The 57,671-nt window shown below is 57.7% G+C and carries 51 protein-coding genes and 2 tRNA genes (1 of these 53 running past the window's edge); 45 read left to right on the plus strand and 8 right to left on the minus strand.

Features of this window, described 5'->3' with window-relative positions; all coding sequences use genetic code 11:
- Positions 1 to 128: 128 nt before the first annotated feature.
- On the minus strand, positions 129 to 461 hold the full coding sequence (locus tag DWX75_RS04185; protein ID WP_118015088.1) for a hypothetical protein: 333 nt from the start codon (positions 459 to 461) through the stop codon (positions 129 to 131).
- A gap of 168 nt (positions 462 to 629) precedes the next feature.
- Between DWX75_RS04185 and DWX75_RS04190 the strand changes: the two genes are divergently transcribed.
- The 13 genes from DWX75_RS04190 (at position 630) to DWX75_RS04250 (ending at position 14,643) form a co-directional block, all read left to right on the plus strand.
- Positions 630 to 2,546, plus strand: a complete 1,917-nt coding sequence (locus DWX75_RS04190) for a sigma 54-interacting transcriptional regulator (protein ID WP_118015089.1) — start codon at positions 630 to 632, stop codon at positions 2,544 to 2,546.
- Positions 2,547 to 2,558: 12 nt separating this feature from the next.
- Positions 2,559 to 3,209, plus strand: a complete 651-nt coding sequence (gene trmB / locus DWX75_RS04195; RefSeq protein WP_118015090.1) for a tRNA (guanosine(46)-N7)-methyltransferase TrmB — start codon at positions 2,559 to 2,561, stop codon at positions 3,207 to 3,209.
- 22 nt (positions 3,210 to 3,231) lie between these two features.
- Entirely contained in the window at positions 3,232 to 4,419 is a 1,188-nt protein-coding gene (gene ftsW, locus DWX75_RS04200; protein WP_118015091.1) for a putative lipid II flippase FtsW, read from the plus strand.
- 125 nt (positions 4,420 to 4,544) lie between these two features.
- On the plus strand, positions 4,545 to 5,129 hold the full coding sequence (locus DWX75_RS04205) for a 3D domain-containing protein (protein WP_118015092.1): 585 nt from the start codon (positions 4,545 to 4,547) through the stop codon (positions 5,127 to 5,129).
- Positions 5,130 to 5,428: 299 nt separating this feature from the next.
- The gene (locus DWX75_RS04210) at positions 5,429 to 6,598 is read left to right on the plus strand and encodes an ABC transporter substrate-binding protein (protein ID WP_118015093.1); all 1,170 of its coding nucleotides are present in this window, start codon (positions 5,429 to 5,431) and stop codon (positions 6,596 to 6,598) included.
- 66 nt (positions 6,599 to 6,664) lie between these two features.
- Positions 6,665 to 7,561 carry a branched-chain amino acid ABC transporter permease gene (locus DWX75_RS04215; RefSeq protein ID WP_118015094.1) on the plus strand — a complete coding sequence of 299 codons (897 nt, stop codon included), beginning with the start codon at positions 6,665 to 6,667 and terminating at the stop codon, positions 7,559 to 7,561.
- 12 nt (positions 7,562 to 7,573) lie between these two features.
- Positions 7,574 to 8,530: a branched-chain amino acid ABC transporter permease gene (locus tag DWX75_RS04220; protein WP_118015095.1), complete on the plus strand. Its 957-nt coding sequence runs from the start codon at positions 7,574 to 7,576 to the stop codon at positions 8,528 to 8,530.
- 1 nt (position 8,531) lies between these two features.
- Positions 8,532 to 9,296 (plus strand): ABC transporter ATP-binding protein, encoded by a 765-nt coding sequence (locus DWX75_RS04225; RefSeq protein WP_118015162.1) that lies wholly within the window; start codon positions 8,532 to 8,534, stop codon positions 9,294 to 9,296.
- Positions 9,297 to 9,349: 53 nt separating this feature from the next.
- On the plus strand, positions 9,350 to 10,054 hold the full coding sequence (locus DWX75_RS04230) for an ABC transporter ATP-binding protein (protein ID WP_118015163.1): 705 nt from the start codon (positions 9,350 to 9,352) through the stop codon (positions 10,052 to 10,054).
- Between the two features lie 84 nt (positions 10,055 to 10,138).
- Positions 10,139 to 10,783 (plus strand): CBS domain-containing protein, encoded by a 645-nt coding sequence (locus DWX75_RS04235; protein WP_118015096.1) that lies wholly within the window; start codon positions 10,139 to 10,141, stop codon positions 10,781 to 10,783.
- 253 nt (positions 10,784 to 11,036) lie between these two features.
- A complete protein-coding gene (locus DWX75_RS04240; protein WP_369974331.1) occupies positions 11,037 to 11,975 on the plus strand; it encodes a TAXI family TRAP transporter solute-binding subunit in 939 nt (312 codons plus the stop codon).
- A 176-nt stretch (positions 11,976 to 12,151) separates the two neighbouring features.
- On the plus strand, positions 12,152 to 12,676 hold the full coding sequence (locus DWX75_RS04245) for a DUF1850 domain-containing protein (protein ID WP_118015098.1): 525 nt from the start codon (positions 12,152 to 12,154) through the stop codon (positions 12,674 to 12,676).
- A gap of 26 nt (positions 12,677 to 12,702) precedes the next feature.
- On the plus strand, positions 12,703 to 14,643 hold the full coding sequence (locus DWX75_RS04250; protein ID WP_118015099.1) for a TRAP transporter permease: 1,941 nt from the start codon (positions 12,703 to 12,705) through the stop codon (positions 14,641 to 14,643).
- Positions 14,644 to 14,734: 91 nt separating this feature from the next.
- On the opposite strand, the gene DWX75_RS04255 is transcribed toward DWX75_RS04250, so the two are convergent.
- Entirely contained in the window at positions 14,735 to 15,184 is a 450-nt protein-coding gene (locus tag DWX75_RS04255; protein WP_118015100.1) for a Fur family transcriptional regulator, read from the minus strand.
- A gap of 250 nt (positions 15,185 to 15,434) precedes the next feature.
- Between DWX75_RS04255 and DWX75_RS04260 the strand changes: the two genes are divergently transcribed.
- A tRNA-Ser gene (locus DWX75_RS04260) sits at positions 15,435 to 15,523 on the plus strand.
- A 127-nt stretch (positions 15,524 to 15,650) separates the two neighbouring features.
- Here DWX75_RS04260 and rpmF read toward each other — a convergent pair.
- On the minus strand, positions 15,651 to 15,830 hold the full coding sequence (gene rpmF / locus DWX75_RS04265; protein ID WP_118015101.1) for a 50S ribosomal protein L32: 180 nt from the start codon (positions 15,828 to 15,830) through the stop codon (positions 15,651 to 15,653).
- Between the two features lie 314 nt (positions 15,831 to 16,144).
- Between rpmF and DWX75_RS04270 the strand changes: the two genes are divergently transcribed.
- From DWX75_RS04270 to DWX75_RS04310, 9 genes are all read left to right on the plus strand, one after another.
- Positions 16,145 to 17,398, plus strand: coding sequence for a DAK2 domain-containing protein (locus tag DWX75_RS04270; protein WP_118015102.1), 1,254 nt, complete (start codon positions 16,145 to 16,147; stop codon positions 17,396 to 17,398).
- A 55-nt stretch (positions 17,399 to 17,453) separates the two neighbouring features.
- Positions 17,454 to 17,530 (plus strand) — tRNA-Arg (locus DWX75_RS04275).
- 154 nt (positions 17,531 to 17,684) lie between these two features.
- On the plus strand, positions 17,685 to 19,319 hold the full coding sequence (hcp, locus tag DWX75_RS04280; RefSeq protein ID WP_118015103.1) for a hydroxylamine reductase: 1,635 nt from the start codon (positions 17,685 to 17,687) through the stop codon (positions 19,317 to 19,319).
- 175 nt (positions 19,320 to 19,494) lie between these two features.
- On the plus strand, positions 19,495 to 20,175 hold the full coding sequence (locus DWX75_RS04285; RefSeq protein WP_118015104.1) for a Crp/Fnr family transcriptional regulator: 681 nt from the start codon (positions 19,495 to 19,497) through the stop codon (positions 20,173 to 20,175).
- Entirely contained in the window at positions 20,150 to 20,809 is a 660-nt protein-coding gene (locus DWX75_RS04290) for an ABC transporter ATP-binding protein (RefSeq protein ID WP_233519466.1), read from the plus strand. Before DWX75_RS04285 ends, DWX75_RS04290 begins: the two co-directional genes overlap by 26 nt.
- Positions 20,781 to 21,452 (plus strand): heme exporter protein CcmB, encoded by a 672-nt coding sequence (locus tag DWX75_RS04295; protein ID WP_118015106.1) that lies wholly within the window; start codon positions 20,781 to 20,783, stop codon positions 21,450 to 21,452. The genes DWX75_RS04290 and DWX75_RS04295 overlap by 29 nt, the downstream gene beginning before the upstream one ends.
- 25 nt (positions 21,453 to 21,477) lie before the next feature.
- Positions 21,478 to 22,128 carry a cytochrome c biogenesis protein gene (locus DWX75_RS04300; RefSeq protein WP_118015107.1) on the plus strand — a complete coding sequence of 217 codons (651 nt, stop codon included), beginning with the start codon at positions 21,478 to 21,480 and terminating at the stop codon, positions 22,126 to 22,128.
- The gene (locus DWX75_RS04305; protein ID WP_118015108.1) at positions 22,118 to 22,486 is read left to right on the plus strand and encodes a cytochrome c maturation protein CcmE; all 369 of its coding nucleotides are present in this window, start codon (positions 22,118 to 22,120) and stop codon (positions 22,484 to 22,486) included. Before DWX75_RS04300 ends, DWX75_RS04305 begins: the two co-directional genes overlap by 11 nt.
- A 34-nt stretch (positions 22,487 to 22,520) precedes the next feature.
- Positions 22,521 to 24,620, plus strand: coding sequence for a heme lyase CcmF/NrfE family subunit (locus DWX75_RS04310; RefSeq protein ID WP_118015109.1), 2,100 nt, complete (start codon positions 22,521 to 22,523; stop codon positions 24,618 to 24,620).
- A gap of 74 nt (positions 24,621 to 24,694) precedes the next feature.
- On the opposite strand, the gene DWX75_RS04315 is transcribed toward DWX75_RS04310, so the two are convergent.
- Both DWX75_RS04315 and DWX75_RS04320 read right to left on the minus strand, forming a co-directional pair.
- Positions 24,695 to 25,585 (minus strand): hypothetical protein, encoded by an 891-nt coding sequence (locus DWX75_RS04315; RefSeq protein ID WP_118015110.1) that lies wholly within the window; start codon positions 25,583 to 25,585, stop codon positions 24,695 to 24,697.
- Complete coding sequence (locus DWX75_RS04320) at positions 25,578 to 26,459, minus strand: LysR family transcriptional regulator (RefSeq protein ID WP_118015111.1); 882 nt, start codon at positions 26,457 to 26,459, stop codon at positions 25,578 to 25,580. The genes DWX75_RS04315 and DWX75_RS04320 overlap by 8 nt, the downstream gene beginning before the upstream one ends.
- 400 nt (positions 26,460 to 26,859) lie before the next feature.
- Here DWX75_RS04320 and purB point away from each other — a divergent pair, with 400 nt between their 5' ends.
- From purB to DWX75_RS04345, 4 genes are all read left to right on the plus strand, one after another.
- Entirely contained in the window at positions 26,860 to 28,218 is a 1,359-nt protein-coding gene (gene purB / locus DWX75_RS04330) for an adenylosuccinate lyase (RefSeq protein ID WP_118015113.1), read from the plus strand.
- Positions 28,219 to 28,235: 17 nt separating this feature from the next.
- Complete coding sequence (locus tag DWX75_RS04335) at positions 28,236 to 29,657, plus strand: anion permease (protein WP_118015114.1); 1,422 nt, start codon at positions 28,236 to 28,238, stop codon at positions 29,655 to 29,657.
- A gap of 215 nt (positions 29,658 to 29,872) precedes the next feature.
- A complete protein-coding gene (locus DWX75_RS04340) occupies positions 29,873 to 30,361 on the plus strand; it encodes a NapC/NirT family cytochrome c (RefSeq protein WP_118015115.1) in 489 nt (162 codons plus the stop codon).
- Complete coding sequence (locus tag DWX75_RS04345) at positions 30,354 to 31,646, plus strand: ammonia-forming cytochrome c nitrite reductase subunit c552 (protein ID WP_118015116.1); 1,293 nt, start codon at positions 30,354 to 30,356, stop codon at positions 31,644 to 31,646. The genes DWX75_RS04340 and DWX75_RS04345 overlap by 8 nt, the downstream gene beginning before the upstream one ends.
- A 111-nt stretch (positions 31,647 to 31,757) precedes the next feature.
- Here DWX75_RS04345 and DWX75_RS04350 read toward each other — a convergent pair whose 3' ends face one another.
- Both DWX75_RS04350 and DWX75_RS04355 read right to left on the minus strand, forming a co-directional pair.
- Entirely contained in the window at positions 31,758 to 33,701 is a 1,944-nt protein-coding gene (locus DWX75_RS04350; protein WP_118015117.1) for an OPT family oligopeptide transporter, read from the minus strand.
- A 299-nt stretch (positions 33,702 to 34,000) separates the two neighbouring features.
- A complete protein-coding gene (locus tag DWX75_RS04355; RefSeq protein WP_118015118.1) occupies positions 34,001 to 35,302 on the minus strand; it encodes a dicarboxylate/amino acid:cation symporter in 1,302 nt (433 codons plus the stop codon).
- Positions 35,303 to 35,521: 219 nt separating this feature from the next.
- Here DWX75_RS04355 and rsmH point away from each other — a divergent pair, with 219 nt between their 5' ends.
- The 17 genes from rsmH to DWX75_RS04440 all read left to right on the plus strand — a co-directional run bounded on the left by rsmH (position 35,522) and on the right by DWX75_RS04440 (position 55,931).
- Positions 35,522 to 36,649: a 16S rRNA (cytosine(1402)-N(4))-methyltransferase RsmH gene (gene rsmH / locus DWX75_RS04360; RefSeq protein WP_199497516.1), complete on the plus strand. Its 1,128-nt coding sequence runs from the start codon at positions 35,522 to 35,524 to the stop codon at positions 36,647 to 36,649.
- Between the two features lie 92 nt (positions 36,650 to 36,741).
- The gene (locus DWX75_RS04365; protein WP_118015119.1) at positions 36,742 to 37,629 is read left to right on the plus strand and encodes an NAD(P)/FAD-dependent oxidoreductase; all 888 of its coding nucleotides are present in this window, start codon (positions 36,742 to 36,744) and stop codon (positions 37,627 to 37,629) included.
- Between the two features lie 387 nt (positions 37,630 to 38,016).
- Positions 38,017 to 38,730, plus strand: a complete 714-nt coding sequence (locus tag DWX75_RS04370; RefSeq protein WP_233519467.1) for a phosphatase PAP2 family protein — start codon at positions 38,017 to 38,019, stop codon at positions 38,728 to 38,730.
- A gap of 231 nt (positions 38,731 to 38,961) precedes the next feature.
- Positions 38,962 to 40,221, plus strand: a complete 1,260-nt coding sequence (locus DWX75_RS04375; protein WP_118015121.1) for a CdaR family transcriptional regulator — start codon at positions 38,962 to 38,964, stop codon at positions 40,219 to 40,221.
- A 118-nt stretch (positions 40,222 to 40,339) separates the two neighbouring features.
- Positions 40,340 to 41,350, plus strand: coding sequence for a DNA polymerase III subunit delta' (gene holB, locus DWX75_RS04380; RefSeq protein WP_118015122.1), 1,011 nt, complete (start codon positions 40,340 to 40,342; stop codon positions 41,348 to 41,350).
- Positions 41,351 to 41,367: 17 nt separating this feature from the next.
- Complete coding sequence (ricT, locus tag DWX75_RS04385) at positions 41,368 to 42,531, plus strand: stage 0 sporulation family protein (RefSeq protein ID WP_118015123.1); 1,164 nt, start codon at positions 41,368 to 41,370, stop codon at positions 42,529 to 42,531.
- On the plus strand, positions 42,528 to 43,277 hold the full coding sequence (locus DWX75_RS04390) for a tRNA1(Val) (adenine(37)-N6)-methyltransferase (protein ID WP_118015124.1): 750 nt from the start codon (positions 42,528 to 42,530) through the stop codon (positions 43,275 to 43,277). The genes ricT and DWX75_RS04390 overlap by 4 nt, the downstream gene beginning before the upstream one ends.
- 7 nt (positions 43,278 to 43,284) lie before the next feature.
- Complete coding sequence (gene rsmI, locus DWX75_RS04395; protein WP_118015165.1) at positions 43,285 to 44,163, plus strand: 16S rRNA (cytidine(1402)-2'-O)-methyltransferase; 879 nt, start codon at positions 43,285 to 43,287, stop codon at positions 44,161 to 44,163.
- A gap of 74 nt (positions 44,164 to 44,237) precedes the next feature.
- Complete coding sequence (locus tag DWX75_RS04400; RefSeq protein WP_118015125.1) at positions 44,238 to 45,518, plus strand: M18 family aminopeptidase; 1,281 nt, start codon at positions 44,238 to 44,240, stop codon at positions 45,516 to 45,518.
- A 210-nt stretch (positions 45,519 to 45,728) separates the two neighbouring features.
- Positions 45,729 to 46,904 (plus strand): galactokinase, encoded by a 1,176-nt coding sequence (locus DWX75_RS04405; RefSeq protein ID WP_118015126.1) that lies wholly within the window; start codon positions 45,729 to 45,731, stop codon positions 46,902 to 46,904.
- A 76-nt stretch (positions 46,905 to 46,980) separates the two neighbouring features.
- Positions 46,981 to 47,970 (plus strand): UDP-glucose 4-epimerase GalE, encoded by a 990-nt coding sequence (gene galE, locus DWX75_RS04410; RefSeq protein WP_118015127.1) that lies wholly within the window; start codon positions 46,981 to 46,983, stop codon positions 47,968 to 47,970.
- A gap of 78 nt (positions 47,971 to 48,048) precedes the next feature.
- Positions 48,049 to 49,554, plus strand: a complete 1,506-nt coding sequence (gene galT, locus DWX75_RS04415; RefSeq protein ID WP_118015128.1) for a UDP-glucose--hexose-1-phosphate uridylyltransferase — start codon at positions 48,049 to 48,051, stop codon at positions 49,552 to 49,554.
- Positions 49,555 to 49,590: 36 nt separating this feature from the next.
- Positions 49,591 to 50,613, plus strand: coding sequence for a LacI family DNA-binding transcriptional regulator (locus tag DWX75_RS04420; RefSeq protein ID WP_118015129.1), 1,023 nt, complete (start codon positions 49,591 to 49,593; stop codon positions 50,611 to 50,613).
- Positions 50,614 to 50,787: 174 nt separating this feature from the next.
- Positions 50,788 to 52,071, plus strand: a complete 1,284-nt coding sequence (locus tag DWX75_RS04425) for a glucosaminidase domain-containing protein (protein ID WP_118015130.1) — start codon at positions 50,788 to 50,790, stop codon at positions 52,069 to 52,071.
- 106 nt (positions 52,072 to 52,177) lie between these two features.
- Complete coding sequence (gene metG / locus DWX75_RS04430) at positions 52,178 to 54,130, plus strand: methionine--tRNA ligase (RefSeq protein ID WP_118015131.1); 1,953 nt, start codon at positions 52,178 to 52,180, stop codon at positions 54,128 to 54,130.
- Positions 54,130 to 54,924, plus strand: a complete 795-nt coding sequence (locus tag DWX75_RS04435; RefSeq protein ID WP_118015132.1) for a TatD family hydrolase — start codon at positions 54,130 to 54,132, stop codon at positions 54,922 to 54,924. The genes metG and DWX75_RS04435 overlap by 1 nt, the downstream gene beginning before the upstream one ends.
- Positions 54,925 to 55,172: 248 nt before the next feature.
- A complete protein-coding gene (locus tag DWX75_RS04440) occupies positions 55,173 to 55,931 on the plus strand; it encodes a G5 and 3D domain-containing protein (RefSeq protein ID WP_118015133.1) in 759 nt (252 codons plus the stop codon).
- Positions 55,932 to 56,011: 80 nt separating this feature from the next.
- Here DWX75_RS04440 and DWX75_RS04445 read toward each other — a convergent pair whose 3' ends face one another.
- Complete coding sequence (locus DWX75_RS04445) at positions 56,012 to 56,452, minus strand: hypothetical protein (RefSeq protein ID WP_118015166.1); 441 nt, start codon at positions 56,450 to 56,452, stop codon at positions 56,012 to 56,014.
- A gap of 285 nt (positions 56,453 to 56,737) precedes the next feature.
- On the opposite strand from DWX75_RS04445, the gene brnQ reads away from it, so the two are divergent.
- A protein-coding gene (gene brnQ / locus DWX75_RS04450) for a branched-chain amino acid transport system II carrier protein (protein ID WP_118015134.1) crosses the window boundary here: on the plus strand, positions 56,738 to 57,671 show its 5' portion. It continues 413 nt past the right edge of the window; the window shows 934 of its 1,347 coding nt (coding positions 1–934); its start codon is at positions 56,738 to 56,740; its stop codon lies off the right edge, out of view.

Consider the following 57,671-nt stretch of genomic DNA (forward strand, 5'->3'; position numbering starts at 1 on the left):
TGTGGACAAAATGATTTTACATTTTGTCACAGCCCCTTTTTCTGTTGGGAAAATATGGAATGAAAAAAGCTGTCATCATCCGGAAGATGTGACAGCTTTTTGACATGTTGGGAAGGCGGAGGTATTGTTTACCCGAAGAACTGCTGATACAGAACAACGAAAAAGACTATAACAGCACAACCAAGACAAACCAGACTGGTCCGTTCCACGATGACTTGCATGGTTTCACTGAGCTTGGCGTGACGGCGGATATAAGTCAGAGACAGTGAAATCGTCAGCAAAGCGTACATGGAACGATTCATGACATCAAGTTGCGACCAGCCGGCAATCCCCACAAAAACAGTGAAGATAATTAAAATCAACAGCATGTAATCCTTGCCAACCTTGGGCTCGGGGGTCTTTTTTGACGAATTTTTCTGGGAATACAGCTTTTTTTGCAATTTTTTGTACTGATTTGCCATAACGGTACACCTATCTTTCTTTACATGTAATCACTCCATATTATACATTTTTGTAAACTTTTTTGCAAAAAGAATTGCAGGTGTCAACGATGCTTGTTAAAATAAAAGATACGATATTTCGCAAAGCAGACCGTTTGTGGTTCTAATAAAAGAGTTGGAGGGATTTTTATGATCCGGGAACATCGCAGCAGGAGCAAGCTGGAAGGCTACTATAAGAAATTTGTCGAAGAGGGAGTGCTTGACCCGAACGTGCATCCCTGGGTGGCAGAATCGTGGCTCAAGAGCAGGGAGCTCGGCATTGGCACGAAGACGATGGACGTGACGCGCAAGATGGCAAAGGAGGAGTTTGCCGCCCTGCAGAAGAAGCATCAGGATGCCATTGACTATCTGGGCAAATTGAGCGAGGAAATCCGTGAGTTTTTCCAGGAGTACAATCTGTCGCTGCTGCTCATCGATGCGGAATGCCGCGTGCTCAAGAGCTATTCGCTGCCGTTCTACCAGATGACGCCGGGCGAGATCGAGGGCGTGCGCGTCGGCATCGAGGATGTGGGCACGTCGAGCATCAGCGTGGCCTATGCACATCAGACGGCGTTCTGGATGTTCGGTCCGGAGATGTGGATCAAGGAGTGCCAGCTCGGTGATGCGTGCTCGGCGCCCATCAAGGTCAACGGCGAATTCCACTACATCATCACGCTGGTGTCGATGGAGCAGGTGCCGCTGCCGCAGGATGCCATCATCGCGCTGCTCTATACGATGAAGAACGCACTCGAGCAGCATCTGACGGAGTCCATTCGCATCAAGGCTGAAGAGGCCATCCTCGACGCGACGCCGTTTGCCGTCTACCACGTCATGCCGGGCGGCGAGGTGGCTTACGCCAACGAGCTCGGCCATACGCGCCTCGAGGGCATCGGTGCGAAGAAGGACGGCGACAAGAAGTATACGTCCAATCTCAACGACGTCATCATGAATTATCAGCATACGCCCATCTACAAGGGCTTCAACGGTGTGCCTTCGTACAACAAGGAAGTGACGTGGATCACGCCGAAGAAGACGTATGAGGACATCACGACGGTCGTGCCGCTCGAGCGCGATGCCGACCGCGCGGTCGAATCGGTGGTCGTCGTATCGATGCCGATTGAGGACCTGCGCACGCTCGTGGCCCATGCGGCAGGCTATACGGCCAAATACAGCCTGAGTTCGATGGTGGGCGAGGGCACGACCTTTGCCAGCGTGCGCGCCAAGGCTGCCCGCGTAGCCAAGAACAAGCACCACATCCTCATCCAGGGTGAGGCGGGGACCGGCAAGCAGCGCATGGCACACGGCATCCATCAGGCCAGCCCGCGTGCGGCAGGCCCGCTCATCTCGCTGCGCTGCGGCGATACGACGCCGGAGCTTCTCGAGCAGGAGCTCTTCGGCGTCATGATGAGTCCGGAGGTCAGCCATCAGGGACGCCTTGAGCTCGCTTCGGGCGGCACGCTGTTCCTCGATGAGATCGAGAAGATGCCGAAGAACATCGCCGTCGAGCTGGCCAATGCCCTCAAGACGGGCAGGACGCGCCGCATCGGCGAGAACGTCTACCGCGATATCGATGTGCGCATCATCGCGGCCTGTGACAGCGATCTCAAGCGCTTGACGGAGCGCGGCCTCTTTGCCCCCGAACTCTACGAGATCGTCTCGAAGAGCGTCGTGCGCGTACCGCCTCTCAGGAGCCGCCGCGAGGACATCCCGAAGCTCGCCGAGCACATCGTCGCCGAGCTTGCCGAGCAGCATCAGATGAAGCCCAAACGCATCCTCAAGGAGACGGACGATGTCCTGCGCAATTACGACTGGCCGGGCAACATCAAGCAGCTTCAGAGCGTGCTGGAGTACGCCTTCTTCAATACGACGAAGGATACCATCGCACCCGAGGACATCAGCCTCATGGGTGATGTGAAGCCGGACAACAAGTGGAAAGAGGATAAGGATGTATTCGTCAAGGCCTGGCAGGCAGCGGGCGGCAATGTCAGCCGTCTCGCCAACCTGCTGAATGTCAGCCGCGTGACGCTCTACCGTTATCTGAAGAAATACAATCTCGAGAAGAAATAAGGAGATCAGACTGTGCGTTTAAGAAGAAAGCCATGGGTCGATGAGGCCATCCATGAATTCGATGATTTTGTCGTGAGCCGTGACCAGGAAATCGGCGAGGAGAAGAAGGGCAAGTGGGCGGAGATCTTTGGCCGCCAGGCCCCGCTCCACGTCGAGCTCGGCACGGGCAAGGGCGATTTCATCAGCCAGCTGGCTGAACGTCACCCGGAAAACAATTACATCGGCATTGAGATGCAGCAGGATGTCCTGTATTCTGCTGCGAAGAAGGTCGCGGAAAAGGAACTCAAGAATGTTCGCCTGCTGGTCTTTGACATCAATCACATCGAGGATATCTTTGCACCGGGCGAGGTAGACCGCTTCTACATCAATTTCTGTGATCCCTGGCCGAAGAAGCGCCATGCGAAGCGCCGTCTCACGCATGTCGGCTTCCTCGAGAAATACCGTCAGCTCCTCAAGAAAGGCGGAGAGCTGCACTTCAAGACCGACAATCGCCCGCTCTTTGATTTTTCGCTGGAGCAGTTCGAGGAGGCCGGCCTGCGCGTCCAGGATGTTTCCTTTGACCTGCACGCGGAAGACCGTCCGGACAATATCATGACGGAATACGAACGCAAGTTCAGCGGCTTCGGCGAGAAGATCAATCGCTGCGAAGTCATCTTTGATTGACTTCTCATAAGGAGGCTTTTTGATGCGTATCCGGAAAACCCTCTGGAGCAACGAGGCAGAACCGGTTATTGTGATCATGGCCGTGCTGCTCCTGCTGGGAACCATCAATGTGTTCAGCTCGAGCTTTGTCAAGGCGGCTACGGAATACAGCAATCCGTATTATTTCCTGCTTCGCCATGTCATCTGGCTGCTCATCGGCATCCCCATCTGCTTTGTCTGCAGCCGGATCAATTATCACCGCTGGCGCAAATGGCTGCCCTGGTTCTTGGCGTTTGTCGTTGCTTCTCTGATAGCCGTCTTGTTCCTGGGAAATGTGGTCAATGGTGCACGGCGCTGGCTGTCCGTCGGTGGCTTCAGTTTCCAGCCAGCTGAGTTCGCCAAGCTTCTCGGCATCTTCGTGGCGGCCAACTACCTTTCGGTTCAGGTCAAGGCAGGAAGGACCATCAAGGTCTGGAGCGGCCCGTACATCCTGATGGCCGTCGTGGCAGGACTCGTCGAGCTTGAGCCGGACATGGGCACGGCCTGCATCGTCTTTGGTGTGCCGTTTCTCATGGCCTTTACTGTCGGCATTCCGTGGAAATATCTCAAATTCCTGCTGCTCGGCGCTCTCGTCGTGATCCCCACCCTGATTGCCTCGCAGCCCTATCGCCTGGAGCGTGTGCGCGTAACGTATGACCCCTGGAGCGATGCGCAGGGCGTAGGCTATCAGGCGGTCCAGTCCATGTCGACTATCGGCTCGGGCGGTTTCTGGGGAATGGGGCTCGGCACGGGCGTCAGCAAGTATGAATACCTGCCGGAGGCCCACACGGACTTCGCCTTTGCCATCTTCGCCCAGGAGCATGGCTACATCGGCGTCTTCATGGTCATCCTGATGTTCTTCCTGCTGACCATCTGCTGCTATTACATCGCAAGCCGTGCCCAGGATCTCTATGGGCAGATCCTGACCATTGGCATCATGCTGCTCGTCGTCGGCCAGGCTGTCGGCAATCTCTTCATGGTCAGCGGCGCCTTCCCGGTCGTCGGTGTCCCGCTGCCGTTCATCAGTTACGGCGGTTCATCCCTGATCGTCACGATGGCGTCGATGGGCATCCTGCTGAACGTCTGCTACCATGGGCGCAAGAGTCAGTCCCCACAGTCTTCTGAGTCCATACAGGAGGAAAGCCCTCAAGAGCCGCCTTCCCAGCCGACGGGGCTCCATCTCGTAAAATAGGCCTTTTTGACGGACGCTTGTCTGTTATGGTAAAATGATGGAGTAGATATGTCATAGATAGATGTGCTTTTGAGTGGATATTCAGAGAGAGGTGTTTTCACTTGCATAATCGATGGTTTTTTTCCATGGTTCTTCTGGTGACCCTTACCCTGCTCTCCTTTACGACAGAAGCATTCGCTTCTTCGATTCTCGTCAAACAGGGCTCGCGTGGTCAGGCTGTGCGCCGGGTGCAGACGCTGCTCATCGAGCAGGGCTGGCTCGATGACAGTGCTGACGGCATTTGCGGCGCCAGGACAGTGGCCGCCATCAAGGCGTTCCAGAAGGCCAATGGGCTGGATACGGATGGCATCTGCGGCAACGGCACGTATTGGGTGCTTTCGGGCGGCGAGGAATACGACGGTCCCGAAGAGGGCCTGGCGAGCCGCGGCGGCAGCCGCGTGATCTATGTGAACGCGACGGCCTACAGTGCCGAAGACCCTGGCAATTCGAGCTATACAGCCTCGGGGACACGCGTTCGCTACGGGGTCATCGCAGTGGATCCCAGTGTGATCCCGCTCGGGACACATGTCTATATCCCCGGTTACGGGGAGGCTGTAGCTGAAGATATCGGCTGGGCCATCCAGGGAAACCGCATCGATGTGGCATTCGACACACATGAAGAAGCATTGAGCTTTGGTAGACAAGATCTGGAAGTATATATAAGGGATTGATTCCCTTACGGAATGGAGCACGGCGTTTGGCCGTGCTCTTTTGCATGTGCGAGACTGTACGAGTATACAGTTAAATTGTAAACTTATGCTTTAATTCGCGTACTTTTCATATATTTTTTCCGTTTCAACGATACAAGTTCGCATGGAATACGAGGAAAGTCCGTTTTAGAAAAACAAAATAGGCGTATCGGTGCAATTTTTTAATACAAGCTATTGACTATTGTAAAGGTGTAAACTATAATGAATGCATCGCATGGAAATGCAATAGAGATTTGGGAAAGCAAAAGGGAGGAATCCGTATGAATTTCAGCAAGAAAAGCTTGAAACTCGCCAGCGTGTTCATCGGCACGATGCTGATGGGCGGCGTGCTGGCAGGCTGCGGCAGCCAATCGGATAGCAATGAGATCAAAGTCGGTGCGAACTTCGAGATGACCGGCAACGTCGCCAACTACGGCAGTGCGACACTCGACGGCTTGAAGCTCGCCATCGACGAGATCAACGATGCCGGCGGTGTGGACGGCAAGAAGATCACGCTCGTCACGGCCGACAACAAGTCAGAGGCTTCTGAGGCCGTCAATGCGGCAACGAAGCTGATCTCGGACGATAAGGTTTCGGTTCTCGTAGGCCCGGCTGTCACGGCTAACGTCATTGCCGAGTCTCAGGTGGCGACGGATAACAAGGTCCCCATCATCGCGCCGGATGCCACGAGCCCGGATGTCACGGTAGAGAATGGTCAGGTTAAGCCGTTCGTGTTCCGCAGCTGCTTCATCGACCCGCAGCAGGGCACGGTCATGGCGAAGTTTGCCATCGAGAACCTCAAGGCCAAGACGGCTGTCATCTACGTCGACAACAGCACGGATTACTCCAAGAGCCTCGGCAAGGTCTTCAAGGAGAAGTTTGAGGCTGCCGGCGGCAAAGTCGTCATGGAAGAAGCCTTCCTCGCCAAGGACCAGGATTTCAAGGCCACGCTGACGAAGATCAAGACGGCGAATGCCGATGTCATCTTCGTTCCGGCTTATTATGAAGAGGTCGGCAAGATCGTCAAACAGGCCCGCGAGCTCGGTATCACGAGCCCGATCCTCGGCACGGATGGCTGGGATGATTCGAAAGTAACGGATATTGCCGGTGCCGATGCCCTGAACAACACGTATTTCAGCACTCATTACTCCGATAAGGATGAATCCGTAAAACCGTTCGTGGAAGCATTCCAGAAGAAGTACGGTCATATGCCGAATGTATTCGCTGCTCTCGGCTATGATGCCGGCAAGATGCTTGCCGATGCCATCAAGCGTGCAGGCAGCGCAGATCCGGAGAAGATCCAGAAGGCTCTCGAGGAGACGAAGGACCTCAAGGTCGGTACGGGTACCATCACGATGGACAAGAACCACAACCCGATCAAGCAGGCCGTCATCCTGGAGAACAAGAATGGCGATCGCGTAATGGTTGCCAAGATCATGCCGGAAGAGTAAGGAACAGCGAATAGAAGGGGGCCGCAGGAATGCGGCCTCTTGCCATCTGTATGGAAGGAGCTCTCTATGGAAGTCTTGCATCAAGTCTTGCAGCAGCTCATCAACGGCATATCGCTCGGGAGCATCTACGCCCTCATTGCGTTAGGCTATACGATGATTTACGGTATTATCAAGCTCATCAACTTCGCCCATGGCGATATCTACATGGTGGGCGCTTACATCGGTTTCTTTGCCATCACACAGGCACATCTCTCAATCGTGCCGTCACTGCTCATCTCGCTCGTCGTTACGGGCGCGCTCGGCATGCTGGTCGAGCGGCTGGCCTATAAGCCGCTGCGCCATGCACCGCGCATCTCCGTGCTCATCACGGCCATCGGCGTCTCGTTCTTCCTGGAGTACACGACGATGTATTTCGTTTCGCCGACGCCGCGCACGTTCCCCGCGATGTTCGGCGATGTCGCCGTGACGATCGATTCCCTCGGCGGCATCGTCATCAACGGTCAGCAGATGCTGATCCTCGGCATCACGGCCGTTCTCATGGTCATCCTGACGTACATCGTCCAGCGGACGAAGACGGGCAAAGCCATGCGCGCAGCCTCCTTCGATACGGAGACGGCCGAGCTCATGGGCATCAATTCGGACCGCATCATCTCGATTACGTTCGGCATTGGTTCGGCGCTCGCAGCTGTCGCCGGTGTCCTCGTCGGCATCTACTACAATTCCATCGATCCGCTCATGGGCATCATGCCGGGCCTCAAGGCCTTTGTCGCGGCTGTCCTCGGCGGCATCGGCATCCTGCCGGGCGCCGTGGTCGGCGGTTTGATTCTCGGCGTCGTCGAAGCGTTCGTCTCGGGCTTCATCTCCTCGACGTTCCGCGATGCCGCGGCTTTCGCCATCCTGATCCTCGTGCTCCTGGTCCGCCCGACGGGCATCTTCGGCAAGAACACGAAAGAAAAAGTGTAAGGAGGGGAGCATATGAAGTACTTACGTAAAAATGATCTGATCATGCTCGCCCTTTCCCTGGTTCTGTTTGCCGTGCTGCAGGGAATGATCACGGAACGCATCCTGAGTTCCTTCTGGCAGCTCAACCTGCTCATCATCGGCATCAACATCATCCTGGCCGCGAGCCTCAACCTCATCAATGGCTATACGGGCCAGTTCTCACTCGGCCACGCCGGCTTCATGGCCGTCGGTGCCTACGTCGGCGTCGTGCTCACGACGAATTTCCATGTGCCGTTCGGCCTCGCGCTGATTGCCGGCGGCATTGCAGCCGGCTTCCTGGGCTTCCTCGTCGGCATTCCGACCCTGCGCCTGCGCGGCGATTATCTGGCCATCGCGACGCTCGGCCTCGGCGAGATCATCCGCATCGTCATCATGAACATCCAGTATGTCGGCGGTGCAGCCGGCTTCAAGGGCATCCCGCACAACACGACGTTTGCCTGGGTATTCTTCATCATGCTGTTCACGCTGTTCTTCATCAAGAACTTCGTCAACTCAAACCATGGCCGCGCCTGCCTGGCCATCCGCGAGAATGAGATCGCGGCAGAATCCATGGGCGTCAATACGACAAAGTACAAGGTCATGGCCTTTACGATCGGCGCGGCGTTTGCCGGTGTGGCGGGCGGACTCTTCGCGCACTGCTTCTATATCATCAGTCCGTCATCATTCACCTTCATGCAGACCTTCAATTACCTCATCATGGTTGTCATGGGCGGTCTCGGCTCAATCACGGGCTCGATTGCCGGTGCTTTCGTCGTCACGTTCATTTCGGCGGCCCTTGCGAGCTGGCCGGAGTTCCGCATGATTATCTACGCCATCGCGCTGATTCTTCTGATGTTCTATCGTCCGCAGGGCCTCTTCGGCTACATGGAAGTCACGAATATGGGCATCTTCCGCCGTATCTTCAAGAAAGGAGGCACGCCGCATGAGTGATATGAATGAAATCCTGCTCGCCGAAAACGTTTCGGAGGTTTTCGGCGGCCTCAAGGCTGTGTCTGACTTCAATCTGCGTCTCAACCGCGGCGAGCTCGTCGGCCTCATCGGGCCGAACGGCGCGGGCAAGACGACTGTGTTCAACATGCTGACCGGCGTTTATCAGCCGACCTCGGGCAACATTTCCTTCGAGGGCAGGAGCATCGTCGGCCTCAAGCCGTACCAGGTCACGCAGCGCGGCATCGCGCGTACCTTCCAGAACATCCGCCTGTTCTCTGAGCTCACGGTCTTGGAGAATGTCAAGATTGCCTTCCATTACCATGTCAAATACGGACTGATTGAATCCGTGCTGCGCATCGGGCGCTACTTCCGCGAGGAGGAGGCCATCGAGGAGGAGAGCTTTAAACTGCTCAAGATTTTCCATCTGGAGGATAAAGCGAATGAAGTGGCGAAGAACCTCCCGTACGGTGCACAGCGCCGCCTCGAGATCGCCCGCGCACTCGCGGCCAAGCCGAAGCTCCTGCTGCTTGACGAGCCGGCTGCCGGCATGAACCCGCAGGAGACGAAGGAACTCATGGATATGATCCGCTGGATCCGCCATGAATTCGGCCTGACCATCCTGCTCATCGAGCATGATATGAGTCTCGTCATGGGCATCTGCGAGCGCATCTATGTGCTGGAGTACGGCGAGGTCATCGCGCAGGGGACGCCGGACGAGATCAAGCAGAATCCGGAGGTCATCCGGGCTTATCTGGGCGGCGAATGACGCCGTCCATCAGGTGAAAAGTACGGAAAGCAGGTATGTATATGGCAGAACCTATGCTGAAAATAGATAACATCGATGTATACTACGGTGCCATCCATGCACTCAAGGGCATCAGCCTCGAGGTCAATCAGGGCGAGATCGTGACGCTCATCGGTGCCAACGGCGCCGGCAAGTCGACGACACTGCGCACAATCTCGGGCCTCCTGAAGCCGAAGAACGGCTCCATCACGTTCATGGGGAAGAATATCGCCGGCGTGCCGGCTCATCAGATTGTCCGCGAGGGCATCTCGCAGGTGCCGGAAGGACGCCGCGTCTTTGCGGAGATGACCGTCATGGAGAATCTGGATCTCGGTGCCTTTGTACGCAAGGACAAGGCAGGCATCCAAAAGGATCTCAAGACGGTTTTTGAGCTCTTCCCGCGCCTTGCGGAACGCAGGAATCAGTCGGCCGGCACGCTGTCAGGCGGCGAGCAGCAGATGCTCGCGATGGGCCGTGCGCTCATGAGCCGTCCGAAGCTCCTGCTGCTCGATGAGCCCTCCATGGGGCTCGCGCCGCTGCTCATCAAGGAAATCTTCCACATCATCGAGGACATCAACAAGAGCGGCACGACCGTATTGCTCGTTGAGCAGAATGCGAATATGGCGCTTTCGATTGCCAACCGCGCGTATGTGCTCGAGACGGGACGCATTACCCTGTCCGGTGCAGCGCAGGAACTCGCTGCGAGCGAGGATGTCCGCAAGGCTTATCTGGGTGGCTGATCCGCAGTCATGGCAGGATTTTCCCGTGCTGGCAGCGAAGTATTTCGGCAAAGCACAGGCAAAGGATGTAAGGGGGATGAAGTGATGTTTGTAGCAAATCGCATGGCGAAGAACCCGGTGACGGTAACGCCGGATACGACAGTGGACGAAGCGGCTTCCGCGATGCGGAAGGGGCATTTCCGCCGCCTGCCGGTCGTGGAGAATGGCAAGCTCGTGGGCTTCCTTTCCGACAAGGACCTCATGCGCGTGATGCCGTCGCCGGCCACGACGCTCTCGCGCTATGAGGAGCGGTCGCTCCTCGCAAAGCTCAAGATCTCGGATGTCATGCAGACACCGGTCATTTCGGTCGATGAGGACGCCACCATCGAGGAAGCGGCGCTCATCATGTACAAGCATAAAATCGGCGGTCTGCCGGTTGTCTCTAAAGTCGGCACGGTTGTGGGCGTCATCACGGAGACGGATATCTTCAAGACGTTTGTTGATGTCATGGGCCTGCAGGAGGGCAAGACGCGCCTGACGCTGCTCGTCGACAACAAGATCGGCGTCGTTCACGATATTGCCGGCATCTTCACAGAGTGCGGCCTTTCTATCGACAGCCTCGTGACCTGCCGTCAGCCGTACGGCAAGTATGAAATCGTCGTCCGCGGCGATATTCCCGATGTCGATGACGTGAAGAAGAAGATTGAGGCCAAGGGCTACGAGGTCATCCATACGGCCAAGATCGGCTGATGACATTCATGAGCCGCACAGGAAAAGCTGTGCAGCCATCGGTTTTCAGGCAAAGGAGCCTTTTCCCGCAGAAGGGATAAGGCTCCTTTTGTGTTTTGTATACAGATAAACATTACATAATTACATGTATTCTTTTTCAATGGCTTGATTACTGTATATAATCTATGTTATACTCTTATACGTAATATATTTGTTAATACATGTTTGTATGAGAGTGGGGGCGTTTTCGATGAAGTTACATGCATTCACCAAAATGTTGGCTGTGGGTATCATAGCAGTCCTCAGTGTTGCCATGCTTGCAGGCTGTGGCAGCGAAAGTTCACAGAAGAAATTCCTCAATATCGCCACGGGCGGTACGGCTGGTACGTACTATCCGATTGGCGGTGCGATGGCGGAAATCCTCAACAAGGATATTGAAGGCATGAACGCCAGTGCGCAGAGTACCGGCGCCACGGTGGCGAACATCAACATGCTCAAGGATGGTTCTGTCGACCTGGCCATTGTCCAGAATGATATCACGTATTATGCCGTTCACGGCACGGAGATGTTCAAGGACAAGAAGGTCGACAATATCCGCGGCATCGCGACGCTGTACCCGGAAACCTGCCAGTTTGTCACGCTTGATAAGGCCGGTATCAAGAGCATCGCGGACCTCAAGGGCAAGCGCGTAGCTGTCGGTGCGGCAGGCTCCGGTGCAGAGGCCAATGCCCGCCAGATCCTCGAGGCATATGGCATCACCTATGACGATATCGATGTCCAGTACCTGTCCTTTGCGGAAGGCGCCAGCGCCCTCAAGGATGGCAACGTCGATGCCGCATTCCTGACGGCTGGCTATCCGACTTCCTCCGTACAGGATATTGCTTCGCAGAACAAGATTCGCCTGCTGCCTGTGGATGCGGACAAGGCTGATGCTTTGATTGCCAAGTATCCGTTCTACACGAAGACGACGGTACCGGCTGGCACGTATGCCGGCTTTGATGAGGATGTCCCGACCATCTCGGTCATGGCTATGCTCGTTGCATCCGATAAGGTGGACGATAAGCTGGGTTATGAAATTGCCAAGGCGCTCTTCACGAACCTTGACCGCCTCCAGGCAGCACATTCCGTCGGCAAGCTCATCACGAAAGAGGGCGCCATGAAGGGCATGTCCCTCGATATGAATGCCGGCGCAGAGAAGTTCTTCAAGGAATGAGGAATGAACGTCATCTGACCGGTGACAAGAGCGGCTCCTTTGCCGCTGCCAACACAGATTTTGTTTCATGATGGGATAGAGACTTCCTTCCATGGCTCCGGCAGCAGTTCTTCTGAGCGGAGCGGCGGCCCGGCACTCGTTGCGGGGAAGCTTCTCGCGCAGGTGCGCATGGGGCGATGGCGGGAAGTCTCTTTCTGGTTGAAGATGGTGATTTTTTGCTGCGCAATGCTCGCATTCCGATTGTACTCTGCCTGCTGGGTATCTGCTTCGGGCTGCTCGACGTGCTGCTGACGCCCTGCTTTGTCGTCTCGGCAGCCGGCGAGCGGGTGGCTCTCGTGGAGGCACGCCCGGAGCTGCCGTTTTCCATTCACTTCATCCATTCGGTGCAGAAGACGCCGGTGCTGGAAAATCTGGAAGTGAACGAGAAACGCGATGGCTTTGACCTGCTTTCGACGAAATACCAGTCGTTTGGCGTCGGCCTGCCCTTCCTTGCGGAAGAAGGGGCGTTCCGGCAGGAAGGGGATTATTATGTATTCGATCACATGCATCGTCATTTCCCGTCACTCCAGCTGCGTACCGGAGTCGGGACGAAACTCACCCTGACGGTCGCGGGCAGGGAATACCGGCTGTATGAACGGTATGCACCCGGCACGCGCATCGATCTTTACATCGCGCCGCTTTACCGTGCTCTGTGCGGCTGACGCATTCAGGAAGGGATGGTATCCATATGACAGATAAACCCGATAAAAACAAACCAGCATCCACACCCGAGGACATCCTTAAGAAATACGACAAGGAATCCGATACCATGATGTATACGGGCCTCATGGCCAAGATTGTTTCGGCCATTGCTATCGTGTTTTCGGTGTTCCAGCTCTATACGGCCACGTTCGGCGTGCTCGATGCACAGCTCCAGCGTGCTGTCCACCTGGGTTTCGGCCTCACGCTTGTCTATCTCTTGTATCCGACGCGCAAATCCTGGTCGCGTCATAAGCTGCATCCGTTTGATTTGCTGCTGGCCATTTTAGGCGCGGCAACGCCGGCGTATATCGTCATTGAGTACCGCCAGCTTGTCCTGCGCTCGGGCATGGTTTCCAGCACCGACCTCGTCGTCGGCACGCTCGGCATCCTGCTCGTCATCGAGGCGGCGCGCCGCATCGTCGGCCTGCCGATGGTCTGCGTGGTTCTGGCTTTCATCGCCTATGCATTTGCCGGCCCTTACATGCCGGGGGTGCTTGCGCATCGCGGCCTGACGCTGGAGCAGCTCGTCGGTCATCTCTACTTCACGACAGAAGGCGTCTTCGGCATCCCGCTCGGCGTTTCCTCGACCTTCATCTTTCTCTTCATCCTGTTCGGCGCCTATCTGGAATCGACGGGCCTCGGCAAATTCTTCATCGACCTCGCGAATGCCGTGGCTGGCTGGGCTAGCGGCGGCCCGGCCAAGGTTGCCGTTCTGTCCTCCGGACTCATGGGTACCGTCTCGGGCAGCTCGGTTGCCAATGTCGTGGGAACAGGCTCTCTGACCATTCCGATGATGAAGAAACTCGGTTACCACAAGAACTTTGCCGGCGCTGTCGAGGCAGCCGCTTCGACCGGCGGCCAGCTGATGCCGCCGGTCATGGGCGCTGCGGCCTTCCTGATGGCGGAGTTCATCGGCGTGCCGTACATCGATATCGTCAAGGCCGCCATCGTACCGGCTTTCCTCTATTTTGCCGGCGTATGGCTCGGCGTTCACTTTGAAGCCAAGCGCAGCAACCTCAAGGGCATCCCGCGCAAGGATCTGCCGAAATTCGGCGTCATCTTGCGCGAACGCGGCCATCTGGCTCTGCCGCTCATTGTCATCGTCTACCTCCTGGTCGCCGGCTATACGCCGATGCGCGCCGCTCTCGTGGCCATCGTGCTCTCCATTGTCTGCTCGGCCCTGCGCAAATCGACACGCATGAAGCCCATTGAGATCGTCAAGGGCCTCGACAAGGGCGCGCGTAATGTCCTGTCTGTACTCGTCGCGTGTGCGGCGGCCGGTATCGTCATCGGCGTCGTCACGAAGACGGGCGTGGGCCTCAAGCTCGCTTCCGGCCTGCTTGATCTCTCGGGCGGCCTGCTGTTGCCGACGATGTTCTTTACGATGATCACGGCCATTGTCCTCGGCATGGGCGTGCCGACGACGGCCAACTACGTCATCACGTCGACGATTGCTGCGCCGGCGCTCGTGCAGATGGGCGTGCCGGTACTCTGTGCACATATGTTCGTCTTCTACTTCGGCATCATCGCCGATGTCACGCCGCCAGTGGCTCTCGCAGCCTTCGCCGGTGCCGGCATTGCGGGCGGCGATCCGCTGAAGACCGGCATCAACGCCTCGAAGCTGGCCATAGCAGCCTTTATTATCCCGTACATGTTTGTCCTGTCGCCGGTCCTCCTGATGGTGGATGCGACGGCGTTCAACCTCATCATGACGACACTGACCGCGCTCATCGGCATGATCGCCGTATCGTCGGCGCTCATCGGCTATCTGGCGGACGACTGCAGCCTGCTTGAACGCCTTGTGCTCGTCGCGGGCGGTCTGATGATGATCAAGCCGGGCTACATAACGGATGCTGCGGGTTTCGTCCTGTTCCTCATCATCCTCTTCCTGCAGCTCAGACGCCGCAAGGCGGCAGCTGATGCCTGACATGCTCATTTTCGGGCATTGACATCATAAAAGAAAGGCGTTTCCATTTTCTTGGAAGCGCCTTTCTTTTATCGAGGGATGCATCATTTGTTCAATGCATGGCATGCATATGCTGCTGCTGTTTTTCCTGGCATTCCGGGCAAACGCCGAAGAAATAGATCTGATGGTCGGTAAGTGCATAACCGGTTTCACGCGTGACTTCCTGGTATACGCCTTCCGTCTTGAGGGCAGGGACATCATCGACGCGGCCGCATTTCGTGCAGCGGACATGCGGGTGATGGCTCGTATCCGCATCGTAGCGGAATGCATCCTCGCCAACGTTGAGCTCCTGGGCAAGTCCCAGATCGCAGAGAATGGAAAGGGCCTTGTAGACCGTGGCCAAACTCATCGTGGGGTAGAGGGGCTGCAGCTCCTTGTAGATGGTGTCAGCGTTTGGATGTACCTTGGTATGGGAAAGCATATTGTAGACAGCCAGACGCTGCGGCGTCACCTTGAAGCCGGCTGCGCGCAGACGGCCTGCCAGTTCCATCGGGCTTAGCATGGTATTCACCTTCTCTTTCTAAACCTTTCTTAAAAATTTAATGGTAATGGATAATTTATATCGTTTAATTTATTCTACCCAGAAATTATGTTCATGTCAACTAGTATTTATTATTTTAGGAGAAAATGACTTTCTTCTTTGTACGCTGTTTTGAACAGGATGTGATGGTGCGTGGACGGAACAAATCAAAATAAATGGCTTTACAAGTCGAAAAAGGTATGTTATAATACTTCATGTTCTCAATGAACACGGAGAGGTGTCCGAGTGGTCGAAGGTGCTTGACTCGAAATCAAGTGTGGTTAATAGCCACCGTGGGTTCGAATCCCACCCTCTCTGCCATTTGACGATGAAGCTCTGCAGTGCGCTGCAGGGCTTTTTTGTATGTGCGGGGCGGTCATCTGAGGAAAGAAAAAGAAGCCGCAGCATCGAGTGAAAACCTCGTCGCTGCAGCTCCTTCTTCGTGCTCTTATTCTGCTGCCTTGATGACTTCTTTGCCATCGTAATAGCCGCATTCCGGGCATACGTGATGCGGCATTTTCGGCTCATGGCACTGCGGGCAAGCCGTGAAGCCCGGAGCCGTCAATTTCCAGTTTGCACGGCGCTGATCGCGACGGGCCTTGGAAGTTTTGCGCTTTGGTACTGCCATTTGATGTTCACCTCCGAGTCAGAAAATCCTTCAGTGAAATCCATGCAATAGGTTGATGCTGATGGATTACGTTCACGTGAATCATGTGATTTTGACACATATATCTATGATAGCCGTTTTTGCCTTGACATGCAAGGAAAATTTTATTTTTTTGACCGGGATTCCCTGTTCTTGGCGGCGGGAAGAAAAAATAGGATTTTCTGACAGAAATATAACAGAAATAAAGGTAATTTCCCTTTCATCGCGAATTATATTATAGAACGGAATCCTGCCTTTGGTTACAGGGGCAGTAGAAAGAAATGAGTGTGGTAGATATGACAAGAAATAGTGAAGTGATCACGGGCAGCGATTTCAAGCGCATGGTATCGGGCGCCTACAGTGAATTCTTGCTGGAATATGAACAGATCAACGGGCTCAAAGGAGCGGGGCATCTGCCCGGGACGCATATCCTGCGGACAATGGGCGCTGCTGTCATGCCGCTGGCGGAGACGAAGGACGACAGCATCGGCGGCCTCTCGCGCCGTGTGGCGACGGCGGCCATCTTCGGAGCCCGCGGCAGCGCGGGTATCGTCCTCGCGCAGATGTTCCGCGGTCTGTCCAAGGGTCTGTCGGGCAAGTACAATGCGACTTCGTCGGAGTTCGGCAAGGCCTTCCAGTACGGCATCCTCTATGCGCAGCGCGTCGTGCCGGAGAAGCCGGAGCGCCCGATCATCACGGTTGCCAAGGCCGTGGCCAAGGGGGCTTACCATGCCGTGCGCGCCAACCTGCCCATCACGGAGATCCTGCAGGCGGCCATTGAAGCCGGCGAGGCATCGCTTGAGCGTGTGGACCATGAAGATGCCGGCGCTCGCATCATGTTCAATTTCCTGTCAGGCTGCCTCAAGGGACTCGACGGCAACTTCGTCTCGCCGGCCGTCAGCCTGTCCCTGGGGCTTGAGGCCGGACAGCCGGGCCTGCAGGACCCGCGCGAGGACCTCGTGCGCCCGTATTGCGTGCGCTTTACGGTGCTCAATACGCGTGTCGATATCCCCGCTCTCGAGCGCCATCTGCGCGAGCATTCGAGCTTTGCGCTCGTGGAGCGTCATGAGAAAGGCGTGGAAGTTCATCTGCATACGGATCATGTCGGCAAGGTCATTGAGCAGGCCGTCGGCTGGGGGCCGCTCAAGAACCTCCATGTGACGAACATGAGCGAGAGCCATGTGCTCGGCGCGCACGGCGCACTCATGAAAGTTGCGCTGCTGGCCGTCGCGGAGAACAAGGTGCAGGCACGGGAACTTCAGGAGGCCGGCGTGCACGTCATCGTCAACGGCAGTGAAGATTCCTGCCCGTCGGTCGGGGAGCTCGTCAATGCCGCGCACAGCGACCTGGCTTCTGCCTACGTGATGATCTCGTGGAGCCGGGACTTCCGCCTGGCCTTCCAGCAGGCCAAGCGCCTGCTCGGCGAGCGCGTCGAGCTCGTCCTCTGCGAGAACAAGATGCAGCAGGCCCGGGCCATCAAGGCCTTTGACCCGCATGAGGATGCGACTGCCAATGCGCGGGCGATGCAGCAGGCCAGTGAGGAAGCGTGAAATCGGAAGGCCGCTTGCACATATCGGTCAGATTTGCTAAAATAGATATATTGTTGCGGTTGTAGCTCAGTTGGATAGAGCGTCCGCCTCCTAAGCGGCAGGTCGTGAGTTCGACTCTCACCAATCGCACCATGCTGAAAAAGCAGAGTCCCCGTCTTCATCTCGAAGAAGATGGGGGCTCTTTTTGCTCGGCGTAACAATTGTTACAGAATGATGCCGCTGCTCCTGCTATGATAGAGACATCAGGTTGATTCGTATTTTGTATGATATATAAGGAGAGTTCAAGATGGAAAACAAGATGTTTTGCTTTCAGTGCCAGGAAACGGCTGGTTGCAAGGGCTGCACGCAGGTAGGCGTCTGCGGCAAGAAGCCGGAAGTTGCTTTGATGCAGGATCTGCTCATCTACGTGACGAAGGGTCTGTCGGCTGTTACGACGCGCCTGCGCGCTGAGGGCAAGCCGGTTTCGCGTGATGTCAACCACCGCGTGACGGAGAATCTCTTCATCACGATCACGAATGCCAACTTTGACCGCGAGGCCATCGTGGCTGCTGTTGAAACGACGATGCGCTGCAGGGATGAGCTCCTGGCAGAGCTCACGGACCGCGAAGGCCTGCCGGCTGCTGCACTCTGGCAGGACAGCCGTGAGAACTTCGACAGCAAAGCCCGCACGGTCGGCGTCCTCTCGACAGAGAATGAGGATATCCGCAGCCTGCGCGAGCTCATTACGTACGGCCTCAAGGGCTTGGCAGCTTACGTCAAGCATGCCAATGCCCTGCAGCAGGAGAACGAGGAGATCGATGCCTTCTTGCAGTCGGCTCTTGCGCGCCTGCTCGACGATACGCAGACGGCTGAGCAGCTGACGGCCCTGACGCTCGAGACGGGCAAGTTCGGTGTCGACGGCATGGCTCTGCTCGATACGGCCAACACGACGGCTTACGGCAATCCGGAAGTCACGACGGTGGATCTCGGCGTGCGTCAGAACCCGGGCATCCTGATCTCGGGCCACGATCTGCGCGACCTCGAGATGCTGCTTGAGCAGACGGAGGGGACGGGCGTCGATGTTTACACGCACGGCGAGATGCTGCCGGCTCATTACTATCCGAAGTTCAAGCATTACAAGCACTTCGCAGGCAACTACGGCAACGCCTGGTGGAAGCAGAAGGAAGAGTTCGAGGCCTTTAACGGCCCGGTCCTCCTGACGACGAACTGCCTCGTGCCGCCGAAGGATTCCTATAAAGCACGCGTATTCACGACGGGTGCCGTCGGTTTCCCGGGCTGCCCGCACATCGAGGCCAAGGCAGACGGCACGAAGGACTTCAGCCCCATCATTGAGATGGCCAAGAAGTGCCAGGCTCCGAAGGAACTTGAAAAGGGCCAGATCGTCGGCGGTTTCGCTCATGAGCAGGTCTTCGCTGTGGCCGATAAGGTCGTCGAGGCTGTCAAGAGCGGTGCCATCAAGAAGTTTGTCGTCATGGCCGGCTGTGACGGCCGCATGAAGAGCCGCGAGTACTATGCGGAGTTCGCCAAGGCTCTGCCGAAGGATACGGTCATCTTAACGGCTGGCTGCGCGAAGTACAAGTACATCAAGATGAATCTCGGCGATATCGGCGGCATCCCGCGCGTTCTCGATGCCGGTCAGTGCAACGACTCCTACAGCCTGGCACTCATTGCCCTCAAGCTCAAGGAAGTCTTCGGCCTTGACGATGTCAACAAGCTGCCGATCGTCTACAACATTGCCTGGTATGAGCAGAAGGCCGTCATCGTCCTGCTGGCCCTGCTGCATCTCGGCGTCAAGAATATCCATCTCGGACCGACGCTGCCGGCATTCCTCTCTCCGAATGTCGCCAAGGTTCTCGTCGAGAACTTCGGTATCGGCGGCATCACGACCGTTGAAAACGATATCAAGACGATGATCGGCTGATCGTCGCTCTTGCCCGAAACTGCTGTACGCATATGACGTGCAGCAGTTTTTTTATTATACTTTGTTTAGAAGTGGTATTGTATACACGGTATGGTTGCAGAAGCAACACCTATTTGTCGGTTTGGATGATATAATACAGACAAATGCAACGATTTGAATAATTGGAGGGAAGGACATGAGAAGTTATGATCTTGGCTTGCAGGAGCTTCCGTTCTTTCAGGGATTGAAGCCGGATGAGGTGGAGCATTTCATCGAGGCGGTCGGTGCGGTGGTGAAGCGATATGAGCGGGGAGCGAGGATCCTGCAGGCGTATGAGAAGAACGAACGGATTGGCATCCTCGCGGAGGGGGAAGCCCTGGTCGTTGCGGAAGACCGTTTCGGCAATGAGAGCGTGGGGCACCGGCTGGAGCGCGGCGCGCTGTTTGGCTGTTCTTCTGCCATCCTGCCGGATTTTGCGAGTCCGACGGCCATCGATGCGGTATCCGATGTCCTCGTGCTCTGGGTACCCTATCCGGCGCTGCTGACGGCCGGGCCTCGCCTGGGAAGGATTCACGGCATCGTCATGCGGAATCTCCTTGTGGCTTTCAGCCGCAAGAACATCCTGATGGTGCAGCGGCTGGAGCTGCTCTCGCAGAAGACCCTGCGGGAACGGCTGATCCTCTACCTGCTGCAGCGCAGCAAGCGCCAGCACAGCAGGCGCGTGAAAGTGCCGGGGCGCGTACAGCTCGCGAAGGAGCTGGAATGCAACCGCAGTGCGCTGACGCGCGAGATCGGCCTCATGAAGGCACAGGGTGTTCTGGAATGCCAGGATGACTGGATGGAATTCCACGATGAGCAGATGGAAGAAAGACGGTGAGGTCATGGTGCACATAACCTTTGATGATGTCACGCAGCGCTTTCGCGGGCGGACGATCTTCGAGCATGTCAGCCGGGATCTGCCAGGCGGACAGGTCACGGCGGTGACCGGTGCCAACGGCAGCGGCAAGTCCACGATGCTGAAGCTGGCTGCTCATCTGCTGCAGCCGTCATCCGGCGCAGTGTGCGTGACAGAGGACGGGAAGGAGCTGCGCCGTGCGGAGCTTCGCGCCCGCCTGGCCATGGTGACGCCGGAACTGCGCTTCTACGCACGGCTGACCGCTTGGGAGAATGCCCGCTTTCTGCTGGGGCTCCGGGGGATCCGGCTGACGCGCGAACGCTTCCGGGAGCTCCTCGAGCGCGTGGAGCTTCCGGAACGCGCCGTCCGCGCTTCTGCCGCGGGGGAATTCTCGACGGGCATGCAGCAGCGCCTGAAGCTGGCCGTCCTGCTCGCCTCGGATGTGCCTGTATGGCTGCTCGATGAGCCCGGCGCCAATCTTGACGAAGCGGGGCGCAGCCTGGTGCGGCGGGAGATGCGGCAGGCTGCCGCTGCGGGGCGGCTCGTCTTTCTGGCGACGAATGATGGTCGGGAGGAGGGGATGGCCGATGAACGGATCCATCTTTCAGGGCGTTGAGCTGGTATTCCGGAAGGAGCTCACGCTCGGGCTGCGCTTCAAGGCTGCCTGGGCGGCCATGTTCCTGTTTGCGCTGACGACGCTCTCATGCATCAGCCTGGCCATGCAGGGCAGCGTACTGGAGCCGCGTCTGCTCGCGGCACTCTTCTGGGTTGTCCTGTTTTTCTCATCTCTGGCGGGGGCAGACCGGGTCTTCGGCGACGAGGACATGGCCGGGACCCTGCTGGTCCTGAAGGTTTACGGGCCATCGCAGGCCATCCTGCTCGGCAAGATGCTCTATACCGCGTTTATCCTGCTGATCCTGGCCGTCTTCATCACGCCGCTGTTCCTGATTTTCATGAATGGCAGTGCCGCCTTGCCGGGCCTGCTTCTGGGAACGCTGGCAGCCGGAATCTGGGGCATCGCGGCGGCGGGCACTCTGATCGCTTCGCTGCTCGTGGGAGCAAGCGTGCACAGCGGCCTGTTTTCCATTCTGATGCTGCCGGTTATCCTGCCGGTGTTCATTCCCGCCATTGCTTTGACGGCAGCGGCCTTCGGGGATGGCACCGCTTCCCTGTCGTACCTCGTCAGCATGATCCTCTACGACCTCATCCTGACGGTCGGCGCATCGCTCTTGTTTGATTATCTCTGGTACGAAGACTAGGGGACTGGAAAGGAAGGGAAGTATCTTGAGAAATGAATATGCCTTGCTGGCCGTCATCCTGGCGCTGACGGCGGTTCTGCTCTATGCCGTATTCTTCGTGGTGCCGCCGGCCGAGGGCCTCGGGAATCTCGTGCGCATCGCCTTTTTCCACATTCCCGTCGCCTGGGTGTCCGTGCTCGCCTTCCTGGTCAGTGCCTTTTACGCCGGCCGTTACCTGAGGCGGCCGGAGCTACGGTCCGATGCGGTCAGTGCACAGTCCGCCCGCCTGGGCTTTGCCTTTGTCCTGCTTGCCACGCTGAGCGGTGCCGTTTTTTCCAAGCTGACCTGGGGTGCGTACTGGAACTGGGATCCGCGTCAGACGACGATCTTTGTGCTGCTGCTCATCTATGCAGCCTACCTCATGCTGCGCGCCGTCATTCTGGAGCCGCGGCGCCGGGCCCGCGTCGCGGCTGTCTACGCGCTGTTCTCATTCCTGACGGTGCCGTTCTTGGTGTTCATCATTCCGCGGTTCTACTTCTCGCTGCATCCGTCGCCCGTTATCAACGGCAGCGGCACGGTCCAGATGGATTCCGTCATGCTGCGGGTGCTGTTGGGATCGCTGCTTGATATGACGCTCATCTATGTGGCTCTGCTTCTGCGCGGAGTCCGGAAAAAGGAGGATTCCCATGAAACGTAAGGTATGGCTGATTATCCTGCTGCTGGCCTTTGTGGGCTATGCGGGCTGGAGCTTTGCCGATTCCGTGACGCCGTATGTCGGCATCTCGGAGGCCAAGGCGGCGACGAGCAGTGTGCAGGTCAAGGGACTGCTGGCAGCCGAAGCGCCGGCGCCTCATATGGAAGATGGCAGCTTCGTCTTTACGCTGCAGGATGAGGAGACGGGTGAGACGCTGCCCGTGCGCTACCATGGCACCAAACCGGATCAGTTTGACGAGGCCCATCATATCGTCGCCATCGGCAAAGCCAAAGACGGCGTTTTTGAGGCGGATAAGCTGCTCATCAAGTGTCCGTCCAAATATGAACAGCAGAAACAGTGATTATCGTTTGATTCGTTGAAACAAGGAGAAGCCTATGCTTGGAACCATTGCTCTGGCGGCGACGTTGTTTTTTGCGCTGTGCGCCGCCCTCGTCTATGGCGTGCGCCTCGAAGGGAGCGAGCGCTACGGCCGCATTCTTGCCGGTCTTTCTTTTCTGACAGCCCTGATGGCCAGTGCCTATCTCATGGCCCTGATCCTCGGCAACCGCTTCGATGTGGCCTATGTGGCGAGCTATTCGTCGACAGATCTGCCGCTCATGTACAAGATTTCAGCTTTCTGGGCCGGCCAGCAGGGGTCGTTTTTGCTCTGGCTGTTCATCCACGCGGCCGCCGCGCTGCTGCTCGTGACGAAACACCGCATGGAGCAACGGGGCCTCATGGTCTATATGCTGCTCGAGGCCCTGCTGACCATCCTCGTGCTGGCCAAGAGTCCGTTCGTGCCGGCAGAAGTGGTCATGCAGGACGGCGTGGGCCTCAATCCGCTGTTGCAGGATCCCTGGATGGCCGTTCATCCGCCCATCATCTTCCTGGGATATGCTCTGTTTGCCGTGCCCTTCTCTTACTGCATGGGTTCCCTGCTGGACGGCGCGTTCACCGGCCCCTGGCTCGAGCGTGCGCGCAAATGGGCGCTCGTCTCCTGGGCTTTCCTCGGTGCCGGCATTTTCATCGGCGGCTACTGGGCTTATAAGGTTCTCGGCTGGGGCGGTTACTGGGGCTGGGACCCCGTTGAGAATTCCTCGCTTGTGCCCTGGCTGCTCGCTGGCGTCTTCCTCCATATCCTGCACGTCGCGCGCCGGCGGCAGGCGGCACTTTCCGTCATGCATCTTGCCGTCATCTTTGCTTTTTCGCTTGTCATCTATGGCACGTTCCTGACGCGCAGCGGCATCCTTGGCGATTTTTCCGTGCATTCCTTCAGCGGCACGAGCATCGGCATGACGCTGGCCGTCGTCAATGCCCTCGTGCTCGTCGGCGCCCTGATCCTCCTGGCGGTAAAGGCCGGACGCCTGCCACAGGGCAGCATGTATCCGGCGCATGACAGCCGGGAGTTCCTGATGCTGCTCGGTTCCCTGATCCTCGTCTTCTTGGCGGCCATCATCTTCCTTGGCATGTCCATGCCGCTCTTCACACAGCTCATCGGACAGCCGGCTGCCGTTGACAGTACCTTCTATGTCCGGACGACGATGCCGCTGGCCATCGCCATGTGCATTGTCATGACGCTCTCCTGTCTGTGCGGCTGGCAGCAGCAGACAGGGGAAAGACCGCGCCTGCTGCTGGCTGTCCTGGCCGTTATCGGCCTCGTCTGCCCGCTGCTCGTCGGCGTTAGGGAAGTGATGCCCATCCTGCTCTCAGCCGTCGCGGTCATTGCCTTCGGCACGGCTTTTTACAGCGCGCATCGCGGACTGCTCGGCTCGGGCGGCATGATCGCACACGCAGGCGTCAGCCTGGCTCTCTTCGCGATGGTCCTCGCAGGCAGCGGCAGCCAGTCGCTGACGAAGGAACTGGCTCCCGGCGACTCCGTGATGCTCGCGGGCTATACGGTGACGTACGAGGGGCAGGTCTTTGCCGAAGACGGCACGGCCAAGCACTACCGCTACCTGGTTGACGGCGAGGAAGCCCTGGCTCTGACGAAACTCCACAAGAATGGTGAGGATGCCGCGCGCGAGCCGGCCATCGCGCACACGCTGACGGGCGATATCTACATCGCGCCGACGCCGCCGCGCACGACGGGCCGGGAAGAACTCCTGCTCAAGAAAGGGCGCATGGCCATGGACGACCGCTTTGCCTACCGCTATGAGAATGTGACGATGGAAAATCAGCCGGGCGGCAAGATGCTCGTGACGGCGGAGATTTCCATCACGGACGGGGAGAAGGTCGAGCATGCGAAGCCGCAGATCCTCGCGACACTGGATGGCGGTACCTCTGAACCCATTCCCATCTTTGGCGGCGAGAAGAGGCTGCGCCTGACGGGTATTTCCGGCAATGATGACCAGGCGCGCATCGAGATCCTGCCCTCGGCCGCGGAAGAGGCCAGCCAGCCCATTACGGCATCGGTCAGCTCGAAGCCGTATATCTATCTGCTCTGGCTCGGCGCTCTGGCTGTGACAGCCGGCTGTTTCCTGGCCGTGCGGCGCTGAAAAAAGAACAGGAGCTGCTGCTTTGGTGAACCGTTCACCAAAGCGGCAGCTCCTGTTTTGTCTATTCTATATTGTCAGTCTGGCTGCGGTACGCTCAGACGGCGCAGCCGGTCCGTCAGATACGAGAGCGTGGCAAACTGCTCCTCGATGTTCTGGCAGATCTCGTCCGCTGCTGCAGCGCTGCAGTCACAGGCAGGAATCGCTTCCTCGGGGGAAGCCGCGGTGGTGCCGATTTGCTGCTTGATGGCTTCGAGGGAGGCCATCTGCAGAAGACGAATGGCCCTTGTTGTCTGTCGGGCGAGCGTCAGCAGGCCTTCCTGCTGCTGGCTGTTCGAAAGGGGCGTGGCAGATGAAAGCTGCCGGTACTCTTTTTTCAGGTGTTCCTGGAAGTATTCGGCCAGTCCGGTCAGCAGATGGCTGGCCGAGGCGACCGAGGCGGTGCGATGGCCGGGGATGATCGTGAGGTCTTCGCGCAGATGCTCGCGGAAAGGGGAGGCGAGCAGCAGGTCTTTGCCTACGAACGGTTCCACGCCGATGAGCCAGCGGGCTTTTTCCAGTTCTTCCATGAGTGCATCCTTCGGCATTTCCTCGAAGGCCAGCGGCCGGAAATCGAGCTTGTCGATGCCGAGCTCCCGGCATTCCCGGATGAGCAGCTGTGTATAAGGATAGAGGTTATTGAAGACATAGACTGTTTCGCCGGCCGGGATCCTCGCGATATCGAGGAAAAAGCGCGTCGTCGGATGAAGATCGAAGACGCAGAGCTGTTTTTCGGGCAACACGCAGCGCAAGAAGGGCTCCTGCGTGATGGCACAGATGTAGAAGGTGTCCGGGGACGGCGCCTTGATTTCACTGGTCAGCTTGATTTGAAGCGGCAGAGAGCCGCCGAGCAGGGCGCGCGTGATGCCCGCAATCTCGCGGGCGACGAGTTTGCTGCTGCCCACAGCGAGCAGACGGGGATTATGCATGAGGAGAGCCTCCTTTTTTGATCAGGTCGAGAAATGCTTCGGCGGCATGGGAGAGATGATGGCCGGTTTTCCAGAAGACGGAGCTTGTCAGGGAAAGCGGCGGCTCCAGGGGGATGGTGGCCAGCTCGCCGTCATCTTCCACGAGGCTTTCCGGCAGGATCGAGATGCCGCAGCCCGCCGCGACGAGGCCCTTGATTGTCTGCACGCTTTGCGCCTCGAAGAGGATGCGGGGCAGGCTCTCTGCCTGCTCGAAGGCCTCGATGATATTCTGGCGATACAGGCAGTTTTTGGGAAGCAGGATGAGTTCTTCACCGGCAAGGTCCGTGAGTGCGAGCGTGTTGCGCCGGTGCAACGGATGACGGCGGCTGCAGCAGATTACGAGCTCCTCGGTGGCGAGTTCCAGGCTGGAAAGCGCCGAATTGCCAGCAGGCGCTGCGAAAATGGCGAGATCGATCTTGTCTTCCAGCAGAGCCTGCTGCAGACCGGTAGTATCTTCTTCCCGCAGGGCAATCTGGATATCGGGGAAGGCCAGGTGATAGGCCTGCAGCTGGTGGACAATCGAGCGCATGCCGCCGAGCGGCGTGAGCCCGAGCGTCAGCACGCCGCTTGTCAGATTCTTGAGCGCATGGATCTCTTCGACGGTGGTGGTGATGCCATGCATGATCTTTTCCACATGACTGGCAAAGATGCGTCCCTCCGCCGTCAGTGTGGCAAGCTTCTGGCTGCGGTCAAAGAGCTGGATGCCCAGCTCTTCCTCGAGGCTGCGGATGGCATTGGTGACGGCAGGCTGCGAGACGTACAGCCGTTCCGCCGCGCGCGTGAAGCTGCCTGCCTCGCGCACCATGAGGAAGTATTCGAGTTGTCGTATCTCCAAAGATATGCCTCCTTTTCTGCTGGAACTTCTTTTGTTTCTTTAAAGGAAACTTCTGCATCAGCGGGCCGGTGCCCTGCTGATGGCTCATAAGAAATTCAGGTTTTATCATAACGAGAACTTATATGATAAATTTTAATGATTTACAAACAAAATAACAATATTCAATATTTATCAAAATACCGGTCTGCATGAAGGATTTTTGCTTTAAGCAGGCTTTTCTGTGCCTTTGGCGTTATATTTTGATAAGATGAGCCTATTTCCCTTGAACATGGCTTTGATGATACGATAAAAACAGATTGAAGCGGACCCCATGAGGGGGCCGATAAAGAGAAAGGCATGAGCCAGTGACCCGCGTGAAGAAGCGGGCGGAAGACTGGCGATTTGGAAAGGGGTTTTTAACATGTCAGCAACGGTCATCGACAGCCAGATCCATGGTTTCCTGTTCGGTACGGAAGAAATGAATGCGGTTTTCTCGGAGAAGTCCTGGGTACAGAAATGGCTGGATACGGAAGCGGCCCTGGCACAGGCACAGGGTGAGCTCGGCGTCATCCCGAAGGAGAAGGCCGACATCATCGTCAAATATGCCAAGGCTGATCTCATCGATATCCCGTCCATCGGTGAGGGCTACAAGAGCTCCATCACGATCGTGCCGCTCCTGAATGCCTTCAAGAAGATCCTGCCGGAGCATGCCGGTGAGTTCGTGCACTGGGGTGCGACGAGCCAGGATATCGTCGATACGGGCATGGTTCTCCTGGAGCGCGATGCCTATGACATTATCCTGCGCGATGCCAAGGCCTGCCTCAAGGCCATCCTCAAGCTCGTCAAGAAATACCGCGATACGCCGGAAGCCGGCCGCACGCATGTCGTCCATGCCATCCCCATCACGTTCGGCTACAAGGCAGCCGTCTGGGCTGACGAGCTGGGCCGCCAGATCGAGCGCCTCGAGGGCATGAAGAAACGCGTCTTCGTCGGCGAGATGGCCGGTGCCGTCGGCACGCTCGCTTCGCAGCCGGAGAAGGGCCTTGAGACGCAGCAGCGCATGTTCGAAATCCTGGGCCTCGAGGTTCCGACGATTGCCTGGCATGTCGCGCGCGACAATCAGGCGGAATTTGCCAGCATGCTCGCGCTGCTTGCCGGCACGCTCGGCCGCATCGCACATGAAATCTTCACGCTGCAGCGCACGGAGATCCTGGAGCTCGAGGAGCCGTTCTTCATGGGCAAGGTTGGTTCCTCCACGATGCCGCACAAGCGCAATCCGGCCGTGCTCGAGAATGTCCTGGCTCTGCTGCGCAACGTCCGCGGCATCGCACCGACGGTCGTCGAGAGCATGGTTTCGGAGAATGAGCGCGACTGGGGCTGCTTCATCTCCGAGTGGGAAGCCATCCCGCGCGCCTGCGAGCTCATGGCCACGGCGCTGCACAAGACGAAGTACATCCTCGAGAACCTCATCGTCTACGAAAAACATATGGAGCGCAACCTCTTCGTCCAGAAGGGCCTCATGATGAGCGAGTGCGTCATGATGCATCTGGCCCGCAAGCTCGGCCGCCTGACGTCGCATCACATTGTCTATAATGCCTGCATGGAAGCCTATGAGAAGGAAATTCCGCTCAAGGACGTGCTCATGAAGACGAAGGAAGTCGAGGACGCCTTCACGGAAGAAGAAATCGACTACATGCTCGATCCGCACAACTACCTCGGCCTTGCACCGGTATTCTGCGATCGCGTACTCGCCAAGTACGCTGCTTATGCAGAGGCCTGAGCACTTACAAGAGGTGAATGAAAATGGATGCAAGTCAAAAGAAAAAGCTGGCTGGCGTCATCCTGCTCGGTGCAGTGATCTGGTTTCTGCCGCATCCTGATGCGATTACGCCGATTGCCTGGCATCTGTTCGCCGTCTTTGCGGCGACCATCGCAGGGTTTATCCTGCAGCCGCTGCCAATCGGCGCTGTCGCCTTCATCGGTGTATCGGTGGCCGCGCTGCTGGGTGTCGTCAGCGTCAAGGTTGCGATCTCCGGCTACGGCAACAGTACGATTTGGCTCATTGTCTGCGCGTTCCTGCTGGCCAGGGCTTTTATCAAAAGCGGGCTCGGCAGCCGCATCGCGTATCTCATCATCAAGGCCATCGGCAAATCGAGTCTGACGCTCGGCTATGCCATCACGCTCTCGGATTTTGTTATCTCGCCGGCCACGCCTTCGAGCACGGCCCGTGCGGGCGGCATCATCTACCCGATCATACGCAGCCTGTCGACGGCACTTCACTCGGAGCCTGATGATGGCACGGCGCGCAAATTCGGCGCCTACATCATGCAGATTGAGTATCAGGCCAATGCCATCACCTGCGCGATGTTCATGACGGCGATGGCCGGCAACCCGATGGCTGTCGAGCTTGCCGCCAAGACCATCGGAGTCGAGATCACCTGGAGCGCCTGGGCCATGGCCGCCATCGTGCCGGGCCTGATCTCGCTGCTCCTGATGCCGTATCTTCTCTACAAGCTCTATCCGCCCGAGATCCACGAGATGCCGCACGCCAAACAGATGGCTGTGGAGGCACTCGAGAAGATGGGCCCCATGAGCTGGATGGAGAAGATCGTGCTGGCCGTCTTCGTCGGTTCGCTGGCACTCTGGGCCACGTCGTCGCTGACGCATATGAATGCGACGGGTATCGGCATGCTGGCTGTCACGGTCCTGCTGCTGACGAACGTACTGACCTGGCAGGATGTCCTGCAGGAAAAGGGCGCCTGGAACACGATGTTCTGGATGGGGGCGCTGATCGCTCTCGCCGGTGCACTCTCGAGCTCCGGTTTCATCAAAGTGGTGGCCGATATGGCCGGTGCCGCCATCCAGAGTGCAGGCATGAGCTGGCTGATGGCCTTCATCATCCTCGTGCTCATCTACGTCTATTCGCACTATGCGTTTGCAAGCGTCTCGGCACATATCGGCGCCATGTACGCGGCCTTCCTCGCCGTGGCCGTGGCCGTCGGCACGCCGCCGCTCCTCGCCGCGATTTCCTTTGCCGCCCTCTCGAACATCATGATCCCGCTTACGCATTACGGCGGCGGTGCAGCGCCAATCCTCTACGGTGCCGGTTACGTGCCGCAGGGAACCTGGTGGAAGCTCGGCTTCATCATCGTCACGGTCAATCTCGTCATCTGGCTCGGCATTGGCTCGCTCTGGTGGCATGTCATTGGGCTCTGGTAAATCATAAGACCACTGTTTCATAAATATTAAATATGAAAAGATTCTGAAAGGCGTTGCGTCAGCAACGCCTTTCTTTTTATGCTAATGATATAATAATAAAAAACAAGGTAGATTAGGAGGGAATATCTGGAGCTCTACAGGATCGCGAAGTAGTAGCGAAATATCTCATGCGTGGGCAGTGCTCATGCATCGGGCAGCAGAGGAGGGAGACTGTAGTGGAGTTCAAGCAATTATTTCAGAAGCATACGCTGGCCTGCCTGGCGGGCGGCTTCGTCATCGGCGTAGCGGTCTGCGGCATCGGCTCAGCGGCAATGGCCTTCTCAGGATCGCCGGCGTTCTGCGGATCGTGCCATGCGATGGACAAGGAGGCGGCGACCTTCGCGATGTCTTCACATCGCGCGCTGGAATGCACGGACTGCCACCTGCCGCACGACAATGTCGTGCACTACATGTTTGAGAAAGGCCGCACGGGCATGATTGATACGTATCATGAAGTGCTCCGCGACTATCCGGCGAACATCAAGATATCGGCAGATGGGCGGCAGACGGTTAATGACAACTGCCTGCGCTGCCATCAGACGACGATGGGCAATGTCCATGCCGATGTCGGTGTCAGCATGGATACCGGCGGCGACTGCCTCAAGTGTCACAGCAGCATCGCACATGGCTCGAATCATCTCGAAGGGGGGATAAAAGTTGAGTAAGCTACAGAAGATCATAGCCGGAATCGCAGCGGTCTGTGTTGTCTTCTTCGGTTTTGTCGTGGTTCGCATCACGGCGGCACCCAACGACAACAGCGTCAAGCTCGCCAAGATTCCCCAGGAGAAGCAGCTCGGCAAGGAAGCCTACAAGGAAGCCTATCCGCTGGAGTACAACTCGTTCATGAAGAACAATGATACCTCGCCGTCGCCGACGGGATACGGCGGTGCCCAGGAAGGAAATTCGCATCTGACGGAACAGCCGGAGATGCTCGAGAACTTCAAAGGCTACAAGTTCGCCATCCAGTACGATGACGACCGCGGCCACACGTATGCAGGTGAGGATTTCAAGAATACGAAGCGCCTGCCCGGTCAGAAGGGCAACTGCATCACCTGCAAGAGCTCGTATATGTATGATGTCTATTACAAGCAGAGCGGCTGGGACTATGCATCCAAGCCAATCGAGGAAGCCATGGGCCCAATCGAGGACGACCAGTGGTTCGGCTGCTCGACCTGTCACGATCCTGAGACGATGGAACTCCGCGTCTATCAGCAGGGCTTCATCGATTCGATGGCCCGCCGCGGCATTGACGTGAACAACGCGTCGCATAACGACAAGCGCGCGTATGTCTGCGCACAATGCCACAATGAGTACTACTTCACGAAGGAAGACGGCCGCGTCAACCATCCGTTTGACAACGGACTCGATGCGGAGTCCGAGTATCAGTTCTATCAGTCCGGTCAGGCCGGCGGCTTTACGCAGGACTGGATCCATGCGGACTCCAAGGCACCGATGCTCAAGGCACAGCATCCGGACTTCGAGGCGTGGGCAACGAGCGTTCATGCCGATGCCGGTGTGACCTGCGTCGACTGCCATATGCCATACATGCGTGAGAACGGCCAGAAATACACGTCGCACTGGATGACGAATCCGCTGAAGACGCCGGAAGAATCCTGCCTCAAGTGCCATGACGAGAGCGCAGAGACGCTCAAGGCGCGCGTACAGACGATTGGCGACAACACCTTCAAACTGCAGCGCATTGCCGGCCAGACGGTCGCTCAGGCACATCTGACGATCAAGGCCGCCATGGATGCCGGCGCTACGGACGAGCAGCTTGCTCAGCCGCGCCAGCTCGTGCGCGAAGCTCAGTGGTACTGGGATTGGGTAGCTGCAGAAAACAGCATGGGCTTCCACAATCCGGACAAGATCATGCGCACGCTTGGCCTTGCCATCGATAAGGCACATCAGAGCATTGAACAGACGAACGCAGCCATGAAAGGCAGCTTGTAATCAGCGCAGCCCAGGACCCCGGATAAGGATGGGGCCTGGCATGTAAAGAGGGCGTATGCTCCGGGTCTTCGACCTGGGGCATACGCCCTTTCTTGTACTTTATTTAATGGTTCAGTTTGATGCTCTGGCATCTTTGATGCGGCGTGCTACGGCGTAGATCATGATGCAAAGGCCGAAGTACGCGAGAATGCCAAGGAACGTGGCAGCCGGCGTTTCGGACCAGGCCTTCATGAACCAGTCAATGCCGGCGATATGCAGGCAGGCGCTGATGAGGCTGCCGATGGCGCCGCCGGCGACGAAGCCAGAAGCAACGATGTTGCCCTCGCCGAGGCGCAGGGCGTTGATCGTTTCATCTTTGCTGCTGTGCGAGACGAGGTAGGAGATCAGGCCGCCGACGAGAACCGGCGTGTTGATTTCCATGGGCAGGTAGGTACCGAGCGCGAAGGCGAGCGGCGGGATTTTCATCATCCAGAGCAGGACGGCGAAGAACGCGCCGGCCAGATAGAGCGGCCAGGGAGCGTCGCCGCCGTCCATCATCGGTTTGACGATGGCGGCCATGGCGTTGGCCTGTGGGGCGGAGAGTGCGCCTTCGCCCGTGAAGCCGTAGGCATGGTTCAGCAGGAACAGGACGCCGACGGATACGAAACTCGTGAGGATGATGGAGACGATCTGCCACTGCTGCATTTTCTTCGGCGTGGCGCCCGTGAGATAGGCCACCTTGAGCTCCGACATGAAGTTGCCGGATACGGCCAGCGTCGCGCAGAGGAAGGCGGCCATCATGAGGATGGCGACGATGCCGGCATTGCCGTGCATGCCGACCTGGCCCATGAGGACGGCCGATACGAGGATCATGAAGATGGTCATGCCGGAAACCGGCTCATTGCCCGTGAAGGCGATGGAGCTGATGCCGACGACGGAGAGCAGCAGCGAGAAGAGCAGGATGATGCAGAAGGCTACACCCGTCTGCACGAGGCTCTCCGAGCAGTTGAAGTGGAAGAACAGCGTGAAAAGGATGACCATGAGGAAGGTGCCGATGACGATCTGCGTCATCGGGATATCCTTCTGCGTGCGCAGCAGGTTATCCGTGGAGGCAGGGCCTGAGGTGAAGAGGTCGTGCAGGGCGCGCTTCACGACGCGCACGACGACGCCGGACATCGAGAGCAGGCCGATGATGCCGGCCATGGCCAGCATGCCGATGCCGATGTGGCGGACGTACTGGGAGAAGACGGCCATGATCGGCGCATCAGCGAGCAGTATCGCCTGACCGCCGACCGTCATGACGTGCTCACCGCCCAGGTAGTAGACGACCGGGATGCAGACGAACCAGGAGAAGAAGGAGCCGGCGGCGATGATCAAGGCGTAACGCAGACCCGTGAAGTAGCCAATGCCGAGCAGTGCGGCGTCATTGTCAAGGCTGAAGATGAGCTTGTACTTGTCAGCCAGGGCCTGTCCCCAAGAGAACGTCATCGTCGACAGGACCTCCTGCCACCAGCCGAGCGTATTGAGTACGAAGTCGTAGACCATGGCAACCAGGCCGCTTAAGATCATCGTGCGGGCCTTGGAGCCCTCGTTGCAGACGAGGACCTCCGCTGCAGCACGGCCTGAGGGGAATGGATAGACAGCGTCCATCTCCTCGCAGAAATAGCGGCGGAACGTGGTCGCCAGCAGTACGCCGAGCACGCCGCCGAGCACGATCGGTGTGGCCATCTGCAGGAACGAGATGCCGTTGACGTGCAGGATGAACAGAGCCGGCAGGATGAACATGACGCCGCCGATGATATTCGTACCGGCACTGGCGATGGCCTGGATATGAACGGTTTCGGGGAATGCGTTCTTGCGGTGGAACATGACAGCCATGCCCATGGCCAGCACGGAGACGGGGGCGAAGGCATCGACCGTCTGGCCAATCTTGAGGCAGAGGTACCCGACTGCCAGCGCGAAGAGCGCGGCGAAGAACAGGCCCCAGCCGATGACATACGCGTTGATCTCGACGTAATCCTTGTGGGGTGACATGGGCGGCTCGTACGATTCGGCCGCACGTTGCTTATCCGACATGAAATCAATCCTTCCTGAAGTTGGATAAAATATACGTTCTGTCTCCTAGAGGAGAACATAAACCATGGTATATTGTAATTTCTAATTGGATAAGTGTCAATCATAATAAGATTAGAGATTGTTATAAGATAACAGATAAAAGGATTGCGCGTGTCTTCGTGAGGGAGACATAATGCCAATCAAGAGGCCTAATGAGAAAAAGCGAGGATTTTTATAATTGATGAAAAAACAAAAGTTCCGCTTTCACAAGCGGAACTCGGATAATGCTTCGATAATATTTTTCTGTCAGGAAGATGCGGTCAGGCTTCGACCGGCGTTTCTTCAATCTGTCCCTTGAGATCGTGGTCCGTCATCGCGCAGACGGCGGAATCCGACCAGACGTTTTCGGCCGTCTCGATCATGTCGATGATCGTGTAGATCGGCAGGATGACGCCCATGAGGCCGAGCGGCGCACCGAGGGACGACATCAGGGAAAGCGTCAGGAAGTAGCAGCCCATCGGGACGCCGGCGTTGCCGATGGCAGCGAGTACGGCGACGAAGAGCCAGGTGATCATCGTGCCGAGCGAGAGCTCGAAGCCGGCATTCTGCATGACGAAGAGTGACGTGACGAGGATGAAGGCGGCGCAGCCGTTCATGTTGATCGTTGTGCAGATCGGCAGCACGAAGCGCGAGACGCGCGGGTTGACTTTGAGGCGGGCTTCCGCCGATGCCAGCGTCACGGGCAGCGTGCCGGCCGAGCTCTTGGTGAAGAGGGCCACGGCGATGGCCGGCGCCATCTTGCGGAATACGTAGAGCGGATTGAGGCCGCGAGCGAGCAGGAAGAGCGGGATGACCAGGAAGAACTGGATGAAGTTGCCGCCGAGTACGACGAGCGTGTACTTGCCGAGTGCGCCGACGATGACACCGGCTTCAATCTGCGAGGAGAGCTGAGCGGCAAAGGCCAGGATGCCGGCCGGCAGAGCCCAGAGCAGCGCGCGGATCAGCGTGAACAAGAGTTCCTGGAGGCCCTGGATGCCCTTGAGGAGCACGGCGCGGTTTTCCGTCTTCGGCATGAAGGCGAGCGCCAGGCCGACGGCCGCGGCAATCAGCATGACGGAGAGCACATTGCCCGAGAGGAACGGCTGCAGCATGTTGTTCGGGATGACCGAGAGGAAATGATCATAATAGGAAAGGGAACCGAGCTTCTGCATCGGGACGTCGGAGGCACCGGCGCCGATAATGTCGGCCGGCAGATTGCCGGGCGCAATCCAGAGGTAGAGGATGAGGCCGATGGCAGCGGCGGAAATCGTCGTCAGCAGCGTGTAGGTCACGGCATGCGCGAAGATGCGGCCTGTGTCCTTCTTGGCACCGAGAGCCGAGAGCGTCGTGATGACGGCCAGGGCGATGGTCGGCACGGCGATGAACTGGAAGAGACGCGTGAAGACCGTGGCGACGAAATTGAAGAGGTCGTTGAGGGCCGGGATCTGCAGCCAGCCGAGGATGGCACCGATGACGAGTGCGCCGAACCAGAGGGCCATCTGCTTGAGCTGGCCGCCCTGATTCTTCTTCAGGGCTTCTGTACGTGCGCGATCCACGTCGTTATTCTTGAGATCGTTTGACATAAGATACCTTCTTTCCAACTATGCTTACTAAGAAATATATGAATGCATATATGATTAATATGTTTGTACACATTATAGCGGGGCGGGTCTTTCTTGTCAAGCTCTAATTTTTCTGTTTGTGTTTCAGCCGCGTGCGTTTTGACAGGGATCCGGCGGGATTGCTATACTGAATATAACTAAGAAGCAACCCATTTAGATGTGTACCAGAAGGGATTTATCATGGGAAATAGAGAAGATAAGGATCAAAAGAAACAGGACAGCGACATGATGGCAGACGAGGCGGCACCAAAGGCCCACAAGCGCCGCATCCATTACAGCGGCCGCTATCCGCGCCATTTTGCGGAGAAATACAAGGAACTCAATCCGGAGCGTTACGGAGAGGAGATTGCGCATGTGCGGGCCAAGGGCAATACGCCGGCGGGCACGCATATCCCCATCATGGTCCGGGAGATCCTTGACGTGCTGGCCATCCAGCCGGGCGAGCAGGGCTTCGATGCCACGCTGGGTTACGGCGGCCATACCATGGCCATGCTGCAGGAGCTCAAGGGGGAAGGTCATCTCTACGGCGGCGATGTCGATCCGATTGAATCGCGCAAGACGGAGGCGCGCATCCGCGCCAAGGGATATACGGACGCACAGTGGAGCCTGCGCCGGATGAATTTCTGTGAGATTGACAAGCTCGTGGAGGAGGTGGGGCCGTTTGACTTTATTCTCGCCGATCTCGGCGTCTCGTCCATGCAGATCGACAATCCGGAGCGCGGCTTTACGTATCGTGCGGATGGTCCGCTTGACCTGCGCCTGAATCCGGAGGCAGGCATTTCGGCTGCTGACCGCCTCGCACAGATGGACCGCGATGAACTCATCGGCATGCTGCGTGAAAATGCCGATGAACCTTATGCCGAAGAGATTGCACGGCAGATTCTCAAGGATGAGAAGCGCGGTGCAGCCATCCGCACGACGCGGCAGCTGCATGAGGCGATTGAGCGGGCCTTGGAGAAAGTCAGGCTGCCGCGCACAGAGGAAGGAAAACTGCCCGACCGCAAGGAGCTGATCCGCAAGAGCAGTGCCCGCGTGTTCCAGGCGCTGCGCATTGACGTCAATCACGAGTATGAGGTGCTCTATGATTTCATGGCGAAGCTGCCGGATGCTCTGAAGCCGGGCGGACGGGCCGCCATTCTGACGTTCCATTCAGGCGAGGACCGCATTGTCAAGAAGGCGTTCAAGGCCTTTCATCAGCAGGGAATCTATCGGGACATCTCGGACGGGGTCATCCGGCCGAGCCGCGAGGAATGTTATGAGAACAGCCGTGCCCGTTCGACGAAGCTGCGCTGGGCTATCAGGGCCTGATGCCCCGTTTTGTGACTGGCTCACGGACGCTTGGAAGAGGGGCGGTTAGAATGAGAGAAATTGAGTCGGGCTGAATGATGGAGGGATTTTGGATGAAAACGGATGTGCTCATTATTGGTGCCGGCCCTGCGGGCGTGTCGGCTGCTCTTTATGCGCGCCGCGGCGGGCTGGATGTGACGATCGTGACAAAGGGCATTGAGACGGGAGGCCTTTCTCAGGCGGAAAAAATCGAGAATTATTACGGCTTCCCTGAACCCATCTCCGGCCGCGAGCTCCTGCGCCGCGGGGCAGAAGGTGCGCGCCGCCTCGGAGTGCATTTCGTGACGGGGGAACTTTTGGGTCTTTCATTCAATGATACGTTTGACGGGTTCCGCGGTGAACTGGCCGCTGATGCCGTTGAGGCGCCGGCCGTGGTGCTGGCCGCCGGTGCTGCGCGCCGGACGCTGCCGGTGCCGGGCCTCAAGGAATTTGAGGGCAAAGGCGTCAGTTACTGTGCCATTTGCGATGCGTTCTTTTATCGCGGCAAGACGGTTGCGGTCGTGGGGGCTGGCGATTATGCCCTGCATGAAGCACAGATCCTGCTGCCGCATGCCAAGCATGTCCTGCTGCTGACGAATGGAGAGGTGCCGCCTGAAGTGCCGGCTGGTGTTGAGGTGCGCACGGAAAAGCTGCTGGCCGTGGAGGGCGAGGACCGCGTGAGCCGCGTGGTGCTGGCTGGCGGGCAGCAGGTGGCTCTGCAGGGGCTTTTCCTCGCCATCGGTACGGCGGGCAGCTCGGAGCTGGCGCGCAAGATCGGGGCAATGCTCGACGGCGCGAATGTGAAGGTTGATGCAGCGCAGGCGACGAATGTGCCGGGGCTGTTTGCGGCAGGTGACTGCACGGGCGGTTTGCTGCAGGTGGCCAAGGCCGTACATGAGGGCGCTGTGGCGGGACTGTCCGTGCTGCGCTACATGCGGGAAAAGCGCAAGGCAGCGCACTGAAACATTGTATTGCGGCTTGTTGCTTTGTGAAGGAAGACAGGGAGAACGCAGCAAAGGCGGGCTGCCCGTGCAACGCTTCACGGCGTCATCCTGCTAAATGAATTTTTTTCCTTTCAATTCAGCCTGCCAAAGGAGCTAAACGCGCTTCGCTTGAACGACGCTCTTTGACAGGATTCCAGATGGAAAAAAATTCATTCTTTACGCAGTCTGACGAACGCTCCGCTTTTGCACAGGCAGCCCCTCCGTGCCAACAGGCCTCAAGTGACGGCATGTAATTGGCGCGCCTTTTTCTTTTCTAAGAGATACGTGTTATAATAAAGCGTCTAAAGGTTCATGGGTGGAGAACGGTACTGCGTTTTCTGTCTGTGCAAGGAAAGGAAGAGTGCGTTGTCTACAAAACGATGGATTGCGGTGTTTGCCCTGACGATATTGGGAGCGCTGCTGTTTATGAGCTGGCTGATCCCGGCTCAGTCGGGATTCTGGTATCAGGTCGATGCCGGTGTGTTTTTTTATTTCAATCATCTGCTGGGCGAGAGCGTGGCATTCCGTTATCTGGTGGCCTTCACGAATCTGCGTCCGTTTGATGCCGTGGCGTTCCTGTTCATGCTGGGCATCTTTTATCAGTATTACCGTCGGCAGAACCGCGCGGGCAAGCGCTGGATGGTCTGCATCGGCCTGACGATGCTGGTCACGGCCGTCATTGCGAAGCAGTTTGACATGGCCATGGATTTCAGCCGTCCGAGCCCGACCAAATTCTTCTCCCTGCAGGGCGTCTCGGTGCTGCGCGTCTCCGAACTGACAGGCTGGCCGGCCAAGGACTGGTCGAGTACGAGTTTTCCGGGTGACCACGGTATGATGCTCATGATCTTTTCGTTTTTCATGCTGCGGTATTTCGGGCGCAAGGCGTTTTTCTGGAGTGCGCTCGTGGTGGTCGTGTTCTCTTTGCCGCGCATCATGGCAGGGGCTCACTGGCTGACGGATGTCGTCGTGGGAGCCGGTTCCATCAGCTGCGTGGTCCTGAGCTGGATGCTCCTGACGCCGGCTTCAGACCGGGTCATTGCCTGGTTTAACCGCCATTTGCCGAAAAAAATTCTGGGGTGAATCAGCAAACGCTGCCTCGCCTTTGTCTTGTTGCTTATACGGCCGCAGCTGCGTGGCAGAAGCGTAAATCCGGGCTTTTGATAGTCTGTGATTTGCGCTTTTTTCTATGTGTTCTCTTGGAAACGATTGTTTGATTCTATGGTAATGATATTCTTTATGAGTGAAATAATGTCTGATGATGCCTGATGTGTTATAATAAAGGAAGTATTTTCTAAAGAAAAGGGAGGATGTATGGTGAGGCAGAAGGCGTATGAACTTTTGCAGGAAACCATCAATCAGGGAGCTGGTGCCTTGGGTCAGTTCTTGGAGACTGCTCTTAAGCGGCACCTCCTCTTCATCATGCACGATGGTATGGAATATTACCCGGAGCGCAAGCCGGCTGGGGAAGAGCTGCGGCAGGTCATCAAACACCTGCCTTCTTTTGCAGACGATCAGTTTCATTATATCCATGACCAGCAGCTGCTGGTCATGCAGGTGAGCCTGCCCGATGCGGCGGCCCATCTCTATCTCCTGGTCCGGCGGGTGATGGAAGCGGATATCCCCGCAATCATGAAGGGGGTAGAGCCTGCCCGTCTGGCGCTCACGTATTTCCTGCGCAATGAGATTACTGTGCAGCACCGTGTTGAGCAGAAGACGAATGACATTTTATCGCAGGCGTTTGAGAGCCAGCGGTTCCGCATCGAGGATATCCTGACGGATTTTGATATCCGCCTCGATGCCTCGCAGGATTACCATGTGATGCTCGTGGACCTCGGCGACAGTGTCACTGACAGCACAGCGGTGGACTTCAAGGCCAGCCTGATGCAGTTTGAACGCAAGCATCGTGATCTGTCCCTGTATCCGCTGTTCTGGCGCGGCAAGGGCATCGTGATCCTGCAGGATATGCGCGATCAGGTGGAACTCACTCCGTCAGAGGTTGATTCCAGTCTGAGGACGCTCATCATCGGCTGGCAGAAGTCCTTTTCAAAACGTTACGGGATTTCGCTTTCCATTGGTGTCGGTGACCGCCATCCGCTCAGGGAGATGAAGGTGGCTTACCGGGAGGCGCAGGTCGCACTGGCTTATGGTGAGACGAAAAGCCGGCGGGGCTTCTGCAAATGCTTCCAGGATATCGGCCTGCTGCGGCCGCTGTTTGCCGGCGGCATGGAGCCCGTGCTGACGTTTTGCCGCCGCACGCTGGGGCGCATCATGGATTATGATCGCGAGAACGATGCGGATTTCCTGATTACCCTGAAGCTCCTGATGGAGACGAATTTCAACTACAAGGCGGCAGCGGAGATGCTGTTCGTGCATGTCAATACGGTGCGCTACCGTTATGATAAGATTGCACAGCTCCTCGAGAAGGATCTTTCGGATCCTGATGTGCGCTTCGATCTTTATGTCGCCGTGCGTATGAGCGAGATCCTCGGCGTCCTGCATCTGCTGCCCGTCGGGTATATCGGCGATGTCCGTGAGAGGCAGCATGGACGTACGGCCTCCGGTGAGAGCTGAGGCGCGTTCCGCCTGAATAAGTCTGTTGCGAAAAAACATGGCGGACGGTATAATCTATAGAGATGCGCACGCTTGCGGGTGGGTGCGAACGTAAGGACGATGGAGAGGAGCCGCGCATATGGAACTGCATTGGGAGGATATCGCGGGGCACGAGGCGCAGAAGATGCAGCTGCGGACGATGCTGCGCGAGCATCGGCTGCCGCATGCCGTGCTGCTGACCGGCCCTGATGGTGTCGGCAAGAAAAAGCTCGGGCATGTTCTCGCTGCTGCTCTCCTGTGTGAGGCGGAGGACGGTCCCTGCGGCCATTGTGCGTCCTGCCGGGCCATGGCGTCTGGCACGCATCCGGATTATCTGGAGGTCCTGCCGGAGCGTACGGGCAAGAGCGCGGCGGTCATCCGCATCGACGCCATCCGTTCGATGCAGGTCGAGGCATCGCGTTATCCCGTACTGTCGAAGCAGCGCGTCGTCCTCATTGACGATGCGGACTGCATGAATGAGGCGGCGGAGAACAGCCTCTTAAAGACGCTGGAAGAGCCGGAGGGAGCGGTGACGTTTCTTCTGGTCACGGGAGCCAGGAGTTCCCTGCTCGATACGATCTTGTCGCGCTGCATGCCACTCTCGTTCGGCACGGTGCCGGAAGATGCCATCGTGCGTGCACTGGCGCAGCGGGGCATTGCTGCAGAGGAGGCGCACGAACTCGCTTCTCTTTCTGACGGCAGCATCGGGCGTGCCATTGCCCTGCATGAGCATGAAGGCCTGTCGCGCCGCGATGATGCGCTGGATTTCCTTGCAAAGCTTCCGCAGATGGATATGACATCAGTCTGGAAGCGTTCGCAGGAGATGGGCGAGCTTGACCGCGAGACGCTTTCGGAATGGTTCCTGTATCTCAACATGATGCTGCGCGATATGCTGGTGCTGTATGAGGATGGCGGCAGCAGCCTCATTTACCATAAGGATGTCCGGGCGCGTCTGCTGGCACTTTTGCCATCGTTCCCGGAACCCGTCATCTTTTCTCTGCTGGCCCTGGTGCGTGAGACGCAGCACCGCCTGCAGAGCAATGTGAATCTGCGTCTCTTGATGGAAGGTTTCCACATCCGCATGCGCGATGTGGTTCAGATACGTAATTGAACGAGCAGGAGGAAATTTTGCATACGATCATCGGTGTCCGCTTCAAGCAAGCGGGAAAGATTTATTATTTCAGCCCCGGGCAGCTTGAAATTGAGCTGGGGCAGCGCGTCGTGGTCGAAACGGCCCGCGGCGTGGAGTGCGGCCTGACGGTCATCGGGCCGCGTGAAGTTTCGGAAGAAGAGGTCACGCAGCCGTTGAAGGTTGTTCAGCGCGTGGCCAACGAGCAGGATCTGCAGCGCGTGGCGGACAACAAGCAGCGGGAGAAAGACGCCTTCGGCATCTGCGAGAAGAAGATTCGGGAACATGGGCTGCCGATGAAACTCGTCGATGTCGAGTACACGTTCGATCTCAATAAGATTATCTTTTACTTCACGGCGGATGGCCGCATCGATTTCCGCGATCTCGTCAAGGATCTTGCCTCCGTCTTCCGCACGCGCATCGAGCTGCGCCAGATCGGTGTCCGCGACGAGGCGAAGCTCATGGGCGGGATTGGCTGCTGCGGCCGCCCGCTCTGTTGTGCGACGTTCCTCGGCGATTTTGAGCCGGTGTCCATCCGCATGGCCAAGGAACAGAATCTGTCGCTGAATCCGACGAAGATCTCGGGCATCTGCGGACGTCTCATGTGTTGCCTCAAGTACGAGAGTGACTGTTATTGCGGCCAGTGCCACAAGAAGACGCCGAAGGTGCAGCCGCCGCAGCAGGGCGGCCGTGTCGTCACGGTCGACGGCGAGGGCAAGGTCATTTCGCTGAACCAGCAGCGCCGCACGGCGACGATCCTTCTGGACAACAGCCGGACCATTGTTGCCGCCTGGGAGGATGTCATCGAGAAGGATGAGGACTGCGGCGAAGAGGCGAAGCCTGCGGCAGCAGAACGGACTGAGCAGCAGGGAGAACACCGCTCGGAACGCCGCGCGCCGCGCAGCCGCGGGGAGCGCGGTGACCGTGAGCGCATGTCGCGCCGTTCGCGCAGCAGCCGGAACGGCCAGCCGCGAGACACCCGGGAAAGCAAGGACGGGCAGGGAGAAGCGCCGTCGCGCCGCCGTCGTCCACGCCGCCCGCGCGACACCAGCAAGGAAAGCGGTGCGGGACAGGAGCGTCAGACGCGCTCCCGTGAGAAACGCCGCCCGCGTGCACCGCGCGCGCCGCGTGAGAATGGCGGCCAGCCTGAGCAGAAATCATGAGAGAACCGGAACTGAAGCCGCATGAGCGCCTCGACGACCTCATGAAGAGCGGCCGCCACATTATCCAGAACACACAGGAGTTCTGCTTTTCGCTGGACGCCGTGCTGCTGGCACATTTCCCGCGCTTTCACCGGCGCCAGTATGTCCTGGAACTCGGCACGGGTACGGGCGTTATCCCGCTCATCATGGCCGATGAAGTCACCCATGTGGAAGCCGTGGAGCTAAGCCCTGTCATGGCCGAGCTTGCGTCCCGCAATGTCTGGATGAATGAGCTGGAGCACAAGATCACGGTGCGCGAGGGAGATTATCGGGCCATCCGGGGCATGTATCCGGCCGAAACGTTCGATGTTGTGCTGGCCAATCCTCCTTACCGGCCCGTCGCACATGGACAGGCCAACAGGATTCAGGGCGTGGCACGGGCGCGCCATGAATTCACGGCGACGCTCGACGATGTCGTGACGGCGGCCCGCTACGCGCTGAAATTCGGCGGCCGCTTTGCAATGGTCCATCTGCCTGAGCGACTCGGAGAAATCCTCGTCGCACTGCATGAACATCAGATGGAGGCCAAGCGGCTGCAGATGGTACAGCCCAAGGCCGGGAAGGCTCCGAACATGATGCTCGTGGAAGCCGTGGTCGGCGCTGCCCCCGGAGGGCTCAAGGTCCTGCCGCCGCTCATCGTGCATGAGGAGGATGGCAGCTATACGGAGGCCATCCGCAAGATTTACGGACTGACAGAAAGAGATTGACGCTATGATGACTGAAGAACGGAATGAGCCGGGGACGCTGTATCTCTGTGCGACACCCATTGGCAACCTGGAAGATATGACGTACCGTGCCGTGCGCATGATGTCGGAGGTGGAGCTGATTGCCGCCGAGGACACGCGGCATACGCGCCAGCTCCTGACGCATTTCGATATCCATACGCGACTGACGAGCTATCACGAGCACAACAAATTGACAAAGGGACCGGAGCTCGTCGCATGGCTGCTGGAGGGGCACGACCTCCTCTGTGTCAGCGATGCCGGCCTGCCGGGCATCTGCGATCCCGGCAGCCATCTTGCGGCGCTGGCCATTGCGCAGGGCGTGCGTGTCTCGCCGCTTCCGGGCTGCAATGCCGGACTTTCGGCACTCATCTGCTCCGGGCTCGATACGACGCGGTTCACCTTCGTCGGCTTCCTGCCCAAGACGGCTAAGAAGCAGCAGGAGATTCTCAAGGAGGTCTGCTCGTACCGTGACACGCTGATCTTTTACGAGGCACCGCATCACCTAAAGAACACGCTGCGCCAAATGACTGCCGTGCTCGGCGGCGGCCGCCGGGCGGCTCTGGGGCGCGAGCTCACGAAGAAATTCGAGGAGTTCCGCCGCGGCACCCTGGCTGAGCTCCTCTCATATTACGAGGAACACGAGCCGCGCGGGGAATTCGTCATCGTGGTGGCCGGCGCCGATGCAGAAACTTTGGCGGAGGCGGAGGAATCGCCGCAGGACCCCGTGGCACTCTGCCAGCAGCTCATGGCAGAAGGCGTCAGCAAGAAGGAGGCCATGCGCCAGACGGCCAAGACGCTCGGCATGAGCCGCCGCGACGTCTACGCTGCCCTGCTGGCTGCCGATGCCGGTTCGCCGGAAGGCATTTGACAAAGAATGGATGCAGGCTGCCGCCATGCGGCGGCCTTTTTTGATGGGCAAGAGGCCCGGGAAAGGAAACTTCTATGAAACAGACAATACGTAATCTCCTGGATTTCATCGCCGACAGCACGTCGCCGTTCCACACGGTGCAGAGTAGCGAGGAGCTTCTGAAAGACGCCGGCTTTACGGCACTGTCGTGGTCGGATGACTGGCATCTCTCGCGAGGCGGCCGCTATTACGTGTCGGTTTACGGCTCTACGCTGCTGGCATTTGCCGTGGGCGGGCAGGACGGTCCGCTGCGTATGGCCGCTGCGCATACGGATTTTCCCTGCCTGCGCCTGAAGCCGCAGGCGGGCATGCTCAAGGAAGGCTACGGACTCCTGAATGTCGAACGGTACGGCGGCCTCATCCTGCGTTCATGGCTCGACCGTCCGCTTTCGCTGGCAGGCAAGGTGGTGCTGCGCGGCCTCGACGCGTTCCATCCGGAGACGCGCCTCGTCGATATCGGCCGCCCGCTCCTGACAATCCCGAGTCTCGCCATCCATATGGACCGTGAGGTCAACGAAAAGGGGGCGCTGAATCCGCAGAAGGACATGCTGCCCTTGGCGGCTGCCTTTGGCCGTCAGAAGGGCCTGACGGCGGGATACTTCCTGTCGTGGCTGGCACTGGAGCTCGGCGTCCCCGAAGATGATATCCTCTCCTATGAGCTCAGCACGTATCCGGCCGAGCAGGGGACGGTGCTCGGCCTGGCTGGCGAAATGATCTCTTCTCCGCGCCTTGACAACCTGACCTCGGTATTCGCCTGCCTCAAGGGTCTCTGCGCAGCGGAGCAGTTCGCAGGCATCCGCCTCGTGGCGCTGTTTGACAACGAGGAGGTCGGCAGCCGCACGAAGCAGGGCGCAGGCTCGCTTGTGCTGCCGGCACTCCTGTCCCGCATCTATCGCGGCCTGTCATTGGATGAGGAACGGATGCAGCGCGACCTCGGCGAGGCGTTCCTGTTATCCGTCGATGTCGCTCATGCCGTGCACCCGAACTACATCGAGAAGAGCGATCCCGTCGTGCGTCCGGTCCTCGGCGGCGGCCTTGCCATCAAGCAGGCGGCGAGCCAGTCGTACGCCGGCGATGCTGAAGCAGTGGCCATCATAAAGGAACTCTGCGCCTCGCACGACATTCCCTGCCAGTTCTTTGTCAACCGCAGCGACAGCCGTGGCGGTTCGACGCTTGGCTCCATTGCCTCGGCGCTCGTGCCGGTGCGCACGATGGATGTCGGCGTGCCCATCCTGGCCATGCATTCGGCCCGCGAAACGATGGGCGCAGAGGATCAGGAAGCCCTCATGGCCCTGCTGCGTGCGTTCCTCGCCTGAAGCGCCTGGATTTTCATAGAAAAAGAACTAGAAAACGTTTACAATAATACTTGACAATACAACGAAGACGCGGTAAACTAGAGACAACAAGAAAAAAGATGGTGCAAATCAGAACTTCCATGGGTTTGCACCATATTTTAAGGGGAACAAGAAAACGTTTACTAGGATGTTCCTTGGCAAACACAAGAAAACGCGATGGAGGGTTACAACATGGAAATCTTAGAGCAGATGAAAAAAGAGTTCACGAAGCAGTTCGGTGAGAAGGCAACGCGCAGCTACTTTTCTCCGGGGCGTGTCAACCTGATTGGTGAGCACACCGACTATAACGGAGGCCATGTATTCCCCTGTGCAATTTCCCTCGGTACGTACGCACTGGTTGCGGACCGCGAGGACATGACGACGAGAATGTATTCCATGAACCTTGCGGACAAGGGCATCATCGAATTCCCGATGACGGGGCTTGCCTACGATGCAGCGAAGAACTGGGCCAACTACCCGATGGGCGTCGTCGACGTCTTCGAGAAGGCCGGCCACAAAGCCACGCATGGCTTTGACATCCTGATCTACGGCACGCTGCCGGCCGGCGCAGGCCTCTCGTCCTCCGCTTCGCTGGAAGTCCTGACCTCGGTCATCCTCAATGAAGCATTTGACTTCAAGCTCGACATGATTGAGATGGTCAAGCTCTCCCAGAAGGCTGAGAACCAGTTCGTCGGCGTCAACTGCGGCATCATGGACCAGTTTGCCGTCGGCATGGGCAAGAAGGATTGTGCCATCCTCTTGGACTGCAATACGCTGTCGTACCGTTACAGCAAGATTGCCCTCAAGGATGCGAGCATCGTCATCACGAATACGAACAAGCCGCACAGCCTGGCTTCGAGTGCGTATAACGTGCGCCGCGCACAGTGCGAGCATGCGCTCAACGAGCTCAAGGAAGTCAAGCCGGACCTCACGGCCCTCGGCGAACTCGGCAATGATGAGTTCAATCAGATTGCCGGACACATCGAGGAAGTCCTCGAGCGCCATCGTGCCCGCCATGCGGTCTATGAGAACAACCGCACGCTGGCTGCCGTCAAGGCACTGGAAAACGACGACGTCAAGGAATTCGGCTGTCTGATGAATGAATCGCATTTCTCCCTGCGCGATGACTATGAAGTCACGGGCAAGGAACTCGATACACTGGCTGAGATTGCCTGGCAGCAGGAGGGTGTCATCGGTTCCCGCATGACGGGGGCCGGCTTCGGCGGCTCGACGGTCAGCCTGGTCAAGAATGATGCCATTGAGGCCTTCAAGAAGAATGTCGGCGAGGCTTACACAAAGAAAATCGGCTATGCACCGAGCTTCGTGGTAGCCAGCATTGCAGACGGCACGCACCGCCTTGCTGACTGATTTTGCTTATTCGCTTATAATAGTGTTTAGTGTTGTCGATACTGGAATTTGGATATAAGAGAAAGGAAGCATAGCCATGTCTATTCTTGTTTGTGGCGGCGCCGGTTACATTGGTTCGCACGCAGTACATCAGCTGGTAAAGAAGGGGGAGGATGTCGTCATCGTCGATAACCTGCAGACGGGTCATCGCGATGCCCTCAACCCGCAGGCCAAGTTCTATGAAGGCGACATCCGCGATAAGGATGTGCTCGACAAGATCTTCACGGAAAACAAGATTGAGGCCGTCATTCACTTCGCTGCCAATTCCCTCGTCGGCGAAAGCGTTGAGAAGCCGCTGAAGTACTTCAACAACAATGTGTATGGCATGCAGGTGCTGCTTGAAGCCATGGTGCGCCATCATGTCGATAAGATCGTCTTTTCCTCGACGGCTGCCGTCTATGGTGAGCCGAAGCGCGTACCCATCATGGAAGATGATGAGACGAACCCGACGAACCCGTACGGTGAATCGAAGCGCACGATGGAGAAGATGATGAAGTGGGTCAGCCGCGCCAATGGCATCCGCTACGTATCGCTGCGTTACTTCAATGCAGCCGGTGCCATCGATGACGGCTCCATCGGTGAAGACCATCATCCGGAAACGCACCTGATCCCGCTGATCCTGCAGGTCCCGCTCGGCAAGCGCGACCACATCACGATCTTCGGCGATGATTATCCGACGCCGGACGGCACGTGCGTGCGCGACTACATCCACGTCATCGATCTGGCCGACGCTCATGTACTGGCACTCGAGTACCTGCGCAAGGGCGGCGAGAGTAATATCTTCAATCTCGGCAACGGCAAGGGCTTCTCGGTCAAGGAAATGATCGAGGCAGCCAAGAAGGCCACGGGCAAGGACATCAAGGTCGAGATGGGTGCACGCCGCGCAGGTGACCCGGCCCAGCTCATCGCGTCTTCCGAGAAGGCCAGGAAGATCCTCGGCTGGAAGCCACAGTACACGAATGTCGAGCAGGTCATCGGCACGGCCTGGACCTGGCATCAGAAGCATCCGAACGGTTACGAGAAATAAGACAGGTGCAGATACCGCAGGCGGGGGAATCCTTCGTCTGCGGTTCTGGCTTGCAGGATCGATCTGGAGGGAATCATCATGTCAATCAATACGGAAATCAACCGCCTGCTGAATTTTGCCAGGCAGAATACGCTGATCAACGAGGATGACTTTTACTATGCGGCCAACCGCCTCATCGACGTGCTCAAGGTCGATGCATTCGAGCCGGAGCTCATCGATGAAGAATTGCCGACGGCCATGCCCATCCTCGACAACATGCTCGACTATGCAGCGGAGAAAGGCATCATCGAGAATACGACGGAGGAGCGTGACCTCTTTGATACGCGCATCATGGACTGCGTGATGCCGCGCCCGTCTGAGGTCGTCCGCCGCTTCCGCAACGATTATGCACGCAGCCCGAAAGCCGCAACGGATGAGTTCTACAAGCTCAGCATCGCTTCGAACTACATCCGCAAGGACCGCATCGACAAGAACATCATCTGGAAGACGGCCACGGAATACGGCGACCTCGATATCACGATCAATCTCTCCAAGCCGGAGAAGGACCCGCGCGATATCGCCAAGGCCAAGAGCGCACCGTCCTCGGGCTATCCGAAATGCCTGCTCTGCCGTGAGAACGAAGGCTATGCCGGTCACCCCGGCCATCCGGCCCGAGAGACGCACCGCCTGATTCCGCTGCGCCTCTCGGCACACCGCTGGTTCTTGCAATATTCCCCCTACACGTATTACAATGAACATTGCATCGTCTTGAACCGCAAACATGTGCCGATGAAGGTATCGCGCAAATCCTTTGAGAATCTCCTGGATTTCGTGACGATTTTCCCGCATTACTTCCTCGGCTCCAATGCCGATCTGCCGATTGTCGGCGGTTCCATCCTGTCCCACGATCATTATCAGGGCGGCCGCTATACCTTTGCGATGGCCAAGGCCCCAATCGAGAAAACGTATCACTTCAAGGGCTTTGAGGACGTCAAGGCCGGCCGCGTGAAATGGCCGATGTCGACGATCCGCCTGCAGGGCGAGGACCGTGAGAAGCTGACGGCTCTGGCCGACAGGATCCTCAAGTCCTGGCGTGCGTACAGCGACCCGAGCGTGGAGATCCTGGCAGAGACGGACGGCACGCCGCACAATACGATTACACCGATTGCGCGCCGCCGCGGCAATCTTTATGAGCTTGATCTCGTGCTGCGCAATAACCGCACGACGAAGGAGCATCCGCTCGGCCTGTTCCATCCGCATGCGGAAGTGCATCACATCAAGAAGGAAAACATTGGCCTCATCGAGGTCATGGGCCTTGCCGTCCTGCCTGCACGCCTCAAGAAGGAGATGGCGGCTGTCGGACAGGAACTCGTCAAGGGCACGGAAGACATTTCCGGCATGCCGGAAATCGCCAGCCATGCAGACTGGTACAAGATGCTGCGTAAGAAATATCCGAACGTTACGGAAGACCAGGTGGCAGGTATCCTCAAGCAGGAAATCGGCAAGGTATTCGAGACTGTCCTGACCCATGCCGGCGTGTACAAGCGCAATCCGCAGGGCATGGAGGCCTTCGACCGCTTCGTCGCTCATGTGGATGAGGCGTGAGCCTGAGCGTCCGTAATCCAGAAAGCAGGAAAGAAAATGGAAGCAACGAAGAAAGCGACGATTGTCGATGTCGCCAGAGCGGCCGGTGTTTCGGTCGCAACCGTCTCGCGCGTCGTCAATGGGAATTATCCCGTCAAGAGCGAGACGCGGGACCGCGTGCAGGCGGCCATTGAGGCACTGCAGTACGTGCCGAATGTGCAGGCCCGCGAACTCAATATGCAGCGCTCCTCGACCATCGGTGTCGTCGTGCCGGGCCTTTACAATATGTTCTTCGCGGAAGTCATTGACGGCATTGAGAAGGCCGTGCGCAAGGAGGGCTTCACGCTCTTGCTCAACTGCGCGCAGAATGACCCCGAGTTGGAGATGGAATGCATCAAGACGCTTGTGTCCCGCAATGTATCGGGCATCATCGTCATCAGCCCGAATACGCAGGGCATGCGCGAAACCTTTTACCGCCGTCTCGTCAAGCGGGTGCCCCTCGTCTTCATCAACGGCTACCGCCGCATCCCAAATGTCTCCTATGTGACGAATGATGAGGCGCTCGGGACGCGTCAGGCGCTCGAATACCTAATGGAACTCGGGCACCGGCGCATCCTCTTTGTGCGCGGTGATCACTCGGATTCCTATACCATCAAGGAAGAGGCGTACCGCTCGCTCATGCAGGAGAAGAAATGCTTCCATGAAGAGGATATCGTGGATATCGGCGAGGGCAACAGCATCGAGACGGTCACGGCTGCCCGCAACCGCCTCTACGACATCCTGCCGCGCACAGAGGCAACGGCCATTTTCTGCTGCAACGACCTCATGGCCACGGGCGCCATCAAGGCCTGCAAGGACCGTTCCCTGCGCATCCCCGATGATATGTCCATCGTCGGCTACGATAACATCACGCTCGCGAGCCTTATCGAGCCGGAAATCACGACGATGGATCAGAATATGTTCCAACTGGGCAGCAATGCCGCTGTCGTGCTGGTTGAGATGATCCACGGCGGCAAAAGCAAGCGCATCACGCTCGAGAATACCCTGATCGTGCGTGATTCTACCGGGCCGCGTGCCTGAGTGCGCACAAGGGCCTGCGGCCCCTTTCCCCTATTTCCCCTTAATCTGCTCTCCGGTCTGCCGGAGGGCTTTTCTTTTGCCATTTTGAGGTCCATGACGCGTGACAGCATATGGTATAATGGAAAGGATCAAGAAAATGATGCAGATTCATGCACATGCAATGGAGGTTTTTCTATGAATATCTCGCGCTGGTTCCTGATCTCGACGGCGGCCTGCGGCCTGCTGCTGGCCCCCGCGGCGACGCAGCAGCCTCTGGCAGAGGCGGCAACGCAGAGCAGCGTTCCTGCCAAGGCGTCCGTCAGGACCATTCCCGGGCGGCCGGACTTCCCGCAAGTGATGCCGGGAGAGCCCAACAAGAAGGCCATGCAGTCCGTCAAATGGCGCCTGGCCAAGCCGTATGCCGAGCCCATGCTGGAGGCAGCCGCGGCGGCCGATACCATCACGATCATGGGAGCGGCAGAGGCCACGCAGGAACAGATGGTGCATTTCATCGAGAAGCGCAACCCGCAGCCGAAACTCAACTGTTCCGTCGAGGACATCGTCCGCTATTATTATGAGGAAGCCGGCCGCGAGGGCATCCGCCCTGATGTGGCGCTCTGCCAGGCCTTGAAGGAGACGGGCTTCTTTGCCTATGGCGGGGATGTCTCGCCCAAACAGAACAATTTCTGTGGGCTCGGTGCGACGGGCAATCGTGAACCGGGTTTGAGCTTTGCAACGCCGCAGCTCGGCGTGCGTGCGCACATCCAGCATCTTTTGGCCTATGCGAGCACGGAACTGCCGCATACGGCCCTCGTCGACCCGCGCTATAAGCTGCTGAAGGAGAACCGTCCGGAGATTTACGGCCAGGTGACGAAGTGGACGGGGCTCAATGGCGTCTGGGCCGTGCCGGGGACGCGCTATGGCCAGGAGATCCTCTGGCTCTGGCAGGAAGCGCAGGCACCGGACGGTTCGGATGCCGCGCTCGCCGCTGCGGAGAAGAAGGTCCGCGAGATGCCCGATGAATCCGGCGCTTATCTCTACCGCGGCATCGTCTATTTCAACCGTCAGGATTACAAGGCGGCAGAGCAGGATTTCAACCAGGCCATCCATTTCGCACCGGAGTCTTCGGCCGCCTACTATGACCTGGCGCTGACGCAGCATCAGACGGGACACCTCAAGGATGCGCTCAAGAGCTATGAGGCGATGATCGCGCGCAATCCGGAGTTCATGCAGGCCTGGTACAACCGCGGGCTCATCGAGCTCGCTCAGAAGCACGAGAAGGACGCCATCCATTCGTTCCAGGAAACGCTGCGCCTGACGCCGCAGACAGCAGATGCCAAGAATGCGCTGGCCGTGGCCTACATCCGCCAGAAGAAATATGACAAGGCATGGCAGATGTTCGATGAAGCGGCTGACATCAATTCGGCCAACATGAATGTACTGGCCAACCAGTTTATTTTTGAAGCCTGCCTCAAGTGAGGGCAGGTCAGACGGTTTAGTTGCCCAATCCTGTCAAAGTGTTTTATAATAAGGGGGCAACAAAGTGAGCGGGCGTTCCATTAGCGGCCGCGGAGGAGGAAGTCTCATGAAAGAAAAGAAACCATTTTATATCACGACGCCGATTTATTATCCGAGCGCCAAGCTCCACATCGGCCATGCGTACTGCACGACCATCGCGGACTCCATTGCCCGCTTTCACCGCCTGATCGGCGACGATGTCTTTTTTCTGACGGGCTCGGATGAGCACGGCCAGAAGATTCAGCAGAAGGCAGAAGAAGCCGGCGTGACGCCAATCGAATACGTCGACAAGATCGTTGCGGGCTTCCAGAATCTCTGGAAACGCCTCGACATCAGCAACGATGATTTCATCCGCACGACGCAGGAGCGCCATCAGCGCGTCGTGCAGGAGGTCTTCCGCCGCATCTACGCCAAGGGCGACATCTACAAGGGCTCGTACAAGGGCCTCTACTGCACGCCGTGCGAAAGCTACTGGACGGAGCATCAGCTCGATGAGAACGGCTGCTGCCCGGACTGTCACCGTCCCGTGCAGGAAGTCTCGGAAGAAGCGTATTTCTTCAAGATGAGCAAGTATGCAGACCGCGTGCTCCAGTACATCGAGGAGCATCCGGATTTCATCCAGCCGGCATCGCGCCGCAACGAGATGATCAACTTCATCAAGCAGGGCCTCGAAGACCTCTGCATCTCGCGCACGTCGTTTGACTGGGGCATCCCGGTGCCCATCGACCCGAAGCACGTCATCTACGTCTGGTTCGACGCGCTGACGAACTACCTGACGCCAATCGGCTTCCTTGACGACCCCGAGAAGTTCCAGAAATACTGGCCGGCAGACCTTCATCTCGTCGGCAAGGAAATCGTCCGCTTCCATACGATTATCTGGCCGTGCATCCTCATGGCCCTCGACCTGCCGCTGCCGAAGAAGGTCTACGGTCATGGCTGGCTCATCGTCGACGGCGACAAGATGTCGAAATCCAAGGGCAATGTCGTCGACCCGAACGGCCTCATCGATGAATTCGGCGCCGATGCCATCCGCTACTTCCTGCTGCGCGAAATCAACCTCGGCCAGGACGGCAACTTCTCGCGCGATGCCCTGATCCAGCGCATCAATTCCGACCTCGCCAACGATCTCGGCAACCTCCTGCACCGCACGCTCAACATGACGCTGAAGTTCCAGGACGGCGTCGTGCTCGCACCGCAGGGCAAGAGCGAAGTGGACAAATCCCTCGAAGCCGATGCCGCGGAAACGGTCGCGTTCTTCCGCGAGAACATGAACGATATGCAGCTTTCGGCGACAATCAAGAAGATCTGGGCCTTCATCAGCCGCGCCAACAAGTACATTGACGAGACGGCTCCGTGGGCCCTTGCCAAGGATCCAGAAAAGAAACAGGAGCTTGCCAACGTTCTCTACAACCTCACGGAATCCCTGCGCATCATCAGCGTGCTGATCTCGCCGTTCATGCCGCAGACGGCAGAGCGCATCTGGAAGCAGCTCAATCTGCCGCAGGCCTTCAAGGACGTGCAGATCGAGGATATCGAGCAGTGGGGCGGCGTACCGGCAGGCATTACGGTGGGCAAGCCGGAACAGCTCTTCCCGCGCATTGAAGTGGAGAAGGAAGAGGCTGTGCAGACAAAGCCTGCCAAGAAAGACAAGAAAGCCAAGAATGAGAAAAAAGACGAGACGCAGGAGGCCGTCCCCGGCGTCATCGGCATTGAGGACTTCGGCAGGGTCAAGTTGCGCGTGGCCGAGGTCACGGCAGCAGAGCCTGTGCCGAAGGCGGACAAGCTGCTGAAACTCCAGCTGAGCCTCGGTGAAGGGGAGCCTGAGCGTCAGGTCGTTTCGGGCATTGCCAAGTTCTATCAGCCCGCTGAACTCGTCGGCAAGCACGTCGTGCTCGTGGCCAACCTCAAGCCGGCCAAGCTGCGCGGTGTCGTATCCGAGGGCATGATCCTCGCGGCCAGCGACGGCAAGGGTCTCAAGATCCTCGAAGTCGACATGCCGGCCGGCACCGAGGTGCGCTGATGGCAGAGCAGGCAGCAGGCCGCTTCGAGCTGGTCGATACGCATACGCATCTCAACGATGCCAAGTTTTCCGAGGACTGCGAGTCCGTCATCGCGCGGGCACGGGAAGCCGGCGTGACCCGCATGATCAATATGGGGGATACCCTCGCTTCCTCGGAGCGGGCCGTAACGCTTGCCGAGGCACATGAGGGGCTTTATGCCGGCGTCGGCATTCATCCGGAAGAGGCGTTCGAGATGACGGCGCGCGAGGACGACATCCTCGCCGCCTGGGCGGCAAAGCCCGAAGTGGTGGCCATCGGCGAGATCGGCCTCGACTATTACTGGGAGAAAGATTCCGATAAAAGGCGGCTGCAGCAGCGTATATTTATCCGTCAGCTGGACCTCGCGCGCCAGCTTCATCTGCCGGTCTGCATCCACGACCGCGATGCCCATGGCGACACCCTGGCCATCCTCAAACGGGAAGGCCGGGGGATTCGCGGCGTCCTGCACTGTTATTCGGGCAGCCTCGAAATGGCGCGTGAACTCCTCAAACTGGGCTGGTATCTCGGCGTCGACGGCCCGCTGACCTTCAAGAATGCGGCAAAACTGCCGGAAATCGTCCGGGCCATGCCTCTCGAGCGCCTGCTCGTCGAGACGGATGCGCCGTACATGGCACCTGTGCCCATGCGCGGCAAGCGCAATGAACCGTCCTTCGTGCGCTTTGTGGCAGCGAAGGTGGCGGAGCTTCGAGGGCTTTCTTTTGAGGAAGTCGCCCGTGTGACGACGTGCAATGCGGAGAATTTATATGCACTTTAAGTGAATTCTCATAAAAGTGGTGAGGGAACATATAAAATGTTCCCTCACCACTTTTTAAATCCCATTTTTCAGCTTAATTACAGCTGAAAGTGGTAGAACAAAACATGGGTGATTTGACATCACCCTTTTGTCCATGCTATACTTATTTTGTTCTTTTTGCGTTCCCACTATAACAAAGGGGGGATTGAATGAGTTTAAAGCGACTCATTTCCTTACACAAAAAAGTAGAAAAGAAATTTTTGTTTTGCATGATACTGGCTATCATGATGATGATGACGACAGGCTTCACCCGTGCGGGCATGCCCTCGGACATGCATCAGGTACAGGTTCATGTCGACGGACGCACCATTGAATTCAACAGCATACACAGAAGCCCGGAATACCTCATTGAGCGGGCAGGCGTGAAACTCAGCGCCAAAGACGAATACCAGTTACAGAAATTAGACAACAAGACAACCGACATCACGATTTATCGAGCGGTCCCCGTCACCATCGAGTACGCGGGACAGAAAAAAGAAGTTCTGACCAGCAAACAGACAGTACGCGATGCCCTCATCGAACAGGGCTATCAGCCGGAGGATGTGGAAGCAGCTCCGGGTTTGGACACGAAAATACATGCCAATATGGACATATCACTGAAGGACAGTGCAGCCAAGCTGCAGGCCATGCAGCGTGAACGGGAAGAGGCACAGGCTCAGGTGGAGACCTCGCGCGGCCTTTCCCGCTACAGTGCCGTTTACACGATGGAAGCAACTGCTTACCTGCCATGGGATGGCGGCGGCAGCGGCATCACGGCCTCGGGCCTGCCTGCCCAGTACGGCGTCGTAGCCGTGGATACGGATGTGATTCCCCTGGGAACGCGCCTCTATATCCCTGGCTATGGCGAGGCGATTGCCGCAGACACGGGCGGTGCCATTGTCGGCGACCGCATTGACCTCTGCATGGAGGATTACGGTGCAGCGATGGACTTTGGCCGCCGCGACGTAACCGTTTACGTTTTGGATTGAGGAACGAAAAAGAATAAGACATTTTATGCCCCTGGATCTGGCTGACAGGATCGGCCAGAGCACAGGGGTCTTTCTTTTTCTCAATTTTTCTCGATGATCATCTTTGTATGATCGGCCTCGGCCTTCTGGATCAGGATCTTCAGGCGTTCGATGTTCTGCTTATGACGCTCGATGGCAAAGCCGATGCGGATGTGCTCTTCTTCGGTGAAGGCTGGATTCTTGTATGAGGCCTCGATGCGCTTGAGGCGTTCTTCGACTTCGTGCAGTTCGTTCTGCATGGGCTTGACATGCTCGAGCGCGAGCCCGTAGATGGAGCGAATCTGGTTCTCGACGTATTGGGCATAGCCGGGCTCTCCTGACGTCTTCTCGAGCCATTTTGCCACGTGGTAGATGATGTCGAAGGGGCTTTCGCCGCTGTGTATCATATCGAGGATTTCCATTTTGATCTGCTGTTCTCGTCCGTGCGGCTGCATGACGGTGGGATCGTCGCCGGTCTTTGCGTGTTTTTCTTCTTCTGCCATGGTATCATCGTTCCTTTCCGGCTCATCGTGAGCCATGCATTTCCCTCCCATTATAGCATATTTCCATTTCCCGCGATTTCGGGAAGTTTACGGTGTTACACAATATTCGATTTTTTATTGCTTTTTCGGCAACGGCTGTGCTATAATATAGCCATATTTTTATGGTTGTAATCCTTCATGTTCAGGGCTCTTGGGACATGAACTTTTTTTATGAAGAAAAGTGTTTACCATGAGTGGACGGCCAGTGGATGTCAGCCAGACGATTAGAAAGGTAGAAGGGATTTTATGAATCAATTCAAGATCGGCGAATTGCTCACCATCGGCTTCATGATGTTCTCCATCTTTTTCGGTGCGGGCAACCTGATTTTCCCGCCAGCCCTTGGACAGGCCGCTGGCGATCATACACTCACTGCGATGGCCGGCTTCCTGCTCACGGGCGTGGGCCTGCCGCTGCTCGGCATCACAGCCATTGCCCTGCAGGGCGGCAAGTACATCGAACTCATCAACCGCCGGACGTATCTGTGGTTCGCGACGGCGCTGCTCGTCGTGCTTTATCTCTGCATCGGCCCGGTCTTTGCCGTGCCGCGTACGGGAGCCGTCTCGTTTGAGATCGGCATCCGCCCGTTCCTCGGCGACGATGGCCTGACCATCGGGCAGGCTGTTTACACGGCACTCTTCTTCGGCGCCAGCTACTATCTGTCGCTCAATCCGAACAAGCTCATCGACCGTGTCGGCAAGGTCCTGACGCCGCTGCTGCTCATCGTGCTGGCCGTGCTCTTTGCCAAGTCGTTTGCGGCGCCGCTCGGGGATATCCTGCCGGCGACGGGCAACTACGTGGCATCGCCGTTTGCCCAGGGCTTCCAGGACGGCTATCAGACGATGGACCTTCTGGCTTCCATCGCCATCGGCACACTCGTCGTTAATGCCGTGCGCATGCGCGGCGTCACGGATAACCGGGCCATTGGCCGCATCTGCCTGTTCGCCGGACTCATCACCGTTACGCTCATGGCCTGTGTCTACGGTTCGCTGGCGTATCTCGGTGCGACGAGCGCTTCGGTGCTGGGGCACTCTGCCAACGGCGGCCAGCTGCTTGCAAGTGCCGTCGGCCTCTTCTTCGGCCCGGCCGGCAACGGCCTGCTCGCCGCCATCATCATCCTGGCCTGCCTGACGACGAGCTGCGGCATGCTCTCAGGCGGCGCGTGGTTCTTCAACAAGCTCC

The sequence above is a fragment of the Mitsuokella sp. AF21-1AC genome (assembly GCF_003458855.1).
GTDB lineage: Bacteria > Bacillota > Negativicutes > Selenomonadales > Selenomonadaceae > Mitsuokella.

What these genes read in the sequence shown, in the direction of transcription:
- DWX75_RS04185 (WP_118015088.1), bottom strand. Translation starts at nt 461, where the DNA reads ATGGCAAATCAGTACAAAAAATTGCAAAAAAAGCTGTATTCCCAGAAA.
- DWX75_RS04190 (WP_118015089.1), top strand. Translation starts at nt 630, where the DNA reads ATGATCCGGGAACATCGCAGCAGGAGCAAGCTGGAAGGCTACTATAAG.
- ftsW (WP_118015091.1), top strand. Translation starts at nt 3,232, where the DNA reads ATGCGTATCCGGAAAACCCTCTGGAGCAACGAGGCAGAACCGGTTATT.
- DWX75_RS04205 (WP_118015092.1), top strand. Translation starts at nt 4,545, where the DNA reads ATGGTTCTTCTGGTGACCCTTACCCTGCTCTCCTTTACGACAGAAGCA.
- DWX75_RS04210 (WP_118015093.1), top strand. Translation starts at nt 5,429, where the DNA reads ATGAATTTCAGCAAGAAAAGCTTGAAACTCGCCAGCGTGTTCATCGGC.
- DWX75_RS04215 (WP_118015094.1), top strand. Translation starts at nt 6,665, where the DNA reads ATGGAAGTCTTGCATCAAGTCTTGCAGCAGCTCATCAACGGCATATCG.
- DWX75_RS04220 (WP_118015095.1), top strand. Translation starts at nt 7,574, where the DNA reads ATGAAGTACTTACGTAAAAATGATCTGATCATGCTCGCCCTTTCCCTG.
- DWX75_RS04225 (WP_118015162.1), top strand. Translation starts at nt 8,532, where the DNA reads ATGAATGAAATCCTGCTCGCCGAAAACGTTTCGGAGGTTTTCGGCGGC.
- DWX75_RS04230 (WP_118015163.1), top strand. Translation starts at nt 9,350, where the DNA reads ATGCTGAAAATAGATAACATCGATGTATACTACGGTGCCATCCATGCA.
- DWX75_RS04235 (WP_118015096.1), top strand. Translation starts at nt 10,139, where the DNA reads ATGTTTGTAGCAAATCGCATGGCGAAGAACCCGGTGACGGTAACGCCG.
- DWX75_RS04240 (WP_369974331.1), top strand. Translation starts at nt 11,037, where the DNA reads ATGTTGGCTGTGGGTATCATAGCAGTCCTCAGTGTTGCCATGCTTGCA.
- DWX75_RS04245 (WP_118015098.1), top strand. Translation starts at nt 12,152, where the DNA reads ATGGCGGGAAGTCTCTTTCTGGTTGAAGATGGTGATTTTTTGCTGCGC.
- DWX75_RS04250 (WP_118015099.1), top strand. Translation starts at nt 12,703, where the DNA reads ATGACAGATAAACCCGATAAAAACAAACCAGCATCCACACCCGAGGAC.
- DWX75_RS04255 (WP_118015100.1), bottom strand. Translation starts at nt 15,184, where the DNA reads ATGCTAAGCCCGATGGAACTGGCAGGCCGTCTGCGCGCAGCCGGCTTC.
- rpmF (WP_118015101.1), bottom strand. Translation starts at nt 15,830, where the DNA reads ATGGCAGTACCAAAGCGCAAAACTTCCAAGGCCCGTCGCGATCAGCGC.
- DWX75_RS04270 (WP_118015102.1), top strand. Translation starts at nt 16,145, where the DNA reads ATGACAAGAAATAGTGAAGTGATCACGGGCAGCGATTTCAAGCGCATG.
- hcp (WP_118015103.1), top strand. Translation starts at nt 17,685, where the DNA reads ATGGAAAACAAGATGTTTTGCTTTCAGTGCCAGGAAACGGCTGGTTGC.
- DWX75_RS04285 (WP_118015104.1), top strand. Translation starts at nt 19,495, where the DNA reads ATGAGAAGTTATGATCTTGGCTTGCAGGAGCTTCCGTTCTTTCAGGGA.
- DWX75_RS04290 (WP_233519466.1), top strand. Translation starts at nt 20,150, where the DNA reads ATGAGCAGATGGAAGAAAGACGGTGAGGTCATGGTGCACATAACCTTT.
- DWX75_RS04295 (WP_118015106.1), top strand. Translation starts at nt 20,781, where the DNA reads ATGAACGGATCCATCTTTCAGGGCGTTGAGCTGGTATTCCGGAAGGAG.
- DWX75_RS04305 (WP_118015108.1), top strand. Translation starts at nt 22,118, where the DNA reads ATGAAACGTAAGGTATGGCTGATTATCCTGCTGCTGGCCTTTGTGGGC.
- DWX75_RS04310 (WP_118015109.1), top strand. Translation starts at nt 22,521, where the DNA reads ATGCTTGGAACCATTGCTCTGGCGGCGACGTTGTTTTTTGCGCTGTGC.
- DWX75_RS04315 (WP_118015110.1), bottom strand. Translation starts at nt 25,585, where the DNA reads ATGCATAATCCCCGTCTGCTCGCTGTGGGCAGCAGCAAACTCGTCGCC.
- purB (WP_118015113.1), top strand. Translation starts at nt 26,860, where the DNA reads ATGTCAGCAACGGTCATCGACAGCCAGATCCATGGTTTCCTGTTCGGT.
- DWX75_RS04335 (WP_118015114.1), top strand. Translation starts at nt 28,236, where the DNA reads ATGAAAATGGATGCAAGTCAAAAGAAAAAGCTGGCTGGCGTCATCCTG.
- DWX75_RS04350 (WP_118015117.1), bottom strand. Translation starts at nt 33,701, where the DNA reads ATGTCGGATAAGCAACGTGCGGCCGAATCGTACGAGCCGCCCATGTCA.
- DWX75_RS04355 (WP_118015118.1), bottom strand. Translation starts at nt 35,302, where the DNA reads ATGTCAAACGATCTCAAGAATAACGACGTGGATCGCGCACGTACAGAA.
- rsmH (WP_199497516.1), top strand. Translation starts at nt 35,522, where the DNA reads ATGGGAAATAGAGAAGATAAGGATCAAAAGAAACAGGACAGCGACATG.
- DWX75_RS04365 (WP_118015119.1), top strand. Translation starts at nt 36,742, where the DNA reads ATGAAAACGGATGTGCTCATTATTGGTGCCGGCCCTGCGGGCGTGTCG.
- DWX75_RS04375 (WP_118015121.1), top strand. Translation starts at nt 38,962, where the DNA reads ATGGTGAGGCAGAAGGCGTATGAACTTTTGCAGGAAACCATCAATCAG.
- holB (WP_118015122.1), top strand. Translation starts at nt 40,340, where the DNA reads ATGGAACTGCATTGGGAGGATATCGCGGGGCACGAGGCGCAGAAGATG.
- DWX75_RS04390 (WP_118015124.1), top strand. Translation starts at nt 42,528, where the DNA reads ATGAGAGAACCGGAACTGAAGCCGCATGAGCGCCTCGACGACCTCATG.
- rsmI (WP_118015165.1), top strand. Translation starts at nt 43,285, where the DNA reads ATGACTGAAGAACGGAATGAGCCGGGGACGCTGTATCTCTGTGCGACA.
- DWX75_RS04400 (WP_118015125.1), top strand. Translation starts at nt 44,238, where the DNA reads ATGAAACAGACAATACGTAATCTCCTGGATTTCATCGCCGACAGCACG.
- DWX75_RS04405 (WP_118015126.1), top strand. Translation starts at nt 45,729, where the DNA reads ATGGAAATCTTAGAGCAGATGAAAAAAGAGTTCACGAAGCAGTTCGGT.
- galE (WP_118015127.1), top strand. Translation starts at nt 46,981, where the DNA reads ATGTCTATTCTTGTTTGTGGCGGCGCCGGTTACATTGGTTCGCACGCA.
- galT (WP_118015128.1), top strand. Translation starts at nt 48,049, where the DNA reads ATGTCAATCAATACGGAAATCAACCGCCTGCTGAATTTTGCCAGGCAG.
- DWX75_RS04420 (WP_118015129.1), top strand. Translation starts at nt 49,591, where the DNA reads ATGGAAGCAACGAAGAAAGCGACGATTGTCGATGTCGCCAGAGCGGCC.
- DWX75_RS04425 (WP_118015130.1), top strand. Translation starts at nt 50,788, where the DNA reads ATGAATATCTCGCGCTGGTTCCTGATCTCGACGGCGGCCTGCGGCCTG.
- metG (WP_118015131.1), top strand. Translation starts at nt 52,178, where the DNA reads ATGAAAGAAAAGAAACCATTTTATATCACGACGCCGATTTATTATCCG.
- DWX75_RS04435 (WP_118015132.1), top strand. Translation starts at nt 54,130, where the DNA reads ATGGCAGAGCAGGCAGCAGGCCGCTTCGAGCTGGTCGATACGCATACG.
- DWX75_RS04440 (WP_118015133.1), top strand. Translation starts at nt 55,173, where the DNA reads ATGATACTGGCTATCATGATGATGATGACGACAGGCTTCACCCGTGCG.
- DWX75_RS04445 (WP_118015166.1), bottom strand. Translation starts at nt 56,452, where the DNA reads ATGGCAGAAGAAGAAAAACACGCAAAGACCGGCGACGATCCCACCGTC.